Below are 50,502 nucleotides of genomic sequence, written 5' to 3'. Positions count from 1 at the left end.
GGTGACCCACCCCGCGGCCGCTGCCGTGCCCGGGGGCTACGACCAGGCGGCCACGAAGTAGCCCACGCCGTACGGGGCCTCCTCGCGCAGCAGCCGGCCGGTCAGGCCCGCGCCCTCGGCGGCGCCCGCCAGGACCTGCCAGGAGGACCGTCCGGACGCCTGGAGGCCGGCCGCCAGCTCCTCGTCGAGCGCGGTCAGCGCCGGGAGGTCGGCGGCGCCCAGGGCGCGGCCCGCCGCGGCGTCGAAGCCCTCGGCCCGCTCGTCGAAGTAGCCGGGCGCCTTCACCGTCCGGCAGGCGCTGCCGTCGCCCATCACCAGCAGCGCCACCCGGGGCGCGGCCCCGGCGAGCTCCCGGCCGGTCTCCAGGCACCGCTCACGGGGCAGCGACTGCGCCACGCCCAGCCCCTCCACGGGGGCGTCGTCCCAGTCCGTACGGGACAGCAGCCAGGCGCCGACGGCCAGCGACGGCGGCAGCTCCCGCCCGGGTGCGGTCTCCGCGGCTCCCAGCGTGACCCGGAGGTCGACGCCGAAACCGCGGAAGGAGCCGATGGCGCCCTGCGGGTGCCCGCCCCGGCCGGCCCGCTCCGCGGGGCCGAGGACCACCAGCCGGTCCGGGCGGGCCGCCGCCAGCACACCGACCGCGTCCAGGCAGGCGGCGCGCAGCGCGTCCAGCTCGGGTGCGGCACCGGCGGCCACGTCGGGGACGAGCAGCGGCGGGCAGGGGCAGATGGCGGCGGCTACGAGCATGACACGCAGCGTAACGCCCCGGGCCCGGTCACCGGCCGCGGGTCAGTCGCAGCCGCAGCCGGCCGCGGGCGCGGGGCTGGGCGCCGGGGCCCCGATGGTGGGCAGGCCCAGCAGGACGCCCTTGGGCTGCTCGGCCGGCGTGGCGTTGCGCTTCTCCCAGGCGTCGCCGGCCCGGGTGCGGCGGACCTCCTTGGCCGGGCCCTCCGCCAGGAGGTGGTGCGGCGCGGCGTAGGTGATCTCCACGGTCACCACGTCACCGGGCCGGACCGGCTCCTCGGGGCGGGTGAAGTGCACCAGACGGTTGTCGGGGGCGCGGCCCGACAGCCGCCGCGTGGCGTCGTCCTTGCGGCCCTCGCCCTCGGCGACCAGGACCTCCAGCGTGCGCCCGACCTGCTTCTTGTTCTCCTCCCAGGAGATCTCCTCCTGGAGGGCGACCAGGCGCTCGTAGCGCTCCTGGACGACGGCCTTGGGGATCTGGCCCTCCATGTCGGCCGCCGGGGTGCCGGGGCGCTTGGAGTACTGGAAGGTGAAGGCCTGCGCGAAGCGGGACTCGCGGACCGTGTGCAGGGTCTGCTCGAAGTCCTCCTCGGTCTCGCCCGGGAAGCCGACGATGATGTCCGTGGAGATCGCGGCGTCCGGCATGGCGGCGCGCACCTTCTCGATGATGCCGAGGAAGCGCTCCTGGCGGTACGAGCGGCGCATCGCCTTCAGGACGCGGTCGGAGCCGGACTGCAGCGGCATGTGCAGCTGCGGCATGACGTTCGGCGTCTCGGCCATCGCGGCGATCACGTCGTCGGTGAAGTCGCGCGGGTGCGGCGAGGTGAAGCGGACCCGCTCCAGGCCCTCGATCTTCCCGCAGGCCCGCAGCAGCTTGCTGAACGCCTCGCGGTCGCCGATGTCCGAGCCGTACGCGTTGACGTTCTGGCCGAGCAGGGTGATCTCGCTGACGCCCTCGGCGACCAGGGCCTCGACCTCGGCGAGGATGTCGCCGGGCCGGCGGTCCTTCTCCTTGCCGCGCAGCGCCGGGACGATACAGAAGGTGCAGGTGTTGTTACAGCCGACCGAGATGGAGACCCACGCGGCGTACGCGCTCTCGCGCCGGGTGGGCAGCGTCGAGGGGAACGCCTCCAGCGACTCGGCGATCTCGACCTGGGCCTCCTCCTGGACGCGGGCACGCTCCAGCAGGACCGGCAGCTTGCCGATGTTGTGCGTGCCGAAGACCACATCGACCCAGGGGGCCTTCTTGACGATGGTGTCGCGGTCCTTCTGGGCGAGGCAGCCGCCCACGGCGATCTGCATGCCGGGGCGCGCGGCCTTCTTCGGGGCGAGCTGCCCGAGGTTTCCGTAGAGCCGGTTGTCGGCGTTCTCCCGCACCGCGCAGGTGTTGAAGACCACGACGTCGGCGCCCTCGCCGCCCTTGGGCGCGGGCACATATCCGGCCTCTTCCAGCAGCCCGGACAGCCGCTCGGAGTCATGGACGTTCATCTGGCACCCGTAGGTGCGGATTTCGTAGCTCTTGGGGTTTCGAACGTCCACGGCGTGGCTCCGGTCGCTGCTGCTGGTCATTCCTCAAGGGTAAGGGGGTGCCGGGGAAGCGCCGTCCCCGGCAGCCGGGAGCCGGTCCGCCGGCCGCGGGCGGGCGGGGCGGGGGCGGGCGAGACGCCGCGCAAGGGACCGTTTCCGGACGTCCGGCGGTGCCGACGAGCCCCGGTTCCGGGGTTCGCGGCTTTTCTCCGCTCCGAGGAGGACCATCGCTGCAGAGGGACGACCGAGGAGGGATTGCCCGTGCGCATCGCGCTGCTCATCGGTACCGCCGCGGAACTGGACAGCTGCCACGCCCTGTACGCCAACACCCTGATGTCCGAGGGGCACGAGGTGTGGATCGGCACGGTGAACGGGCTGTGCTCGGTGGGTGCCGAGATCCGCTGCCCGCTCGCGAAGCCCGACGGTGCCCTGGAGGCGTTCGCGCCGCTTTTGGGCAAGCCCGAGCAGCGCGACTTCGCGGACATCGACCTGGTGTGGGTGCTCAACTACCCCCATCCGTCGGTCGAGGAGGCGGCCTGGCAGCTGCTGTGGTGGCTCAACCAGCAGGTGCCGTTCGTGAACGACGTCACCGGGATCCTGATGCTCAACGCCAAGACCGCGCTGCCGGCCGTGGTCCCTCCCGGGCACCTTCCGCGCACGCTGGTGTCGAACTCCTTCAGTGAGCTGTGGGCCGAGTACCAGACCGCCCCGGAGGCCACCTGGCTCGTGAAGCCGCCCGGTGGCGACGCCGGTGCGGACGTCTACCTCCTGGAGCCCGGGTCGAGCAACAACCGGGTCCTGCTGCAGTCCATGACCGGCAACACGGCCCTGACCGACCTCCTCGCCAAGGGAGGCCTCATGGGCTTCGGCAACCGGTACTGCGTCCTCCAGGAGTACCTGCCCCATGCCGAGGAGAAGCGCGTGCTGATCGCGGCCGGCCGCCCGGTGGCCCAGCAGCTGCACCGGCTCGCCCCGGGCGAGCACCGGGGCAACACCGCCCACCGCGCCCAGTGCACCGATACCGCGCTGACCGCGGACGAGGAACGGCTGTGCCGGCGCATCGGCGGCCGGCTGCTGCGCCACGGCATCAGATTCGCCGGTGTCGACCTCGCCTACCCCTATGTCTTCGAGTTCAACATGGTCAACCCCGGCGGTCTGGACGAGCGCCGCGAACTCGGGCTGCCGGACCGGACCCCGCAGACCGTCCGCGCGCTGCTGGAGGCGGTGGGCGGACGGTGAGCGCGCAGCTTCCGCCGTCCGCCGCGGCGGCCGTCCCGCCCTGCGATCTGCTCGCCGCGGCCCGGGACCTGCTGCCCGGCATCGTGGCCGTACGGCGCGAGATCCACCGTGCGCCGGAGGTGGGGATCCAGCTGCCCCGGACGCAGGCGACGGTCCTGCGGGAGCTCGCCGGGCTGGACCTCGCGGTGTCGGTCGGCGCGGGCCTCAGCTCCGTCGTGGCGGTGCTGGAGGGCGCTCGTCCCGGGCGCACGATGCTGCTGCGCGCGGACATGGACGCCCTGCCGCAGCAGGAGGACACCGGACTCCCGTTCGCCTCGCAGGTGCCCGGTGTCATGCACGCCTGCGGTCATGACACGCACACGGCCATGCTCATCGGGGCGGCCCGGCTGCTCGCGGCCCGCCGGGACGCGCTGGCGGGCCGGGTGGTGTTCATGTTCCAGCCGGGGGAGGAGCTCGGCGGCGGTGCCGAGCGGATGATCGACGAGGGGCTGCTCTCCCCCGCCGACGGCCCTCCGGTCGACGGCGCCTTCGCCCTGCACATCGCGACCCGCCACGAGGCGGGAACGGTGCACCTGCGGCCGGGGCCCCAGTTCGCGGCCGCCGACACCCTGCGCATCACGGTGCACGGGCGGGCCGGGCACGCCGCCGCGCCGCACAAGGTGCTCGACCCCGTTCCGGTCGCCTGCGAGATCGTCCAGGCCCTGCAGACGATGGTGACCCGGACCATCGGCGCCTTCGAGCCCGTCGTCGTCACGGTCACCGCCATCACCGCGGGACGCGCCTGCAACGTCATCCCGGAGACCGCGGAGCTGTCCGGCACCTACCGCACGCTCTGCGAGGCGAGCCGGCAGGCCGTGCGCGACGGCATCACCAGGGTGGCCCACGGCGTGGCCGCCGCCCACGGGGCCACCGCGGACGTGGAGCTGGTCGACGGCTACCCGGCGCTGCACAACGATCCCGGCTTCACCGCCCTGGTGCGCGGCGCGGCATCCACGGTCGTGGGCCCCGCGAACGTGCGGGAACTGCCGCACCCGACGATGGGAGGCGAGGACTTCTCCTACGTCCTGCGACGCGTCCCCGGAGCGATGGCCTACCTCGGCGCGTGCCCGGCGGACCGTACACCGGGGGCCGCGCCCGACAACCACTCCAACCACGTGGTGTACGAGGAGGACGCGCTCGCCGTCGGGGCCGCCGTGCACTGCGCGGTCACCGAGGCGTTCCTCGCCGGTTTTGGGGACGGGCGACCCGCGGGTCCGCCCGGCTGACGATCTCCGCCCCTGCGGGAAGGGGGGCCCGCCCCTCCCCATCCGGCCGTTCGGCTGGCAGGATCCCGTCCATGTTCACCGCACTCCCCCGCACCGGCCGCCGCACCCTGCTGGCGGTGATCGCGGCGCTGGTCGCCCTCGGGCCGGCGCTGTGGTGGCTGCTGCCGACGGGCGGCGAGCCCGCCCCGGGCGGCCGGGTCACGCTGGCGACGGGCGTGCCGACCGGGGTGTACGCGCGCTACGGGGAGCTGCTGAAACAGGATCTGGCGCGCGACATGCCGGAGGTGGACCTGCGGCTGGCCCGCAGCGAGGGGTCGGTCGACAATCTGCGGCAGCTGGTCGCCGGGCGCGCGCAGTACACCATCGCGACGGCCGACGCGGTCGCCACGTACCGGGCCAGGGGCGAGCCCGGCGCGGACCGGCTGCGGGCCTGTGCGCGGCTGTACGACGACTACATGCAGCTGGTGGTGCCGAAGGGCTCCGCGGTGCGCTCGACGAAGGACCTGCGGCGGCTGCGGGTGGGCGTGGGCGCCGACGGCTCCGGCGTCCAGCTGATCACCCGGCGGCTGCTGGAGGCGGCCGGGCTGGACTTCGACAAGGACATCACGCCCGTGCGGGTCGGTATCGACCGGATGCCGAAACTGCTGGAGCGGGGGAAGCTGGACGCCTTCTTCTGGTCGGGCGGGCTGCCGACGACGGCGGTGCAGCTCCTCGCCCAGCGGTTCCCCGTCCGGCTGGTCCAGCTCGGTGATCTGACCGAGGGGCTGCACCGGCAGGGCGAGCGCACCCGCTACTACCGCGCGGCGGTGATGCCCGCCGACGCCTATCCGCGGGCCCAGGACGGCGAGGCGGTGAAGACCATCGCGGTGACGAACCTGCTGGTGACGACGGACCGCGCGGACGCCGCCCTCACCCAGGGCATCACCCGCACGGTCATCGACAGCCGCGACTGGATCGGGCGCGAGGTGCACGCCGCCCAGAAGGTGGACCTGCGGACGGCGGTGTTCACCGACCCGCTGCGGCTGCACGAGGGCGCCCGGCGCTACTACGTGTCCGTCAAGCCCTGAGCGCCCCGCCCGGCGGTCCTGCCGGAGGTGTCAGGCGCGCGGCGCCTGGGCGGTGCGGCGGGCGGGCCGGCCGCGGCCCGGGCGGCGGCGCCGGCCACCGCCGCCGTTCGCCCCGCCGCCCTTCGCCGCTCCGCTCGCACCGGAGCCGGCCGCCGGTGCCGGCGCGGCCAGCACGACCGGGACCCCGCTCGGGGTGCGCGCGCCGGTGATCCGCGCCAGCTCGGCGTCGCCGGGCCGGACCTTCGCGGTGCCCGGGGTGATCTTCGCCTGGCGCATCAGCCGGGTCATCTCCCGGCGCTCCCCCGGCGTGACGAGGGTGACGACGGTGCCGGACTCCCCGGCCCGCGCGGTCCGGCCGCCGCGGTGCAGGTAGTCCTTGGCCTCGGTCGGCGGATCGACGTTCACGACGAGGTCGAGGCCGTCGATGTGGATGCCGCGGGCGGCGACGTTGGTGGCGATCAGCGCGGCGGCCTGGCCGGTGCGGAACTGCTCCAGGGTGCGGGTGCGCTGCGGCTGGGTCTTGCCGCCGTGCAGCGCCGCGGCACGCACGCCCTGGGCGAGCAGATGCCGGGTGAGCCGGTCGGCACCGCGCTTGGTGTGCACGAACATGATCACCCGTCCCTCGCGGGCGGCGATCTCGGTGACGGTGGCGCGCTTGTCGGCGTCGTCGACGTACAGGACGTGGTGGTCCATGGTGGTGACGGTCGCGGCCGACGGGTCCACGGAGTGGGTGACCGGGTCGGTCAGGAAGCGGCGTACGAGCTTGTCGACGTTGCGGTCGAGAGTGGCGGAGAACAGCATCCGCTGACCGTCCGGGTCGACCTGCTCCATCAGCCGGGTGACCTGCGGCAGAAAGCCCATGTCGGTCATCTGGTCGGCCTCGTCGAGCACCGTGACGGCGACCTGGTCGAGCTTGCAGGCCCGCCGGTCCAGCAGGTCCGCGAGCCGGCCGGGCGTGGCGACGAGCACCTCGGTGCCCTTGCGCAGCGTCTCGACCTGGCGGTTGATCGAGGTGCCGCCGACGACCGTGGCCGTGCGCAGTCCCAGCGCCTGGGCGTAGGGGGCGAGCGCCTCGGCGACCTGGCCGGCGAGTTCCCGGGTCGGCACCAGCACCAGCGCCAGGGGGCGCTTGCTCTCGGCGCGCCGGCCCGCCGTACGGCTGAGCAGCGCGAGCCCGAAGGCGAGGGTCTTGCCGGAGCCGGTCCGCCCGCGCCCGAGGACATCGCGGCCCGCGAGGGTCGCGGGGAGGGTGGCGGCCTGGATGGGGAACGGCCGGGTGACGCCCTGTGCGCGCAGCGCGGGGAGCAGGGCCGGTGCCAGCGGAAACTCGTCGAAGGAGTCGGCCGGCGCGGGGGACGCCGGTGCGGACGTCTGGGGGGCGGCGCTCGGTCGCGATGCGGTCGCTCGTGTCACGGAATGCCCTTCAGGGAGAGGAACGGTGAGGTCGTGCCGGTCGCGCACGCTCCCGTGGGGCGGCACTCGGTGGCCGAGGGGACGGGGATGCGGTGCTGCATACGGGTGGGGCCCGCACCGGGCTGGCCGGTGCGGGCCCCGTCCGCGGGACGCGGGGGCGTCAGGCGGGGATGATGTTCTCCGCCTGCGGGCCCTTGGGGCCCTGGGTCACGTCGAACGTGACCTTCTGGCCCTCCAGGAGCTCACGGAAGCCCTGGGACTGGATGTTCGAGTAGTGGGCGAAGACGTCGGGGCCGCCGCCGTCCTGCTCGATGAAGCCGAAGCCCTTTTCCGAGTTGAACCACTTGACGGTGCCGGAAGCCATGTTTTTCTCCTTCATGGGGCAAACCGGAGACCGCACCTCGCGGCCTCCCTGTCGCCGAGATGATTGCCCCACACCGGAAACCTCCGGAAAACAAGGAACGCCCGGGGCTACCAGCCTCCGGGCGCACACAAAGTTCATGGGTACCACAACTGCAACGTCATTCAAGGTAGCACACTCGGCCGGGGCCCTGGTCAGGGTGCGGTGCGGGGGACGGTGACGGTGACCTTCAGCCCGTGCGGCGGATGCGGCGCATAGTCGATGGCCGCGCCGCCCGCGGTGAGCAGCGTGCGGGTGATCGACAGCCCGAGCCCGGATCCGGAGACGTTCTGGTGGCGGCCGCTGCGCCAGAAGCGGTCGCCGATCCGGGCGAGCTCGTCGTCAGTCAGGCCGGGGCCGCGGTCGGCCACGGTGATGCGGACGCACTCCCCGTCCGGTGCCACGCCGACGGTGACGGGCCGGCCGGCGGGGGTGAACTTCAGGGCGTTGTCGACGACGGCGTCCAGGGCGCTGGAGAGGGCGATCGGGTCGGCCCAGCCGGTGACGGCGCTGTGCCCCTCGTAGGTGAGGTCAACGCCCTTGTCGTCGGCCAACGGGCGCCAGGAGTCGACGCGTTCGGCGGCCAGCGCCGCGACGTCGGTGAGCTGGAGGTCGGCGGCGGTGTGCTCGGCGAGCGCGAGGTCGAGCAGGTCGTCCAGGACGCGGGCCAGCCGCTTGCCCTCGGTGCGGACCGAGGCGATCTCCTCGTTGCCCTCGGGCAGTTCGAGGGCGAGCAGCTCGATCCGCAGCAGCAGCGCGGCCAGCGGGTTGCGCAGCTGGTGGGAGGCGTCGGCGACGAAGGCACGCTGCTGCTCCAGGACCTCCTCGACGTTGTCGGCCATCTCGTTGAACGAGCGGGCCAGCCGGCGCAGTTCGGGCGGGCCCGCGGTGGCGGCGACCCGGGACTTCAGCCGCCCGGTGGCGATGTCGTGGCTGGCCACGTCCAGGACGCGGACGGGCCGCAGCACCCAGCCGGTGAGCCGGAAGGCCGCGGCGACCGCGACCAGCATCGCCGCGCACTCGCCGGCCGCGATCAGCAGCCAGCCGTGCAGGACGCGCGAACGCATCTGCCCGGTCGGCGAGTCGGTGACGACGACGGCGACCACGTCGCCGTCGCGGATGACCGGTGAGGCGACCGGGATCCGGCCGTCCTCGTCCCAGGGCCAGACCTGGTGCGGATCGTGGCTGCGGCGGCCGGCCAGCGCCTCGCTGAAGGCCTGGGCGCCCTCGCCGCCGTCGGGCACCGGCAGGTCGCGCGGGGCCGCGGCCATCGGCGTGCGGTCGCGGTAGAAGACGCCGGCGCGTATCCCGTAGAGGTCGTAGTAGCGCGCCAGCTCGGCGCTGAGGGTGGCGCGCCGCTCGTCCTCCTCGGGGGTCTGGTTCCGGGCGTCGGCGTCGGGGCGGGCGGTGACGAACTGGGCGAGGGAGGCGAAGCGGGCGGCGTCGTCGATCCGGTCGACGACCACCCGCTGCTGCTCCACACCGGCCGTGATGACGCCGAGCGGGAGGCCGAGCGCGAGCAGCACACCGGCCATCAGGACGATGAGGAGCGGAAGGAGTCGGGTGCGCACGGGCCGGCGGCGGTCTTCAGGAGGCCGGGGAGGCGGGGACGACGAGGCGGTAGCCGACCCCGCGCACCGTCTCTATCAGAGCGGGCATGCGCAGTTTGGCGCGGAGTGAGGCGATATGCACCTCCAGTGTCCGGCCGGTGCCCTCCCAGCTCGTCCGCCACACCTCGCTGATGATCTGCTCCCGGCGGAAGACCACCCCGGGCCGCTGGGCGAGCAGCGCCAGCAGGTCGAACTCCTTGCGGGTGAGCGGGACCACGGCGCCGTCCACGGACACCTGGCGGGTGGGCAGTTCGACGGTGACCGCGCCCAGGCGCAGCGTGTGGCCGTCGGCGCTCTCCTCGGCCGGCTGCTCGCCGCCGCGCTCCGGCGAGGGCACCGTGCGCCGGCTCACCGCGTGGATGCGCGCCAGCAGCTCACCGGTGTCGTACGGCTTGACGACGTAGTCGTCCGCGCCGAGGTTGAGGCCGTGGATGCGCGAGCGCACATCGGACCGCGCGGTGACCATGATCACGGGGATGGCGCAGATCCTGCGGATCCGGCCGCACACCTCGAAGCCGTCCTGGTCGGGCAGCCCGAGGTCGAGCAGCACCACCGCGAAGGGCTCGGCGTCGTCGGGCAGCAGGGCCTTGAGCGCCTCCTCGCCGTTGCGCGCATGGACGACGGCCAGGCCGTGCCGGGCGAGCACCGCGGACAGGGCCGCGGCGACATGATCGTCGTCCTCGACGAGCAGCAGTCTCATTCAGGCCTCCTCCCGAGTGCGTGCGTAACAGGCCAAAGGGCATCTACGGCGATGGGGAGCGTGCGCGTCAAGAGGCGGCCACCTCCGGGCCGCCATCCGTTACCCAGCCGGTACTCCCGCGGCAAACACACCGTGCTGCTGACCGTCACCCCTCCTCACACAGCGTGTTCCGCTGCGACCGGATCGTTATCCTCAAGTTCCCCTCAGATGTAATGACGCTGGTCGCGGGGCGTCCTAGGGTCCTCCCCAACCGAGGAGGACGGAGCTGTACGCCGATGAGCGAAGTATCGGTGACCAAGAACGCCGAGGGTCCCGCACAGACAGGGGACCAGCTGGTCGTGCTGGACAACGTGAACAAGCACTTCGGCGCGCTGCACGTGCTCCAGGACATCGACCTGACGATCCACCGGGGTGAGGTCGTCGTCGTGATCGGGCCTTCGGGGTCCGGCAAGTCGACGCTCTGCCGCACGATCAACCGCCTGGAGACCATCGACTCCGGCAGCATCACCATCGACGGGAAGCCACTGCCGCAGGAGGGCCGGGAGCTCGCCCGCCTCCGTGCCGACGTGGGCATGGTCTTCCAGTCCTTCAACCTCTTCGCACACAAGACGGTGCTGGAGAACGTGATGCTGGGCCAGACCAAGGTCCGCAAGACGGACAAGGCGACCGCCGAGCAGAAGGCCCGCGCCCTGCTGGACCGGGTCGGCGTCGGCACCCAGGCGGACAAGTACCCCGCACAGCTCTCCGGTGGCCAGCAGCAGCGCGTGGCGATCGCCCGCGCACTGGCGATGGACCCCAAGGTGATGCTGTTCGACGAGCCGACCTCCGCGCTCGACCCGGAAATGATCAACGAGGTGCTGGACACCATGCAGCAGCTCGCCCGGGACGGCATGACGATGGTCGTGGTCACCCATGAGATGGGCTTCGCTCGCTCCGCGGCGAACCGGGTCGTCTTCATGGCGGACGGCCGCATCATCGAAGAGGCCGAGCCGAACCAGTTCTTCAACAACCCGCGCAGCGACCGCGCCAAGGACTTCCTGTCGAAGATCCTTCATCACTGAGGCCGTAGTTGGGCCACCATCATTGCCAACACCTGCTGAACCAAAGGATGTTCACCATGAGGATGCGTAAGACGGCCTCGGCCTGTGCGGTGGTGCTCGCGCTGGCGGCCACGGCGACCGCGTGCGGCGGCGAGTCGGGTACGGCGGGCGACAAGCCGGCCGGCGGCGATGTCTTCAGCGGCACGTACAAGGTCGCCTCGGGCGTCAAGGTCGACTCCGCGGTGCTGAAGAAGGCGCAGAAGGCCAAGAAGATCGTCATCGGTGTCAAGGCCGACCAGCCGTTCCTGGGCTTCAAGGACCCGTCGACCGGCAAGTACTCCGGTTTCGACATCGAGATCGCCAAGATGGTCGCGGCGGACCTGGGCTTCTCCGAGAAGCAGATCGAGTTCAAGACGATCGACTCCAACGTCCGTGAGACCACCATCTCCAACGGCCAGGTCGACTACTACGTCGGTACGTACACGATCAACGACGAGCGCAAGAAGCAGGTCGGCTTCGCGGGCCCGTACTACACCGCCGGCGCGGACCTCCTGGTGCGCAAGGACGACAAGGCCATCACCGGTCCGGACACCCTCAAGGGCAAGAAGGTCTGCTCGATCGTCGGCTCGACTCCGCTGCAGGAGATCAAGAAGGCCAAGTACGGCGCCGACACCAGCGAGCAGTCGAAGTACTCGGACTGCGTGAAGTCCCTGCTCGACGGCCAGGTCGACGCGGTCACCACCGACGACGCGATCCTCAAGGGCTACGCCGCCCAGCGTCCGGAGAAGCTGCGGGTCGTGGAGAAGCCGTTCACCAAGGAGCCCTACGGCGTCGGCATGGACAAGGCCGACAAGGCCCTGCGCGACGCGATCACCAAGGCCCTGGAGAACCACATCAAGAACGGCGACTACAAGAAGGCGTACGAGGGCACGCTCGGCAAGTCCGGTGCGAAGTTCACCGCTCCGGAGACGCCGCTGCCGCGGTACTGAGGCGCTCACGCACCCACCGGACTGCGCTGCCCCGTACGCCCGCCGCGGCGGGTGTACGGGGCGCGGTGTCTTCCCCCGCCTGTGACTGACTTCCCGCCGTCGACCCGATGACCGCTACCGCGGAGACCCCATGAACGTACTCCTCGATTATCTGCCCGAGTTCCGGGAAGGATTTCTCGGAACCCTGGCGATCACCGTGTCCAGCGCCCTGCTCGCGCTGGTACTCGGCGTGCTCATAGCCGGTTTCCGGGTCTCGCCGATTCCGCCGCTGCGCGCCTTCGGAACGGCCTGGGTCACGGTGCTGCGCAACACGCCGCTGACGCTGCTCTTCCTGGTCGCGTTCTTCGTCGTACCGCAGATCCTCTTCCAGGGCGCGAGCCCCTATGTGCTCGCCACTCTGGCGCTCGGCTTCTACACCTCCTCCTTCGTGTGCGAGGCGGTGCGCTCCGGCATCAACACCGTGCCGCTGGGGCAGGCGGAAGCCGCCCGCAGCATCGGCATGACGTTCACCCAGACCCTGAGCCAGATCGTGCTCCCCCAGGCCACCCGCACCGTCCTGCCGCCGCTGAGCAGCATCTTCATCGCGCTGACGAAGAACTCCGCGATCGCCGGAGCGTTCGGCTACGGCGAGCTGTTCAACGTCTCCAAGCTGCTCAACGACAAGGGATACGCGATCGCCTGGATCTTCCTGTGGACCGCGCTCGCCTACCTCATCATCACCTTCGCCATCAGCGGCGTCTTCCGGCTGCTGGAGCGCCGGATGGGAGTGGCCCGATGAGCGGACACGGCACGGGGGTCCCCGCGGCCGACGGCCGGGGCAGGATCAGCACGACGGGGATGCCGCGCACCGGCGGGGCGGAACGAAGCGAGGTAACGGCATGAGTGGCGCCAGTGTTCTCTACGACGTGCCGGGCCCGAAGGCCAGGGCACGCAACCGCGTCTACACCGTGGTCGGCGCCCTCGCGGTACTGGGACTCCTCTCGTTCGTCGTGATGCGGCTGAACTCCGAGGGCCAGCTCGAGCCCGAGGTGTGGAACATCTTCAACAACGCCGGTGTGCGGACCAGCATCCGCGACGGCCTGCTGACGACCCTTCAGGTCTTCGCGGTCGCGGCGGTGCTGTCACTGGCGCTGGGTGTGCTGCTCGCGGTGGCCAGGCTCTCGGACCACAAGCCGGTCCGCTGGTTCGCGGCCGGGTTCATCGAGCTCTTCCGCGCCGTCCCGCTGCTGATCACGATCTACGCGCTGTGGGTGATCCTGCTCAGCAACCGGGGCGCCCTGGGGCTCACCGACAACCAGCCGCAGTTCTGGGCGCTGGTCATCGGGCTGACGGTCTACAACGGCTCGGTGCAGGCAGAGGTGCTGCGGGCCGGCATCAACTCCGTGCCCAAGGGCCAGCGCGAGGCCGCCTACGCACTGGGCATGAGCAAGACCCAGGTCATGACGACGGTGCTGATCCCGCAGGCCGTCCGGGCGATGCTGCCGACGATCATCAGCCAGCTCGTGGTGACCCTGAAGGACACCTCCCTCGGCTACATCATCACGTTCGAGGAACTGCTCTTCATCGCCCGCCAGATGAGCACCAACATCATCGTCAACGGCAACGACACCTACGTCCCGGTCATCGTCGTCACCGGCACCATCTACGTCGCGATGTGCCTGACGCTGTCCGCCCTCGCCAACTGGATCGAGCGGCGCGGCCGGCGGGCGAAGACCGGTATCGCCGTGGCCGCGGCCGACGAGCCGGTGGCAGCCACCGACGCCATGGAGGTCGCCGACCCGGTGCCCGGCGGGCCGGTGACCGAGAAGGACTGACGGTCCGGCGGGCCGTCGCGTGGCTCATAGGGGACCGTCCGGAGGCGGTGGCAACGGCGCCACCGCCTCCGTCACTTGACGCGAGCGGCCGCAGTGGGTTGCATACGCTGTGTGATCACGCACCGGGCTCCAACTGCCAGTTCCCGCATGTCCCGTACGCACCAGCGGCCCCTGGGAGCTGCGCCGTGGACCCGGTGATCGTCGTCGGGGCGGGCCCGGTCGGCCTCTCCCTCGCCCTCGCCCTCGCCCGGCTCGGCGTCCCCTCCGTCGTCCTCGACGAGACCTCCGGCGAGGAGGACACCCGGCCCGCCCGCACCGCCGTGCTCCGCCCGGACACCGCGGCCTTCGTCGGGCGGCTCGGCTGCGCCGACACCCTGGAGAGCGCCGGCACCCGCTGGGCGGCCTGGCGCATCATGCGCCGCCGGCGGCTGGTCGAGCGCGTCGCCTTCGCCGCACCGGCCCCCGACGACGCGGCCGGCGCCGCCCTCGCGTCCCCCGTGCACCTCCCCCAGCACGCGCTCACCCGTGCCCTGCGTGCCGCGCTCGCCCACGAGAAGCTCGCCGAGATCGTCACCGACAGCCGGCTCGTCGACGTCGAGCAGGACGAGCACGGCGTCAGCGCCCACACCCGCGGCGCCAACGGCACGTGGTGGCGCGGGAGTTACCTCATCGGCTGCGACGGGCCGCGGTCGACCGTGCGCAAGCTGCTGGACATCCGCTTCCCGGGCCGTACGGCCGTCGAGCGGCATGCGGTGGCCGCGCTGCGCTGCGAACTCCCCTGGCCCGGCGAGGCGCTGCTGCACCGCTCGCCGCCCCGGCACAGCGCCGGGCCGGGCGGCGAGGTCTCCGCGCGCCCGCTGGCCGGCGGCGTCTGGCGGCTGGACTGGCTGCTGCCGCCGGGACGCGAACTGGTCACGCCGGACGCCCTGGTCGCCCGGATCCGTGACTCCCTGGCCGGCTGGACCACCGAATCCCCGGCGGAGCCCGGCACCGCCGCCGGCCCGGACCCGACCGGGGCGGCCGGGCACGGCCACGGCCGGCTCGTCCCGCCGTACGAGCTCCTCGACACCGGCGTGCACACCGTCCACCACCGGCTGGCCCGCTGCTGGCGGCAGGGCCGGGCCTTCCTCGCCGGGGACGCCGCGCATCTGCTGGGCGCGCTGGGCACCCAAGGCCTGGACGAGGGGCTGCGGGACGCCGAGAACCTCGCCTGGAAGCTCGGTCTGGCCTGGCACCACGGCGCCTCCGAGCTGCTGCTCGACAGCTACCAGGCCGAGCGCCGGGGCGCGGTCGCGGCCCGGCTGCGCGCCGCGGACCAGGCGCTGCCGCTGCTGCGGGACGGCCGCTCGGCCCGCTGGCGCACCGTACTCCCGGGCGCGGCGCGCGGCCGCAGCACCTTGCTGACCAACGGCCATCTGGGCCGCGGCCCGCTGGGTGCGCCGCCGGTCTACGCCCGCACTCCGCTGGCACCGCCCGCCCCGCCCGCCGAGGGGCCGCTCGTCGAGACGCCCCCCGGGGCGCCGGCCGCGGATGTCGCGGTGACCGCGTCCGACGGGTCGGCGGTCCGGCTGCGCGACCGCCTCGGCCGCGGGCTGCTGGTGGTGCTGGTGGCCCCCGGCACCACCGTCTGGGACCGCCGGCACTGGCAGTCGGCGGGGCTGATGCCCCGTCTGACGAGCGCGGTCGCCGCCCTGCCGATGCCCGCCGAGATCCTCGTCACGGAGTCCTACCCGGGTGCCGCCGCCCACACCGTGCTGGTCGTACGCCCGGACGGCCATCTGGTCACGGCACTGTCCGGCGTCCGCCCGGCGGAACTGGCCGCGTGCGCGGAGGCGGTACGGGGCGGGGCCCATGGGCGCGGCGCCGGTGCGGGCCGACGGGCCGGGCCTGCCGGGCCTGCCGGGCCTGCCGGGCCTGCCGGGGAGCCTGAGCCGTCGGGGGCGGCGGGGGCGGCCCAGACGCCCGGAACGCCCTGGGCGGCGGACTCGCCGAGCACCTCGGGGCACGGCGAGAGCGGCGACGGCGACGGGTCCGCCGCGGTTGACCCTGTGGGAACCTCCATGCTTCACTCCGAGAGTGACTGATCACAGCTCGCGATTCTGGCGGAGGGTCCATCTGGACCTGGTCCGCTATGCGGGCTGCATGTGTCGTCCGTCCTGCTGATCCGCATCCCCTTCCCGCGCGGCCACCTGCCCCTGTCGGCAGCCGCGCCTCTTCGCGATCACCACTCAGGACGGTTTCCTGTGCCCGACGTACGTACCTCCGCGCGCCCGCGTGCCCTCGCCGATGACGGCGGGCCCAGCGCATCCGAACTCCTCGACTTCGTCCGCCGCACCGCCGAGGACGCGGCGCTCGTCTCCTCGCTCCCGCTCGACCCCGAAGGCCGCACCTGGATCCGGCTGGACGGGCCGGGCGGCAGCGAGGCCTGGCTGATCGGCTGGCCGCCCGGCACCGGCACCGGCTGGCACGACCACGGCGGCTCCCGCGGTGCCTTCGCGGCGGCCGCCGGTGAGCTGACGGAACAGTCGCTCGCCGTCCAGCTGCCCACCGAGGGCTGGAAGACCCTGGAACTCGCCGATGACGTGGACCGGGAGCGCAGGCTCAGCGACGGCCGCGGCCGGGCGTTCGGCCCGCACCATGTCCACCAGGTGCTCAACATCTCCCAGGACACCCATGCGGTGTCGGTGCACGCCTACTATCCGCCGCTGCCGCTGATGCGCCGCTACAGCCGCACCGGCGACGTACTGCGCCTCGAAGAGGTCGAGCGCCCGGAGGAATGGACATGAGCGAGCGGAGCGGGGTTCCGGCGAGCGAGGTTTCGGTATGAGCGCGGTCGACGAACTGCTGGCACGCGCCCGGCGCGAGCTGGGAGCGCGGGTGGGCCCCCGGGAGGCCGCCGCCGTCCAGGAAGCCGGCGGCCTTCTGGTCGACATCCGGTACGCCCAGCTGCGGGAGCGTGACGGCACCATCCCCGGCGCCCTGATCGTGGAACGCAACGAGCTCGAATGGCGCCTCGACCCCACGGGCGAACACCGTGCCCCGGAGGCGACCCACCACGATCTGCCGGTCGTCGTCATCTGCAACGAGGGCTACGCCTCCACGCTCGCCGCCCTCTCCCTCCGCCAACTGGGCCTGCACCGGGCAACCGACCTCGCAGGCGGCTTCCAGGCCTGGCGAGGAGCGGGACTGCCGGTACGGGTCTGACCTCCGCCCCGTCCCGGCCCGCGGCCTCCAGCCCTCTGGCCTCCCAGCCCTCTGGCCTCCCTGTCCGCCTGTCTTCCTGTGCTGGTTTCACGGTGCACCGGTCTTCCTGTCCGCCGGTCTTCCTGTCCGCTGGCCTCCCTGTCCGCTGGCCGCACGGTGCACCGGGCTGCCCGGACCCGGGCCTCCTGGTGTCCGCGTGTGCGCGCCTCCTGGTGTCCCCGTTTCCGGGTCAGGCGTCCGGCAGATGCTGCTCCAGCAGTTCCGGATCCTCGCCCTCCGCCTCCAAGGCCTGTTTGACGACGCGGAGGGCGAGGCCCTCCGAGTAGCCCTTGCGGGCCAGCATTCCGGCCAGGCGGCGGAGGCGCTTCTCGCGGTCCAGTCCTCGGGTGGCACGCAGCTTGCGGTCGACCAACTCGCGGGCGGTGGACTCCTCCTGTTCGTGATCGAGGCGGCCGACGGCCACATCGATCAGGGCGGAGTCCACCCCCTTGGTCCGCAGTTCGCGGGCCAGAGCGCGCCGGGCCAGGCCGCGCCCGTGGTGGCGGGACTCCACCCAGGCGTCGGCGAAGGCCGCGTCGTCGATCAGCCCGACGTCCTCGAAGCGGGACAGCACTTCCTGTGCGGCCTCGTCGGGGATGCCCCGCCGGCGCAGGGCGTCCTCCAGCTGTCTGCGGGTACGCGGATTCCCGGTGAGCAGGCGCAGGCAGATGGCCCGCGCCTGCTCCTCGGGGGTACGCGGTGGTCCCGGCTCGGCCCTCGACGAGGCGGAACCACCGCTGTTCTCGTGGCCATCACGGCCCCTGCGGCCGCTACGGGTCTCGGCGTCACCGGCAGCGCTGCTGGTCGTGTCCTCGCTGTCCGGCCATTCCGTTCGCCGTGTCATGGCGGGCTAGCTCTTGGCCGCGGCGGCCTTGGAACCCTTGGCGCCCTTGGCCGCCGGAGCCGGAGCGGCGGCGGCCGGGTCGGCGGCCGCGCCCGCGGCGTCCGCGCCGGGCTCCGCCGCCGGGTCCTGCGGCTTGACGCCGATACCGAGCTTCTCCTTGATCTTCTTCTCGATCTCGTTGGCGAGATCCGGGTTGTCCTTGAGGAAGTTGCGGGCGTTCTCCTTGCCCTGGCCGAGCTGGTCGCCTTCGTAGGTGTACCAAGCGCCGGACTTGCGGATGAAGCCGTGCTCCACACCCATGTCGATCAGGCCGCCCTCACGGCTGATGCCCTGGCCGTAGAGGATGTCGAACTCGGCCTGCTTGAAGGGCGGGGAGACCTTGTTCTTGACGACCTTGACGCGGGTGCGGTTGCCGACCGCTTCCGTGCCGTCCTTGAGGGTCTCGATGCGGCGGATGTCCAGACGCACCGAGGCATAGAACTTCAGCGCGCGGCCACCGGTCGTGGTCTCCGGCGAGCCGAACATCACGCCGATCTTCTCGCGGAGCTGGTTGATGAAGATCGCGGTGGTCTTGGACTGGTTGAGCGCGCTGGTGATCTTACGGAGCGCCTGGCTCATCAGCCGGGCCTGGAGACCGACGTGGGAGTCGCCCATCTCACCCTCGATCTCGGCCCGCGGCACCAGGGCGGCGACGGAGTCGATCACGATGAGGTCGAGCGCGCCGGAGCGGACCAGCATGTCCGTGATCTCCAGGGCCTGCTCGCCGTTGTCCGGCTGGGACAGGATCAGGGCGTCGGTGTCCACACCGAGCTTCTTCGCGTACTCCGGGTCGAGGGCATGCTCGGCGTCGATGAACGCCACGGAGCCGCCGGCCCTCTGGGCGTTCGCGACCGCGTGCAGGGTCAGGGTCGTCTTACCGGAGGATTCCGGGCCGTAGACCTCGATGACGCGGCCGCGGGGGAGACCGCCGACGCCGAGCGCCACGTCGAGCGCGGTGGATCCGGTGGGGATGACCTCGATGGGCTCCTTCGACCGCTCCCCCATGCGCATCACGGCGCCCTTGCCGAATTGCCGTTCAATCTGTGCGAGCGCGGCGTCCAGCGCCTTCTCGCGGTCAGTGCCTGCCATGGGTTCCACCCGATTTGCTTGAGTCGATCGCTTCACGTCCATGACGCTAACGCCTGCCACTGACAATGCGCCCGGACCCGGCTCCAGCCTGTGGATAACTCCGCGAAATCCCCGGAATCACGGGCCGGATCCCCCATGAGAATGGATGTTCGATTTTACTGTCAAGCGGTACCCGCGGCCCGCCTGTGCGAGCCGCCGCCCGCCCGGCTCATGGGCGGAGCGTCACTGACCTTCCCGGCCGCCCTGCCCGTCCCGGCCCGTCGGGGCCTTCTGCAGGGGCCCCGGCCGTGCCTCGTCCGGCGTGCGGCGGATGCGGGCGAGGAGGCGGGCGGCCCGCCCGGTGCCGGCCCTGCCGTGGACCCGCAGGTCGTCGGGGACGTCGTAGCGCTTGACGTATGCGCCGAGGAACGCCTGCAGGGTCGCCGTCGCCGGGATCGCGATGAGCGCACCGACCGCACCCATCAGGGCCGTACCGGCGACGACCGATCCGAAGGCGACGGCGGGGTGGATGTCCACCGTCTTGGCGGTGATCCTCGGCTGCAGGAGGTAGTTCTCGAACTGCTGGTAGATCACGACGAAGCCGAAGACCCACAGGGCGTGCCAGGGGTCGACGGTGAACGCGATGAGGATGGGCAGCGCGCCCGCCATGTACGTGCCGATGGTCGGTATGAACTGGGAGACCAGGCCCACCCACATGCCCAGCGCGGGGGCGTAGGGGACGCCCATCAGCTCCAGCAGGACGTAGTGCGCGATGCCGGAGATCAGCGCCATCAGGCCGCGGGAGTAGAGGTACCCGCCGGTCTTGGCGACGGCGATCTCCCAGGCGCGCAGCACCTCCGTCTGGCGGCGGGGCGGAAGCACCGAGCACAGGGCACGGCGCAGCCGGGGGCCGTCGGCGGCGAAGTAGAACGAGAACAGGGCCACCGTCAGGAGGTTGAACAGGCTGCCCAGCACCGTCGCGGAGACGGCCAGGACGTTGTTGGCGCTGTCCTGGACGTACTTCTGCAGCCAGTCGGACCTGAGCAGGTTGTTCTGCACCTCGACCCGCGAGAGGTGGGTGTGCAGGGTGCTGTTCATCCAGCTGATGACGGAGTCCAGATACTGCGGGAACTCCTCGACCATCGTGGCTATCTGGCCGGCGAGCATGGAGCCCAGGAGCGTGAAGAAGCCGGCCGCGGCGACGAGGATGCCCAGGAACACCAGCCCCGTCGCCAGCCCGCGCCGCATGCCGCGGGCCGCCATCCAGTCGACCGCCGGCTCGACGGCCAGCGCCAGGAAGAAGGCGATCAGTACGTTCAGCAGCAGCGTGATCAGCTGGTGGAATCCCCAGATGGCGAGCTGGTAGCACCCCACGAGGGCGAGCGCGAGCACCATGGCGCGCGGCAGCCAGCGCGGCATCCGCGCGTCGGACCGCGCCTCGGGCGGGTCCGCGCGCCGGTCCTCGGACCGCGGAACGTCGTTGCTGGTGATCTCATCAGACACGGGCACGCAGCCAAGTGTCGCGCACCGCGCTGACAGTTCCGGTCCTGGCCCGCGGCTCCGTCCGCGATGCCCGGCCTGCGGGGCTTTCCGGCCGGGCCGTGACCGGGCGGCGCCCCGCCGCCGCGCTCAGCGCTTGTCGTGCGGCACGTCCATCACCGAGCAGACCACCCGCCAGACCTCCTTGGCGCTCCAGCCCGCGTCCAGCGCCTCGTGGACGGTCCGGCCGCCGAGGCCGGACATCACATGATCGCGCGCGAAGGAGTCGGCGTAGCCCGCGCCGAAATGATCCGCCATCCGCTGCCAGAAGACCGTCAACCGCATGCCCCCAGTATCCCGCCCTGGGAGGGCAGCGATGCGGGAGCCGCTGTCACCGGGCAGTTTCGGCCCTACGGTCGGGCCATGGCCGAAAACGCAAGCCCCTCCCCGACCCCTCTGGCGCGCGCCGAGCGCTTCGTCTGGCTGACCGCCCGGGTGCTGGAACAGCGGCTCTTCGAGTACCACTTCCTCGGCGGCGGGGCGGACCCGGTCGAGACCGCGCTCGCCGCGTACCGCAATGACGACGACGGCTACGGCCACGCCCTGGAGCCCGATCTGCGCGGCCCCGTCAGCCAGCCGCTGCACACCGCGCACGCCCTGAAGGTCCTCGATCAGATCGGGCGCTGTGACGGCCGCCAGGTGGAGCGGATCTGCCGCTATCTGACGAAGATCTCGACCCCGCAGGGCGCGCTGCCCGCGCTGCACCCCTCGCTGCGGGGCTATCCCGCGGCGCCGTGGATCCCGGTGGTCGACGATCCGCCGAGCGCGCTGCTGGCCACCGGGCCCGTGGTGGGGATGCTGCACCGCAACGAGGTGTGGCACGCCTGGCTGTTCCGGGCCACGGACTACTGCTGGGCGGCCGTGGAGTCCCTGAAGGAGACCCATCCGTACGAGGTCGAGGCGGCGGTGGCCTTCCTGGACGGCGCCCCGGACCGGCCCCGGGCGGCCGCGGCGGCCGAGCGGCTGGGCCGGCTCGTACGGGAGCAGGGCCTGGTGCTGCTGGACCCGGAGCGCGCCGCGGACGTCCCGGTGGCGGAGGGGTACGCCCCCGGGGAGCATCACCTGGCGTACGACTTCGCGGCCGCGCCCGGCTCACTGGCCCGCAGCTGGTTCACCGATCAGGAGATGGACCGGGCACTGGACCACCTCGCCGCGCTCCAGGAGGAGGACGGCGGCTGGCCGATCAACTGGCGGGCGTGGGCCCCGGGGACCTCGCTGGAGAGCCGCCCGATGGTGACGCTCAGGGCGCTGCTGACCCTGCGGGCCTACCGGCGGCCCCTCGGCTGAGCGTCCGCCCGGGGGCCGGGCCGTCGGCGGTGGCCCGGCGGGCGGGCTGCCCCGCCCGCCGGGGGGACGTCACCCGGTCAGTGCCCGCACCCCGGCGGTGACGACCACGGCGACGCCGACGACCAGCAGGAACGGCGCCCGCAGGACGAGCGCCAGGGCCGCGGCGGCCACGCCCGCGGCCCTGGCGTCGAGCATCAGGTACCGGCCGTCGCTGAAGGTCTGCTGGGCGGTGAGCGCCGCCAGCAGGGCCACCGGGAGCAGCGCGGCCAGCCGCTTGACGAGCGGGCGCTCCAGTACGCCGGCCGGCGCCGACAGGCCGAGGTACTTGACCAGGTAGCAGCCGACGGCGGTGGCGCCGATCGCGATCCAGATGCTCATGCCCGGTCCTCCTCGGTGGCGGTGCCGCATGCCGCGCTGCCGTTGTGGCGCGCCGCGCTCTCGCTCGCGCTGCCGGCCCGGCCCGCGCCCGGTTCCCGCGCCGCCCGTGCCCGCTCCCGGCGCCCCTGTACGACGAGGACGGCGGGCGCGGCGAGCGCGGAGAGCAGGACCGGGACGCCGGTGGGCAGCAGCGGCAGCGCCACCATGACCACCACCACGGCCAGCCCGGCCGCCGCCCGCTCGACGGTGGTCTTGAGCATCGGCGCGAGGAGCGCCAGGAAGACCGCGGGGCTGGCGGCGTCCAGGCCCCAGGCGTCGGTGTCGCCGAGTGCCTCGGCGCCCAGGGCTCCCAGGAAGGTGGTGAGGTTCCACAGGGCGTAGAGGCTCAGCCCGGTGACGGTGAAGCCCAGACGGGCGCTGCGGCGGTCGGGCTGGGCCAGGGTGACGGCGGAGGTCTCGTCGATGACCCAGTGGGCGGCGAAGGGCCTGACCGTCGCCCGGTAGCCGAGGACGGCGGACAGCCGCAGTCCGTAGAACGCGTTGCGGACACCGAGGAAGAAGGCTCCGGCCGCGGCGGTGAGCGGGTTTCCGCCCGCGGCGAGCGCGCCCACCAGCGCGAACTGCGAGGCGCCGGTGAACACCAGCAGGCTGAGCGCGCAGGTCTGCAGAAGGCTGAGGCCGGCGCCGGCCGAGGTGACGCCGAAGGCGAATCCGGACAGGCCCACGGCGACGCCGACGCCGAGGGCGTCCCTGACGACGGCGGAGTCGGGCTTGGCCGGGTTTGCCGCTCCCGGCGGCGCGGCCGGGCCGGTGGTGCGTATCTCTGTCTGTTCTGGCACGCCCCGGACCTTAGGAGTGGGTGCCCTTGGCGGTCTTGTACGTTCTTGCGGCCGCCCGCTACCCCGCGCGCTCCCTGCGGTACGCCCCCGGTGGCACGCCGACGATCCGGGTGAAGTGCCGGTTCAGATGGGGCTGATCGCTGAAGCCGACCGCCAGGGCGGTCTGGGCGGGTGCGGTGCCCGCCTCCAGGAGCCTGCGGGCCCGGCGCACCCGGGCATCGATGAGCCAGGTGTGCGGCGGCATGCCGTACGCGGCCTTGAAGGCCCGCAGCAGGGCGAAGGGGCTGGTGCCGAGCTCCTGCGCCAGCTTCTCCAGGGAGGGCGGGTCGGGCATCCGCTCCTCCAGGACGGCGCGGGCGCGGGCGGCGGTGCGTGCGCCCGCGCTGCGCGGTGTACGGGCCGGGAGCGGGCCGCCGTAGCGGCGCAGCAGCCGGGCGACGGCGATCCGCAGCAGGCTGTCGGCGGCGAGCGCGTTGCCCGCCTCGGCGGCCCCGTGGATCTCGGTGATCATGCGGCCGAGGTGCGGGTCCTCGGCGGTGGTGCGGGCGAATCCGGCGGTGCCGCGCAGCGTCGTCGTCTCCTCGGCTATCTCGGCGACGACCTCGGACGACGGGTAGAGAGTGGCGTAGGACCAGCCCTCGGGCGCACCGGCCCGCGCGGTGTGGGCGACCTCCGGGTTGATCATGATGATGCCGCCGTGGCCGGCCCGCACGGTGCCGTTCTGGAGCCCTACCTCCTCGATGCCGGAGGTGACCGCGCAGACGACGTAGCCGTCGTGGGCGTGGCGGGGGAAGGCGTGCCGGACGTAGCGGGCGCGCAGCAGGTCGAGGCCGGGCAGCCCGGCGTACCGCCAGTGGCGCGCCCACTCCCCGCGCGCCTGCGGCACGGTGTCCGCGCCGGGCGCCCCGCCGATGATCGCGCCGTCCCCGCTCGCCGTGGCCATGCCCCCATTCTGCGGCCGCGGGACCGCTCCCGACCTGCGCGTCCACAGCATGGACGGGCGGTGCGGGGCCCTGTCCGCGGCGGACGGGGGCCGGCGCGGGGCCGCGTTGTCAGTGGTGCGGTGCACGATGGGGGACATGGCCAAGGCAGCGCTCGACTCGTTCTCGCCCGCGACCCGCGGTTGGTTCGCCGCGGCGTTCAGCGCGCCCACCGCCGCGCAGGAGGGCGCCTGGCGGGCGATCGGCGCGGGCTCGGACGTCCTGGTGGTGGCGCCGACGGGCTCCGGCAAGACCCTCGCCGCCTTCCTCGCGTCGCTGGACGCGCTGGCGAGCACGCCGCCGCCCGCCGAGCCGAAGAAGCGCTGCCGGGTGCTGTACGTCTCACCGCTGAAGGCGCTGGCGGTCGACGTCGAGCGCAATCTGCGCAGTCCCCTGACGGGCATCCGCCAGGAGTCGGTCCGCCTGGGGCTGCCGGAGCCCGACATCACGGTCAGCATCCGCTCCGGGGACACGCCGCCCGCGGAGCGCCGGTCGATCGCCAACCGCCCCCCGGACATCCTCATCACGACCCCCGAGTCGCTGTTCCTGATGCTGACGTCCTCGGCCCGGGAGGCGCTCGCGGGCGTCGAGACGGTGATCGTGGACGAGGTGCACGCGGTGGCCGGTACCAAGCGCGGCGCGCATCTGGCGCTGTCCCTGGAGCGGCTGGACGAGCTGCTGGAGCACCCCGCGCGCCGGATCGGGCTGTCGGCGACGGTGCGGCCGGTGGAGGAGGTGGCCCGCTATCTGTCGCCCGGGCGCCGGGTGGAGGTCGTCCAGCCGCCGTCCCAGAAGCGCTTCGACCTCTCGGTGGTCGTGCCCGTGGAGGACATGGGCGAGCTGGGCGGCGCACCGGTACAGGAGGGGGAGACGGGCGAGAAGCCGTCCATCTGGCCGCAGGTCGAGGAGAAGATCGCCGATCTCGTCCAGGCCCATCGCTCCACCATCGTCTTCGCCAACTCCCGCCGTCTGGCGGAGCGGCTGTGCAACCGCCTCAACGAGATCGCCTACGAGCGCTCCACCGGCGCTGTGCTTGATGCGCGCGGCTCCGCCACGGCCCTCCCCGAGCACCACTCCCCGGCGCAGCTGATGGCCCAGGCCGGCGCCGCCAAGGGGGCGCCGGCGCTGCTGGCCCGCGCGCACCACGGCTCGGTGTCCAAGGAACAACGCGCCCAGGTGGAGGAGGACTTGAAGGCGGGCCGGCTGCCGGCCGTGGTGGCCACGTCCAGTCTGGAGCTGGGGATCGACATGGGCGCGGTCGATCTGGTCGTCCAGGTGGAGTCGCCGCCGTCGGTCGCCTCCGGGCTGCAGCGGGTCGGCCGGGCCGGGCATCAGGTCGGCGCGGTCTCCACGGGCATCGTCTTCCCCAAGTACCGCGGCGATCTGGTGCAGGCGGCCGTGGTCACCGAGCGGATGCGCTCGGGCGCCATCGAGGCGCTGCGGGTGCCCGCCAATCCGCTGGACGTGCTGGCCCAGCAGCTCGTCGCCATGACCGCGATGGACACCTGGGACGTCGAGAAGCTGCTGGCCGTCGTCCGGCGGGCCGCCCCGTTCGCCGCGCTCCCCGAGTCGGCGTTCACGGCCGTGCTGGACATGCTCGCGGGCCGCTACCCCTCCGACGCCTTCGCCGAGCTGCGGCCGCGCCTGGTGTGGGACCGCGTCGCGCAGACCGTCACGGGCCGCCCGCAGGCCCAGCGCCTGGCCGTCACGTCCGGCGGCACGATCCCCGACCGCGGCCTGTTCGGCGTGTTCCTCGCCGGCGGGGACTCTGGGAAGGGGGGCGGGCGACGGGTGGGAGAGCTGGACGAGGAGATGGTCTACGAGTCCCGCGTCGGCGATGTCTTCACGCTCGGCACGACGTCCTGGCGCATCGAGGACATCACCCGCGACCGGGTGCTGGTCACCCCCGCCCCCGGGGTCCCCGGCCGGCTGCCGTTCTGGAAGGGCGACCAGCTGGGCCGCCCCCTCGAACTGGGCCGTGCGCTGGGCGCGTTCCTCCGGGAGATCGGCTCGATGTCCCCGGAGGACGCCCGGTCCCGGCTGGCCGCCGCCGGTCTCGACGGCTGGGCCACCGACAACGTCCTGGGCTATCTCGCCGAGCAGAAGCAGGCCTGCGGCCATGTCCCCGATGACCGCACGATCGTCGTCGAGCGGTTCCGCGACGAGCTCGGCGACTGGCGGGTGGTCGTCCACTCCCCCTTCGGCGCCCAGGTCCACGCCCCCTGGGCGCTGGCCCTCGGCGCCCGTCTCGCCGAGCGCTACGGCATGGACGCCCAGGTGATGCACGCCGACGACGGCATCGTCCTGCGGCTGCCGGACGCCGATCTGATGGGCCTCGACCTCCTCGACGGGGACGGCGGCTTCGGCCCGTCGGCCGATCCGGGCCCGGCCGCCCGCGGCGCGGAGTACGACCCGGAGCAGTCCCCCGTCGGGGCCGCCGACGTCGCCTTCGACCAGGGCGAGGTCGATCAGCTCGTCACGGACCAGGTGGGCGGGTCCGCGCTGTTCGCCTCCCGGTTCCGCGAATGCGCCGCCCGTGCGCTGCTGCTGCCGCGGCGCAGCCCCGGCAAGCGCACCCCGCTGTGGCAGCAGCGCCAGCGCGCCGCCCAGCTCCTCCAGGTGGCCAGCGAGTTCGGGTCCTTCCCCATCGTGCTGGAGGCCGTCCGCGAATGCCTCCAGGACGTCTTCGACGTACCGGGCCTGACGGAGCTGATGGGCGACATCGAGGCCCGCCGGGTCCGCCTGGTGGAGGTCACCACCCCCGAGCCGTCCCCGTTCGCCCGCTCGCTGCTGTTCGGCTATGTCGCCCAGTTCCTGTACGAGGGCGACTCCCCGCTCGCCGAGCGCCGCGCCGCCGCGCTGTCGCTGGACTCCCGGCTGCTGGCCGAGCTGCTGGGCCAGGCCGAGCTGCGCGAGCTGCTGGACGCCGAGGTGCTGGCCGAGCTGGAGCGCGAGCTGCAGTGGCGTACGGAGGACCGGCGCGTCAAGGACGCCGAGGGCGTCGCCGACCTGCTGCGGCTGCTGGGTCCGCTGACGGACGCCGAGCTGGCCGAGCGCGGCGCGGACCCGGCGTGGCCGGAGGAGCTGGCCGCCGCCCGCCGCGCCATCCGGGTGCGGATCGCCGGCGCCGACCACTGGGCCGCCGTCGAGGACGCCGGACGGCTGCGCGACGCACTGGGCACGGCGCTGCCGGTCGGCGTCCCGGAGTCGTTCACCGAACCGGTCAAGGACCCGCTCGGCGACCTGCTCTCCCGTTACGCGCGCACGCACGGCCCGTTCACCTCCGAGCAGGCGGCCGCCCGCTTCGGCCTGGGCACGGCCGTCACCGACGGGGCGCTGCACCGCCTCGCGGCCTCCGGACGCGTCGTCCAGGGGGAGTTCCACCCCGCGGGCATCGGCCAGGAGTGGTGCGACGCCCAGGTGCTGCGCAGGCTGCGCCGCCGCTCGCTCGCCGCGCTGCGCGAGGAGCTGGAGCCGGTGCCGCCCGCCGCGCTCGCCGCGTTCCTGCCCCAGTGGCAGCACGTCAGCGCGCCACGCCCGGCGCAGCCGATCGGGCAGCCGGCGCCGCTCGCCGGCGCGTCACACAGCCTGCGCGGCATCGACGGGCTGGTGCGCGCCATCGAGCAGCTGCAGGGCGCGCCGGTGCCGGCCTCCGCCCTGGAGAAGCTGGTGCTGCCGTCCCGCGTCGGCGGCTACACCCCCGCCCTGCTGGACGAACTCACCGCCACCGGCGAGGTGTTGTGGGCCGGCGCCGGCGCGCTCCCCGGCAAGGACGGCTGGCTCTCCCTGCATCTCGCCGAATCCGCCCCGCTGCTGCTCCCGCCGCCCCTCCCCCTGGAACTGACCGCCCTGCACGAGTCGTTGCTGACCGCCCTCGCCCCCGGCTACGGCCTGTTCTTCCGCCAGCTCGCCGACCAGGTCCGGGCCACCACCCACCCCGACGCCACCGACCCCCAACTGGCCGACGCCCTGTGGGATCTGGCCTGGTCGGGCCGGCTGACGAACGACACCCTCGCCCCGCTGCGCGCCCTCCTGGGCTCCGGCCGCACGGCCGGCTCGACCGCCCACCGCGCCCGGCGGGCCATCCCGCGCGGCAGATACGGATCGTTGACCGGGCGGGCCGGAGCGGGAGGCGGCCGCCCCACCGCCTCCCGCTCCGGCCCGCCGACCGTCGGCGGGCGCTGGTCGCTGCTGCCCGCCCCCGAGACGGACGCCACCCACCGCGCCCATGCGCTGGCCCGTACGCTCCTGGACCGGCACGGCATCGTCACCCGCGGGGCGGTCGCCGCCGAAGGGGTCGAGGGCGGATTCTCCGCGGCGTACCGGGTCCTGTCGGCGTTCGAGGAGTCCGGTCAGGCCCGTCGCGGCTATGTGGTCGAGGGGCTGGGCGCCGCCCAGTTCGCGATGGACGGCGCGGTGGACCGGCTGCGGGCGGTCAGCACCCAGCGGGAGCGCGCGGCCGACGAGGCGCTGCCGGGCGGGAGCCCGGCCGGCTCCCGGTCCGGCGGCCCGCGGCGCGCCCTCGTCCTGGCCGCCGCCGACCCGGCCAACGCCTACGGCGCCGCCCTGCCCTGGCCCGATCCGCCGGAGGGCTGCACCCACAAACCCGGGCGCAAGGCGGGCTCGCTCGTCGTCCTGGTCGACGGTGAGCTGACGCTCTATATGGAGCGGGGCGGCAAGACCCTGCTCATCTGGCCGCTCGGTCATGACCCGGCCCAGGCGGCCACGGACCCCCGCCTCCGGCTCGCGGTCGAGGCGCTCGTCGACGCCGCCCGGGCCGGCGCGCTGGGCACGATCACGACCGAACGCATCAACGGCGCCGCGGCCCTCACCTCCCCCTTCGCCACCACCCTGGAGCCGGCCGGTTTCCACCCCACCCCGCGGGGGCTGCGACTGCGGGGCTGACGGCCCGGCCGGCCCACCGCCGACGGAGCCGCGGCCCGCGACCCCGCCCCCGCCCGCCGCGCCCGGCATGATGGTGGCATGCCCGAAGGCGACACCGTCTGGCGCTTGGCCCAGCGCCTCCACGAAGCGCTGGCCGGCCGGCCGCTGACCCGCTGCGACCTGCGCGTTCCCCGGCTGGCGACGGTGGACCTCACCGGCCGCGAGGTGCTGGCGGTGGTCCCCCGCGGCAAGCACCTCCTGACCCGCTTCGAGGGCGGGCTGACCCTGCACTCCCATCTGCGGATGGACGGGGCCTGGAAGATCTACGGTCCGCACGAGCGCTGGCGCGGCGGCCCGGCCCACCAGATCAGGGCGGTCCTCGGCACCGCCGGGCACACCGCCGTCGGCTACCGCCTCCCCGTCCTCGATCTGCTGCGCACCGACGACGAGCCCCGGGTGGTCGGCCATCTGGGGCCCGACCTCCTCGGCCCGGACTGGGACCCCGCCGAGGCCCTGCGCCGGCTGCTCGCCGCCCCCCGCCGGCCCCTGGGCGAGGCCCTTCTCGACCAGCGCAACCTCGCCGGGATCGGCAATGTCTATAAGTCCGAGCTGTGCTTCGTGCTGCGCGCCTCCCCCTGGCTGCCCATCGGAGAGCTCCCCGCCCCGGAGCGGGTGCCCGCGCTCGCCAAGAAGCTCCTGGAGGCCAACAAGCGGCGCCCGGCCCGCACCACCACTCCCAGCAGCCGGCCCGATCGCCGGCTGTGGGTCTACGGCCGGGCCGGCCGCCCCTGCCTGCGCTGCGGTACGGCGGTGCACACCGCCGACCAGGATCCCGCCGCGGAGGAACGCGTCACCTACTGGTGCCCCGCCTGCCAGCCGGACCAGCCGGGGCCGCCCACCGGCCCCTGAGGCACACGACCCCCGTCCCACCAATTGACGCCCCGTCAGATCTCTCCCTACCCTCGCGTCATGCCCCTCACGGCGTACGACCTCACGGGACGCACCGCGCTCGTCACCGGCGCGGCCAGGGGCATCGGCCGTGCCACCGCCGTCCTCCTCGCCGAGGCCGGCGCCACCGTCCACTGCGCGGACCTCGACGAACGGGGCGCGCGGGCGACCGCCGCGGCGATCACCGCATCGGGCGGCGCCGCGCATCCGCACCCCCTCGATGTCACCCGCCGCGACCAGGTCGCCGCCGTGGTCGACGCCGCCCGCGCGGCCACCGGCCGGCTCGACGTGATGGCGAACATCGCCGGGATCATGCACTCCTCCCCCGTACTGGAGACCGCGGAAGAGGATCTGGACCGGGTGTGGAGCACCAACTTCAAGGGCGTGCTCTACGGCTGCCAGGAGGCCGCCCGCGCCATGATCGCCACCGCCACCCGGGGATCCATCGTGACCATGGCCTCCGGCGCGATCGACACCGGCGCGCCCGGCCTGCTCTGCTACGGCGCCGCCAAGGCCGCCGTCGTGCAGCTCACCAGGACCCTGGCCACGGAGGTCGGCCGGCACGGCATCCGCGTCAACGCCGTCGCTCCGGGCTGGATACGCACGCCGATGACCGACCGCCACAGCGCCGAGGCCCAGCAGCAGGCGGAACGGCCGATGATCCGGAGGTCACCGCTGGGGCGGGTGGGAGAGCCCGAGGACGTCGCGCATGCCGTGCTCCATCTGGCCTGCGACGCCTCGTCCTTCACGACCGGCCAGATCCTCCGTCCGAACGGCGGCGTCGCCATGCCCTGGTGAGCACCGCCCGAACCCCCCGGATCAGGCCCCGCCGGCATCTGCCCTCGCTCCGCCCCGTCCACGGGACGCAGTGCACCGGCAGCAGACTCAGCCCCCAGCCGCCCAGCGTCACGGCCCCCTCGACCACACCCGCCGACTGCGGCCACACCACCAGCCGGACCGCCGCCCACCACCACAGGCCCCCGACGACGACCGCGGATATCCAGCGCCCCGGCACGGCCCGCGGCCGCCGGGCAGCCGGCTCACGGGCCGGGAATCCACGCCTCGCCATGGGTGCCTCCTCCGGCCGACGCTAGACGGGGCTCGCCGTCGACGGGGAGAGCGCACCGGCGCACTTCCGGCGCACAGGCACCACCGCACGCCCTGATCAGTGATGGGCCTCGGCCTGGAACATCCAGTGGTGCTTCTCCAGGTCGGCGGTGAGGCCGATGAGGATGTCCTGGCTGACCGGGTCCGGCTCGGCGGTGGCGGTGATCCGCTCGCGCATCCGGGCGATGACCGCACCCAGCGCGCTCACCATCGCCCGCACCACCTCACCGTCCTTGATCCAGCCGTCCTGCACCTCACCGATGCCGCTGGTCTTGGCGACGGTGACGGCCCGGCCGTCGGGGGACACCCCGATCGCGGACGCCCGCTCGGCCACCGTGTCGGCGTGCTTGCGCGCACTGGCGACCACGTCGTCGAGCTGGAGGTGTACGGAGCGGAAGCGCGGGCCGATGACGTTCCAGTGCACCTGCTTGGCCACGAGGGAGAGGTCCACCAGGTCGACGAGGGCTCCCTGAAGGGCGGTCCCGACGGTGCTGCGGTCTTCGTCGGACAGTGTGCTCTTGACGACAGACATCCAGATACTCCTGTTCAGGCGAGCCATACGGCGAGTGATCAGGGGGTCTACGGAGGAAAGCACCCGTAATCAATCGGGCGATTCATTACATTTCGCCATCGTATAAATGAATCGTCCGCTCCGGGCGGCTCGGGCGGGCCGGCCGGGAGCGCGCACCGCCGTCGTCCGTCCCGTCCTCCCGGGCAGCGCAGAGCCCCGGCGGGCTGCTGCCCGCCGGGGCTCGGTACGTACGAACAGGGGTGTCAGGCCGCGACGACATCCACGACGTCGGCCGGGGACTTGATGGTCACGCGCTCCTCCGGCACACCGGCCAGCGACGTGACGGACACCGAATTGAGCTTCGGCCGCACCGGTGCGGGCACCGGGTCGCTCGCGGCCGCGGACGCTGCCAGCTCGGCGAGCGCGAGCTCGTCGCTGACCTCCCGCATGAGCTCGGACATGCGCACATCCAGCGCGTCACAGATCGCCGAGAGCAGCTCGGAGGACGCCTCCTTCTGGCCCCTCTCGACCTCGGACAAATAACCGAGCGATACCCGGGCGGAGGACGAGACCTCGCGCAGGGTTCGGCCCTGGCGCTGACGCTGTCGGCGCAGCACGTCACCCAGCAGGCGACGAAGCAGAATCATCGCTGGCTCCCTCCTCGGACCTCGGATCCGGATCCTTCTCGCCCCACCGTACCGCCTCGGGCCGTACGTGTGCCGGGCGCAAGTACGTGTTCACTCAGGGCTGCAAACATCCATTCCCCCCGTGTTGTTCCGTATCCTGTGCCCGCGCATTTTCTGTGAGTTCGCTCAACAACAGTGCGAGCACGGCGTCGATGGTGTCCTGGCGGATCCGGTCGCGATCGCCCGACAGCGCCAGCCGGCGCACCGCTCCGGCCCCTTCCGGGCCCCGGACCGCCACGAAAACGGTGCCCACAGGCTGTCCGTCCTGGGGGTCGGGCCCGGCCACACCGGTCGTGGCGATGCCCCAGTCGGCGCCCAGCACCCGCCGGGCACCGTCCGCCATCTGGCGCGCGACCTCGGCGTCCACCGCCCCGCGCGCCGCCAGCAGGGCGCCGTCGACGCCCAGAACCTCCCGCTTGACCTCGGTGGCGTACGCCGTGACCGAGCCCCGGACGACCCGCGAGGCCCCGGGGACGGCGGTCAGCGCGCCCGCCACCAGTCCGCCGGTCAGCGACTCGGCCACCGCCAGGCTCTGCTCGCGCCGGGCGAGCAGCTCCAGCGCCCCGGCCGCGGCAGAACCCGGCCCGGTCACCGGCCCGTGTCCCTTGCGGCCTCCGCGGCCCGCTCACGGGCCTGCCCGGCCCGGCGCAGCAGCAGGGCCTGCCGGACGTAGTCGAGTCCGGTGGCGACCGTCAGCACGACGGCCACCGCCATCACCCACCAGCGGAAGGTCGCCAGTGGACCGGTCAGCACCAGGACGTACATCCCGACCGCGGTGCCCTGCGCCAGTGTCTTGATCTTGCCGCCACGACTGGCCGGAATGACCCCGTGCTTGATCACCCAGAACCGCATCAGCGTGATGCCGAGCTCGCGGAAGAGGATCACGCCCGTCACCCACCAGGGCAGATCCCCCAGCACCGAGAGGCAGATCAGCGCGGCCCCCATGATCGCCTTGTCCGCGATCGGGTCGGCGATCTTGCCGAAGTCGGTGACCAGGTTGTACGTGCGCGCCAGATGTCCGTCGAAGACGTCGGTGATCATGGCGATGGCGAACGCGGCCCAGGCGAAGGCGCGCCAGGCCCGGTCCGTTCCGTCGTCGTGCATCAGCAGCAGGACGAAGGCCGGGACCAGCACCAGCCGCATCATCGTCAGGACGTTGGCGATGTTCCACAGCCCGGCCTGCCGGACGGCCGGCGCCGTGCGCGGCCCACCAGCTGCGGAAGCCGGGACTCCGGTCATCTGCCCGCCTCCTCGGTACACCCCGTGCCGTCCACCGACAGCACCTCGGCCACGAGGTCCACGCCCTCGCTGGCGACCACCTTTGCTTCGACCATACGACCGGGCAGCAGCTCCTGGCCGGTCGTGAGCAGGGTGACGCCGTCGGTCTCCGGCGCCTGGTGGGCGGCCCGCCCGACGATGCCGTCCTCGTCGTCGACCTGGTCGACCAGCACCCGCACCGTCTCGCCGACCCGCTCCTCGGCCCGCTGCGCGGTCAGCTCCTCGGCCAGTCGCGACACCCGCGCCAGCCGCTCGGCGACCTCGTCCGGATCGACCTTGTCCTCGTACGAGGCGGCCTCGGTGCCGTCCTCGTCGGAGTAGCCGAAGACGCCGATGGCATCGAGCCGGGCCTCGGTGAGGAAGCGCTCCAGCTCCGCCAGGTCGCGCTCGCTCTCCCCGGGGAAGCCGACGATGAAGTTGGAGCGCGCACCGGCCTGCGGCGCCTTCGTACGGATCTGCTCCAGCAGCGCCAGGAAGCCGTCGGTGTCGCCGAAGCGCCGCATCGCCCGCAGCACCCCGGGCGCGGAGTGCTGGAAGGACAGGTCGAAGTACGGCGCGACCTTGTCCGTCCCGGTCAGCACGTCGATCAGGCCGGGCCGCATCTCGGCCGGCTGCAGATAGCTGACCCGGATCCGCTCGATGCCGTCGACGGCCGCCAGCTCCGGCAGCAGCGTCTCCAGCAGGCGGATGTCGCCGAGGTCCTTGCCGTAGGAGGTGTTGTTCTCGGAGACCAGCATGATCTCCTTGACCCCCTGCTCGGCCAGCCAGCGCGTCTCCCCGAGCACGTCCGAGGGCCGGCGGGAGATGAAGGAGCCGCGGAAGGACGGGATGGCGCAGAACGTGCAGCGCCGGTCGCAGCCGGAGGCCAGCTTCACCGAGGCGACGGGGTTGGAGTCCAGACGGCGGCGCAGCGGGGCACGCGGCCCGGAGGCCGGCGCGACGCCCTCCGGAAGGTCCTCCGGCGGGGCCGTCTCGCCGGACGCGGTCTGCGCGTGGCCGGGCAGCGCGACACCGGCGGCGCCCTGGCGCTCGGCCGGGCTGATCGGCAGCAGCTTGCGGCGGTCGCGCGGCGCGTGGGCTTCCACGTTTCCGCCGCTCAGGATGGTCTGCAGACGGTCGGAGATACTGCTGTAGTCGTCGAAGCCGAGGACCCCGTCCGCCTCGGGCAGCGCCTCGGCGAGCTCCTTGCCGTAGCGCTCGGCCATGCAGCCGACGGCCACCACGGCCTGGGTTCTGCCATGATCCTTCAGATCGTTGGCTTCCAGCAGGGCGTCGACGGAGTCCTTCTTCGCGGCCTCGACGAAGCCGCAGGTGTTGACGACGGCGACATCGGCATCGGCGGCTTCCTCGACGAGCTCCCAGCCGTCCGCCGCCAGGCGGCCTGCGAGCTCCTCCGAGTCCACCTCGTTACGGGCGCAGCCAAGGGTGACAAGGGCGACGGTACGGCGTTCGGGCATAGGGCTCAGCCTACTTCGTCCCGGACACACCCTCGGCGCGCAGGTCTCCGCCGCCGGCCCCGGGCACCCGGGCCGGGCGGCGGACGCCCTCAGAACGGGCGCTCTCAGCCCGCCTGCGGGTCCCCCGGCGTGTAGCTGAGCCGCTCCACCGGGCCCTTCTCGCCGATCTCCTTGACCTCCTTGCCGTTGACGTACAGCTGTACGACAGGGGCATTGCCGAGGACCAGGTCGATCCGCTTCTTGTCGGTGATCGTCTTGGACTCGCCCTGCTTGAGCAGGCTGTCCTCCAGCAGCTTGCCGTTGGCGTCCTTGGCGGACACCCAGCTCTGGCCGTCGCGGGCGGTGATCTTGATCGTGACCTTGTCCTTCGGCAGCCCGGCGACCGCGCTGTCGGAGGGCTCGGGCTTGAGGGGAGGCTTGATCGTCGAGGGATGGCGGGTGGGGGCCGGCGCGGGCTTGGCGTTGGTGTCGCCGGCCGTGATCGGGCCGCTGTCGCTCCGATCGCCGCCGGTGAAGAGCGTGAAGCCGACGAAGCCGACCACGGCGACGATCGCCGCGACCATGGCGGCCGTCCAATTGGGACGGCGCGGCTCGGAGCGGATCCGGTCGGCCTCGAAGATCGGGGAGGCCAGGGTCGGCTCGGGCCGTCCGCCGTGCTCGGCGTCGAACTGCTCGATCAGCGGGTGGGGGTCGAGGGAGACGGCGCGAGCGAGCGTTCTGATGTGTCCCCGGGCGTAGACGTCGCCGCCACAGCGCGAGAAGTCGTCCTGCTCGATCGCCTGAACGATGGGGATGCGCACCCGCGTCGTCGTACTGACCTCTTCGACGGTCAGTCCCGCTGCGACACGGGCCTGCTGGATGGCACGACCGACGGAAGGCCGGTCTGCTTCGGGGGAGTTGCCGATGGACACGGGGGCGCCTTTCGAGCGTGTAGCCACCTGCTGGAAGTTCAGTCTAGGGGTGGAGCGAAAGGGTCGGGCAAGCGGGAGGGCGGGGTTTGTACGCCATCAGAACGCCCGTGGCGGGTACCAAGGGCTTGATGATGAAGCATCGCCCTCTCGCCTCCCTCAACTTGACGTATCGGCAGAAGAAACGGTTGCTTGCTTCTCTCGTACGAGTGACCCGGATGTGTGTGCTACTCCGTAGCCTCCCCCCGGATCACCGCCAGCACTCCGTCCAATTCATCCGGCTTCACCAGAACGTCACGCGCCTTGGAGCCCTCGCTCGGCCCGACGATGTTCCGTGACTCCATCAGGTCCATCAGCCGGCCGGCCTTGGCGAACCCCACCCGCAGCTTGCGCTGGAGCATCGACGTCGACCCGAACTGGGTGGAAACCACCAGCTCAGCGGCCTGACAGAGCAGATCGAGATCATCGCCGATGTCCTCGTCGATCTCCTTCTTCTGCTTGCTGCCCACCGTGACGTCGTCGCGGAAGACCGGCGCCATCTGATCCTTGCAGTGCTGGACCACCGCCGCGACCTCGGCCTCGGTCACAAACGCGCCCTGCATACGGACCGGCTTGTTGGCACCCATCGGCAGGAACAGCCCGTCGCCCTTGCCGATCAGCTTCTCGGCACCCGGCTGGTCGAGGATGACCCGGCTGTCGGCGAGCGAGGAGGTGGCGAACGCGAGCCGGGAGGGCACATTGGCCTTGATCAGGCCGGTGACGACGTCGACGGACGGCCGCTGGGTGGCGAGCACCAGATGGATACCGGCCGCGCGCGCCAGCTGGGTGATGCGGACGATCGAGTCCTCCACATCGCGCGGCGCGACCATCATCAGGTCCGCCAGCTCGTCCACGATCACCAGCAGATACGGGTACGGCGCCAGCTCCCGCCCGCTGCCCTCGGGCGGGCTGACCTTGCCGCTGCGCACCGCCTCGTTGAAGTCGTCGATGTGCCGGAAGCCGTAGGCCGCGAGGTCGTCGTAGCGCAGGTCCATCTCGCGGACCACCCACTGCAGCGCCTCGGCGGCCCGCTTGGGGTTGGTGATGATCGGCGTGATCAGGTGCGGGATGCCCTCGTACGCGGTGAGCTCGACCCGCTTGGGGTCGACCAGCACCATCCGCACGTCCTCCGGCGTGGCCCGCACCATCACCGAGGTGATCAGGCAGTTGATGCAGGACGACTTGCCGGAGCCGGTGGCGCCCGCGACGAGCACATGCGGCATCTTGGTCATGTTGGCCATGACGTAGCCGCCCTCGACGTCCTTGCCGAGCGCCACCAGCATCGGATGGTCGTCGCCCGCGGCGTCGGCCAGCCGCAGCACATCGCCGAGGTTGACCATCTCGCGGTCGGTGTTGGGGATCTCGATGCCGACCGCGGACTTGCCCGGGATCGGGCTGATGATGCGCACGTCGGGGCTGGCGACGGCGTAGGCGATGTTCTTGGCCAGCGCGGTGATCTTCTCGACCTTGACGGCCGGGCCGAGCTCGACCTCGTAGCGGGTGACCGTCGGGCCGCGGGTGAAGCCGGTGACCGCGGCGTCCACCTTGAACTCCTGGAACACCGTGGTCAGCGCGGTCACTATGGCGTCGTTCGCGGCGCTGCGGGTCTTGCCGGGGCCGCCGCGCGAGAGAAGGTCCAGCGAGGGCAGCGCATAGGTGATGTCGCCGGACAGCTGCAGCTGCTCGGCGCGCGCCGGCAGGTCGCCGGACGGCTCGGGCGGGGCCTTGGTGAAGTCCGGCACGGCCACGGTCCGCTCGGCGGCGGGCGGCGCCGGCTCCGCCTCCCGGGCCGGCGGCACCTTGCCGCCCTGTGCCGCGCTGTCCGCGGACCCGGGCGCGGGCTCCCGGTGCTCACCGGAGATGCCGCTGCTGAGCCCGGCGACGAGGGGAGAAGGCTGGACGCCGTGCAGCACCGCGCCGTCCAGCGCGGCGGCGGCCGCGGCGGCGACGTCCACCGCGTCCATCGGCCGGTCCGCGGCCGGCTGCCCGGCGGCCCGCCGCGGGCGCCGCCGCTTGGCCAGCGCCGCCTCCTCTATGGCGTCCGGATCGTGCGCGGCGGGCGCCGCCGCGGCGCTGCGCCGCGGCTTGCGGACCGGCGGCTCGCGCCACTCCTGCGCGTACTCCCCGGCCTCGTCGAAGTCCGCCACGGGCTCGTCGGGGTGCACCACGCCCAGCCGGACGCCGAGCGCCCGCAGCCGCTGCGGGATGGCGTTCACCGGCGTCGCGGTGACCACCAGCAGCCCGAAGAAGGTCAGCAGCGCCAGCAGCGCCACGGCCAGGGTCTGTCCGACGGTGAAGATCAGCGGCTTGGACGCCACCCATCCGACATAGCCGCCGGCATCCTGTATGGCGGCGAGCCCGTCGCCCCGGCCCGGCGACCCGCAGGCCATCGCGACCTGCCCGAGGACGCCGACGACCAGCCCGGACAGCCCGATGACGATCCGCCCGTTGGCCTCCGGCTGCTCCGGGTGCCGGATGAGGCGCAGCGCGATGCCGCCCAGCAGTATCGGCACGACCAGGTCGAGCCGGCCGAAGGCACCGGTCACCAGCAGCTCGACGAGGTCGCCGACCGGGCCGGAGAGGTTGGACCAGGTGCCGGCCGCGATGACCAGCGACAGGCCGAGCAGCCCCAGCGCCAGGCCGTCCTTGCGGTGCGCCGGGTCGAGGTTCTTCGCCCCCCGGCCCATTCCGCGGAACAGCGCCCCGATGGCGTGCGCGAGCCCCAGCCAGCAGGCACGGGCGAGGCGGTAGACACCGCCGGTCGGTGACGGCGCGGGTCTGGGCGCGGCCTTCTTGGCGGGCGCCTTCTTCGCCGGGCTCTTCTTCGCCGCCGCCTTCTTGGCGGGCGGCCGCGCGGGCGCCTTCTTCGCGGCGGTCTTCTTGGCCGCGCCCCCGGACCGTCCGGCGCGCTGCTTCGAGGGGCCCGCCGTGCTCTGGGTTCCCTTGCCGGACGTACGTGAGGCCATGGCGACGAGATTACAGGCGAACGCGCGCATGACACGAGCGCACGGCGCTTCACCCATCCGTGTCGCGCGCCCGCCCCATGAAGGCCCGTCAGTTATCCGGCGGCGCTGCCCGACCCCGGCTCCAGGGCGTCCAGCGCCCTGCGCAGCCCGGTCAGTTTGCGCTCCAGATGGGCCGCGGTGGCAACGGCGGCGGCGTCCGCCGTCTCGTCCAGCTGTTTGGAGAGCGCCTCGGCCTGCTCCTCGACCGCGGCCAGCCGCGCGGAGAGCTCCGCGAGCAGCCCCGCGGACTCCCTCGCCTCATCGGCGCTCGGCCGGCCGCCTTCCAGCTGCAGCCTCAGCAGGGAGGCCTGCTCGCGCAGTTGGCAGTTCTTCATGTACAGCTCGACGAAGACCGAGACCTTTGCGCGCAGCACCCACGGGTCGAACGGCTTGGAGATGTAGTCGACCGCCCCGGCCGCGTAACCGCGGAAGGTGTGGTGCGGGCCGTGGTTGATGGCCGTGAGGAAGATGATGGGGATGTCGCGGGTGCGCTCGCGCCGCTTGATGTGCGCGGCGGTCTCGAATCCGTCCATACCCGGCATCTGCACATCGAGCAGAATCACCGCGAAATCGTCCGTGAGCAGTGCTTTGAGCGCTTCCTCCCCAGACGATGCCCGCACCAGTGTCTGATCGAGCGCGGAGAGGATCGCCTCCAGCGCCAGCAGATTCTCCGGCCGGTCATCGACCAGGAGGATCTTGGCCTTCTGCACCATGGCCCGTCCTCCTCGCCCCGGCATGGAACCGGACGCCGCCCCAGGGGACGACTCCGTCACGCCGCCCGTCCTTGTGCCGGTCATGGTAGCTGCACCCCGCCTGTCGCCACACCCTGTCACCGCGATGTCACTGTGCACGTAGCAGAAACGCAGACAGAGACCAGAAGGTTCCCCGGATCCTGCACTTCCACACGTGCGCGGCAACACTCAGTCAGCACGCGGTGATCCTCTTACGGCCCCCATACTGGACGCCCCGTCACTCCGCCCGCATCCATTGCTCCATGACCGACAGCAGATGATCGGTATCCACCGGCTTGGTCACGTAGTCGGATGCCCCGGAGTCGATGCTCTTCTCCCGGTCGCCCTTCATCGCCTTCGCGGTCAGCGCGATGATGGGCAGCCCGGCGAACTGCGGCATCCGGCGGATCGCGGCCGTGGTCGCATAGCCGTCCATCTCCGGCATCATGATGTCCATCAGCACCAGGACGATGTCATCGTGCTGTTCGAGGACCTCGATGCCCTCCCGGCCGTTCTCCGCGTACAGCACCGACAGCCCGTGCTGCTCCAGGACGCTGGTGAGCGCGAAGACGTTGCGGATGTCGTCGTCGACGATCAGCACCTTCTCGCCGTGGAAGCCGCCGTCGAAGGCCGGATCCACCAGATCCTGGCCGTTGCCGATCCAGGGCTCCTCGGCCGCCTGCCGCTCGGCCGGCTGGGCCGGTGCCGGGGGCGCGGGCTGCGGCGCCGGGGACGTCGGCCGGGCGGGCAGCGCGAAACGGCGCTGATGGCCCGAAACCGCCCGGCGGCGACGCCGGTTGAGGCTGCCCCCGGTCCGCTCCCGGTCCGGCACCTCCTCGGCCTCCTCCCGTCCGGCCTCCGTCTCGCGCGCCTCCGCGTCCATCGCCAGCCCGCCGGCCACCAGCTGCGGGTAGCCCTGCGGCGGCAGCCCGCCCGGGTTGTGCGGCAGGTAGAGGGTGAACGTGGAGCCGCGGTTGGGCTCACTGGCGGCGTGGATCTCACCGCCCAGCAGCCGGGCGATCTCCCGGCTGATGGACAGGCCCAGTCCGGTGCCCCCGTACTTGCGGCTGGTCGTGCCGTCCGCCTGCTTGAACGCCTCGAAGATGACGCGCATCTTGCTGGACGCGATGCCGATGCCGGTGTCGGTCACCGAGAAGGCGATCATGTCGGCGTCCGGGTCGCGCAGCGAACCGTGCTCCAGCAGCTGCTCGCGGATGGCCACCGGGACATCCGCGCCGGCCGGCCGGATGACCAGCTCGACGGCGCCGGTGTCGGTGAACTTCACCGCGTTGGACAGCAGATTGCGCAGCACCTGCAGCAGCCGCTGCTCGTCGGTGTGCAGCGTGGCGGGCAGCTCCGGCGAGACCCGTACGGAGAAGTCCAGGCCCTTCTCCGCGGTCAGCGGCCGGAACGTGGCCTCCACGTAGTCGACGAGCTGGACCAGTGCGATCCGCGTCGGGCTGACGTCCATCTTGCCCGCCTCGACCTTCGACAGGTCGAGGATGTCGTTGATCAGCTGGAGCAGGTCGCTGCCGGCGCCGTGGATCGTCTCGGCGAACTCCACCTGCTTCGGGGAGAGGTTCCCCTCGGCGTTGTCGGCCAGCAACTTGGCCAGAATCAGCAGCGAGTTCAGCGGCGTACGCAGCTCGTGCGACATGTTCGCCAGGAACTCCGACTTGTAGCGCATCGAGACCGCGAGCTGCTCGGCGCGCTCCTCCAGGACCTGCCGCGCCTCCTCGATCTCGGTGTTCTTCACCTCGATGTCGCGGTTCTGCGCACGCAGCTGCTCGGCCTTCTCCTCCAGCTCGGAGTTGGACAGCTCCAGGGCCCGCTGCCGGCTCTCCAGCTCCGCGGAGCGCTCGCGCAGCTGCTCGGTCAGCTCCTGCGACTGCTTGAGCAGCACCTCGGTCTTGGTGTTGACCGAGATGGTGTTCACGCTGGTCGCGATCATCTCGGCGATCTGGTTGAGGAAGTCCTTCTGGATCTGGGTGAACGGCTGGAAGGACGCCAGCTCGATCACGCCGAGCACCTTGTCCTCGAAGAGCACCGGCAGCACGATCACGTTCGCCGGCGGCGCCTCGCCCAGCCCGGAAGCGATCTTGAGGTAGCCGGAGGGCACGTTCTCCACCAGGATCGTGCGCCCCTCCTCCGCCGCCGTGCCGATCAGCGTCTCGCCGGGCCGGAAGGTGGTGGGCATCCCGCCCATCGCGTAGCCGTACGAGCCCATCAGCCGCAGCTCGTACGCGCCCGGCTCGCCGCCGTCCGCGCCGATCTCCTGGCTGTCGGGCTGCGCCGCGAGGAAGAACGCGCCGTGCTGCGCGGAGACCGCGGGCGACAGCTCGCTCATGATCAGCGTGGCGACGTCCTTGAGGTCGCGCCGCCCCTGCATCAGACCGGAGATCCGGGCCAGGTTGCCCTTGAGCCAGTCCTGTTCCTCGTTGGCGAGGGTGGTCTCGCGGAGCGTGGAGATCATGGTGTTGACGTTGTCCTGGAGCTCCAGGATCTCGCCGGCCGCGTCCACGTCGATCCGGACGTTGTGGTCTCCGAGGGTGACCGCCGCGGCGACCGCGGCGATGGCACGCACCTGACGGGTCAGGTTGCCGGCCATCTCGTTCACCGACTCGGTCAGGTCGCGCCAGGTGCCGGCCACGCCCCGTACCTGCGCCTGGCCGCCCAGCTGGCCCTCCGTACCCACCTCGCGGGCCACCCTGGTGACCTGCTCGGCGAAGGACGACAGCTGGTCGACCATGGTGTTGATGGTGGTCTTCAGCGCGAGGATCTCCCCGCGGGCATCGATGTCGATCTTCTTGGTCAGATCGCCCTTGGCGATGGCGGTGGTGACCATGGCGATATTGCGGACCTGGCCGGTCAGGTTGTTGGCCATGGAGTTCACCGACTCGGTGAGGTCCTTCCACGTACCGGCGACGCCGGGGACGCGGGCCTGGCCGCCCAGGATGCCGTCGGTGCCCACCTCACGGGCCACTCGCGTGACCTCGTCGGCGAACGACGACAGCGTCGTGACCATCGTGTTGACCGTGTCGGCGAGCTGCGCGACCTCGCCGCGCGCCTCGACCGTGACCTTCTTGGTCAGGTCTCCGTTGGCGACCGCCGCCGAGACCTGCGAGATGTTGCGCACCTGGATGGTCAGGTTGTTGGCCATCAGGTTGACGTTGTCGGTGAGGTCCAGCCAGATACCGGTCGCGCCCGGCACCCGCGCCTGGCCGCCCAACTGGCCCTCGGTGCCCACCTCGCGGGCCACCCGGGTCACCTGCTCGGCGAACGACGACAGCTGGTCGACCATCGTGTTGACGGTCGTGACCAGTTCGAGGATCTCGCCCTTGGCGTCGACGGTGATCTTCTTCGACAGATCGCCGCGGGCCACCGCCGTCGTCACCTCGGCGATGTTGCGCACCTGCGACGTCAGGTTGTTCGCCATGAAGTTGACGGACTGGGTGAGGTCCTTCCACGTACCGCTGACGCCCTGCACCTCGGCCTGGCCGCCCAGGATGCCCTCGGTACCCACCTCACGGGCGACCCGGGTCACCTGCTCCGCGAACGAGGAGAGCTGGTCGACCATGGTGTTCAGGGTGTTCTTCAGCTCCAGGATCTCGCCCCGGGCGTCCGCGTCGATCTTCTGCGACAGGTCACCGCGCGCGACGGCCGTGGCGACCTGTGCGATGTTGCGGACCTGAGCCGTCAGGTTGCCGGCCATGCCGTTGACGGAGTCGGTCAGATCGCGCCAGACACCCGCGACGCCCGGCACCTGCGCCTGACCGCCCAGCCTGCCGTCCGTACCGACCTCCCGGGCGACCCGGGTGACCTGCTCGGCGAACGCGGACAGCTGGTCGACCATCGTGTTGATGGTGTTCTTCAGCTCCAGGATCTCGCCCCGGGCGTCCACATCGATCTTCTGCGACAGGTCACCGCGCGCGACCGCCGTCGTCACCTGCGCGATCTGCCGCACCTGCGAGGTGAGGTTGCCCGCCATGAAGTTGACGGAGTCGGTGAGTTCCTTCCAAGTGCCGCTGACGCCGTCCACCCGGGCCTGACCGCCCAGCCGGCCCTCCGTGCCCACGTCCCTGGCCATCCGCGTGACCTGGTCGGCGAACGACGACAGCTGGTCCACCATGGTGTTCACGGTGTTCTTCAGCTGCAGCATCTCGCCGGAGACGTCGACGGTGACCTTCTGCGACAGATCACCGTTGGCGACCGCCGTCGTCACCTGGGCGATGTTGCGCACCTGCCCGGTCAGGTTCCGGAACGCGGTGTTGACGGAGTCCGTGAGGTCCTTCCACGTGCCCGCCGCTCCGGGCACCGCGGCCTGGCCGCCCAGTTCGCCCTCGACGCCGATCTCCCGTGCCACGCGGGTGACTTCGGCACCGAACGCGGAGAGCTGGTCCACCATCGTGTTGACGGTGTTCTTCAACTCCAGCATCTCGCCGGCGACATCGACGGTGACCTTCTGCGACAGATCACCGTTCGCCACCGCCGTCGTCACCTGGGCGATGTCCCGCACCTGCCCGGTCAGGTTCCGGAAGGCGTTGTTCACCGAGTCGGTGAGGTCCTTCCAGGTGCCGGCCGCGCCCGGCACCTGCGCCTGGCCGCCGAGTTGCCCCTCGGCCCCGACCTCGTTCGCCACCCGCGTCACTTCGTCCGCGAAGGTACGCAGCGTCTCGGTCATGGTGTTGATGGTGTCGGCGAGCTGCGCGACCTCGCCGCGTGCGCTGACCGTGACCTTCTGCGACAGGTCGCCGTTCGCGACGGCGGTGGTGACCTGGGCGATCCCGCGCACCTGCGCGGTGAGGTTGCCGGCCATGAGGTTGACCGAGTCCGTCAGGTCCTTCCACACCCCGGCCACGCCGGGGACCTGCGCCTGACCGCCGAGCTCGCCCTCCGTACCGACCTCGCGGGCGACCCGGGTCACCTCGGAGGCGAAGGAGGAGAGCTGGTCCACCATCGTGTTGACGGTGTTCTTCAGTTCGAGCATCTCACCGGCGACATGAACGGTCACCTTGCGTGACAGATCGCCCTTGGCGACCGCGGTCGTCACCAGGGCGATGTCCCGCACCTGGGCCGTCAGCCGGGAGGCCATGGTGTTGACGGACTCGGTCAGGTCCTTCCACGAACCCGACATTCCGCGCACCCGCGCCTGCCCGCCGAGCTTGCCCTCCGTACCGACCTCGCTGGCCACCCTCGTGACCTCGTCGGTGAACGCGGAGAGCTGGTCGACCAGCCCGTTGACCGTACGGCCCACCTTGAGGAACTCGCCGCGCAGCGGATGCTCCGAGGAGCTGTCCGAGCTGCGCGAACGCAGATCCATCCGCTGTTCCAGATCACCCTCGGAGACCGCCGAGAGCACCCGTCCCACCTCGGACACCGGCCGTACCAGGTCGTCGACCAGGGCGTTCGAGGCATCGATGGCCGCGGCCCAGGAGCCTTCGGCGGCGCCGACCTCCAGCCGTTCCGTGAGTTTTCCCTCACGTCCGACGACCCGGCGCACCCGCGCCAGCTCCCCGGTCAGATGCAGATTGCGGTCCGCGACCTCGTTGAAGACCGCCGCGATCTCCGACATGACGCCGTCGCCGGAAACCGTGAGCCGCTTGCGGAAGTTCCCGTCCCGCATGGCGACCAGAGCGACCAACAGCCGATTCAGCGCAGCCGTATCCACCTCGGTCGTCCCGTTGCTCCGGGATCGTCCGCCTTTTGCGCGCGTGCTTGCGCCCCGCGCCGCTGCGCCAGACTCCACCGTGTCCCTCCCGCAGGGTCGACCGTTCTACCCGGGCTTTCTCTTGATACTTGCCCAGTGTTTCACCATGGCCCAACCAGGCCATAACAGTTCGGCAGCATCGCACACGTCCCGGGGCACGATTGGGGCGGAAACACATGTGACCGGCATCCTCGGGTGCGGCGAAGGTAAGTAACCTGGCATACGGCTGTCCACCCCCGGCCTCGTTCGCGGGCGGTGGTACGAGCACGACAGGTATTCGGAGGGGCGCCGCGACCATGGGGGAGCAGATCACCGACACACGCATGAGGAGACCAGTGATCACCGCGCGGGCCGCCGCAACCTTCGAGCCGGTGGGGCGCTCGGTCGCCACTGCCCGTGCGTTCGTCCGTGACACCCTCCAGGGCTGGGGCTGCGCCGACATCGTCGACGACGCCGTCGTCCTCACCAGCGAACTGGTCACCAACGCCGTGGTGCACGCCGGCACCGCCGCGGACGTGCTGTGCCTGCGCAACGACGGAGGGGTACGGATCTCCGTCGCCGACCGCTACCCCGAACGTGAGATTCCGCTCCAGAACGCCGGGCAGGTCATCGTCCACCCGGACCGCGAGGGCGGCCGCGGTCTGCTGCTGTGCGGCGCACTGGCCTCCCGCTGGGGCGTCGAGTACACCACCGCGCAGAAACACGTGTGGTTCCAGCTCGACCTCCCCGAGCGCCCCGCCGGCACCCGCTCCGCGGGCCCCGCCCTCCCCGTCGACGCCCTCCCGGTCACCGACGCCCGGGTGCGCGTCGCGGTGATCCAGATCGACCGCGGCGGCTGCATCAGCTTCTGGAACGAGGACGCCCAGGACCTCTTCGCCTACGACCCCGAGCAGGTCATCGGCAAACCGCTCACCGACTTCGCCGCCTGGCCGCACACCCCCGGCACCGGCACCGGCATCGCCGAGGCGCTCCAGCTCTCCCGCTGGGAGGGCTCCTACGGCATAAGGGGCGCCGACGGCCGCGTCGTCCCCGTCTACGCCTCCCACCTGCGCGTGCGCGACGCCGACGGCGAGGCCTCCACGGTCTGCCTCCTGGTGCGCGACCACGAGCGCGCCATCCTGCAGAGCCCCCAGCGCACCCCGGCCCCCGACGCCGCCTCCCAGACCGCCCCGTCCGCTCAGTCGGCGGGTCACCCCTCCGACCCGTTCGAGGTCTTCATCGGCTCCCCGGCCCCCGACGACCTCGACGGTCTGCTCCAGCGCACCGTCGAACGCGCCCGCGACATGCTCGACGGCGACGCCGCCTACCTCCTGCTGGCCACCGACGACGAGACCGAGCTGGAGGTACGCGCCTCCACGGGCCTGCCCTCCGCCCGCCAGCGGTTCGCCCGCGTCCCCGTCGAAGCCGGATCCGGACGCTACGGCTCCGCCCGGATGCCCGCCGTCCACGAAGACCTCACCGCCGTCCCCGGCGCCGTACCGCTGCTCAGCGGCACGGGCATGCGCTCGGTCGTCACCGTCCCGCTCAAGGTCGAGGGACGGCTGACCGGCTCGCTCGGCGTCGCCGCCGAAGGGGCCGGCCGCTATACGAACGAAGAGGCGCTGCGCCTCCAGTTCGCCGCCGACCGCATCGCCCTCGCCGTCGAACGCGCCCGCCTGACCGAGCTGGAGAAGCTGCGCCGCGGCTCCCTCTCCTTCCTCGTCGAGGCCTCCGACCTGCTGGCCGGCACGCTGGACCGCGACCAGACGCTGGCCCTGATGGCCCAGATGACCGTCCCCACGCTCGCCACGTGGTGCGCCGTCTACACCGTCGCCGACCAGACCTCCGAACCCGAGCTCTCCTACGTCCTGCACGAGGACGAGGACCGCATCGACGGCCTCAAGACCCTCCTGATGAAGGTCGACCCGCCCGAGCCGGTCCCCACCCCGGGCGCCCGCGTGTGGACCGCCCCCGGCGACGCCGCCCACGACGCCGCCCTGCGCACCTCCATGCGCAGCCTGGGCCTGGGCAACTCCGCCCGTCCCTCCACCGGCCCCGGCGCCACCCTCGCCACCGCCGCCGCGGTCGGCGGCGAGACCGTCGTGCTGCCGCTCGTCGCCCGCAACCGCGTCATCGGCATGCTCACCCTCGGCAAGCCCACCGAGGAGCACTTCCGCCAGGAGATCCTCGAACTCGCCGAGGACCTCTCCCGCCGGGCCGCCCTCGCCCTCGACAACGCCCGCCTGTACTCCGAGCGCACGGCCATCAGCCAGTCCCTCCAGCGCAGCCTGCTGCCCCCGGAACTGCCCGACATCGCCGGCGTCGAGGTCGAGGTCATCTACCGCGCGGCCGGCGAGGGCAACGAGGTCGGCGGCGACTTCTACGATCTCTTCCCCATCCGCGACGGCGCGTACGGCTTCGCCATCGGCGACGTCTGCGGTACCGGCCCGGAGGCGGCGGCCGTCACCGGCCTCGCCCGCCACGCCCTGCGCCTCCTGGCCCGCGAGGGCTTCGGCGGCCCCGCCGTCCTCGAACGGCTCAACGCCGCCATCCTCGACGAGGGCGCCCGCAGCCGCTTCCTGACGCTCCTTTACGGCGAGCTGTGGCCCCAGGACGACGGCAGCGCGCTGCTGAAGGTGGTCTGCGCCGGCCACCCCCTGCCGCTCCGCCTGCGCCAGGACGGCACGGTCGAACCGGCCGCCGAACCCCAGCCCCTCCTCGGCGTCATGGACGACCTCGAACTCTACGAGCAGACCGTCACCCTCGACCCCGGCGACGTCCTGCTGTGCGTCACCGACGGCGTCACCGAACGCCGCGAGGGCACCCGCATGCTCGGCGACGACGGACTCACCGACGTCCTGACGATGTGTACGGGCCTGACGGCCGGCGCCGTCGCCGCCCGCGTGCTGCGCGCCGTGGAACGCTTCGCCGCCGAACCGGCCTCCGACGACATGGCCATCCTCGCCATGCGCGTCCCCGAGTTCCAGGCCGGCTGACCACCCGGGCGGGAGCGGCCGCCGCTTCCTCTGTGGGCCGCCTCACAGCCCGCCGGCCGCTCCCCCGCCCTCACCAGCACCCTTGCGTACGGTGCAGGGAACCCCTGCCCGACCTGCACTGGAGTCAGCCCCAACGGCCGCGCACGATACGGCACATGACTCCTACCACCGCGGGTTCGCCCGGCGACCAGCTCGCCGTCGTCAGCCAGTCCGGCTCCACCGTCACCTTCTTCGACGCCGCCACCCACGAGCGCCTCGACGTGCTGCGGATGCCGCCGCAGCCGCACGAACTGTGCTTCGACCCGGACCACCGGCTGCTCTACTGCGCCAGCACCTACCACTCCGGCTTCTACCACGCCAACGAAGGCCGGTCCCACGAGATCACCGTCATCGACCCCGACACCCGCACCGTCGTCGCCACCCTCGACACCGCCCCCGACCACGCCCCGCACGGCCTGGCCCTCGACCGCGAACGCGCCCGCCTGTACGCGAGCGTCGAGGCCACCGAGACCGAGCCCGGCGGCGTCGTGGTCTTCGACACCCGCACCCACGCCCGCCTCGGCCGCATCTCCACCATGGCCCCGGGCCCGCACTGGTTCGCCCTCACCCCCGACGGGCGGCGCGGTTACGCCACCAACAAGGAGGCCCCGTTCGTCTCCGCCGTCGACCTCGACCGTGCGGTGTGCACCGACCGCATTCCCGTCCCCGGCAGCGAAGGCCTCGCCGTCGCCCCCGACGGACGCCATGTCTACGTCGCGGCCCCCAAGGCCGACTTCACCGCCCCGTCCCCCGCACCGACGGCCATCCACGTCATCGACACCGCCACCAACGAGACCGTCCGCACCCTGCCCACCAAGGGCCAGGTCATGCCCGTCCACACCACCGTCGACGGCACCCTCCTCGTCGGCGAACTCCGCCAGACCAGCGCCCCCGGCGGCCAGCTCGGCTCCCAGCTCCCGGGCGCCCTGACCGTCTTCGCCCCCGACACCCTCACCCCCGTAGGGGAAGTACAGGTCGGCCGCTTCCCCCTGACCATCACCTCCTCCCCTGACGGCCGCCTGGCGTACGTCTCCGGCCTGCTCTCCAGCAACGTGACCGTCGTCGACCTGCAGAACCTGTCCACCGTCGCCACCCTGGAAGTCGACAGCGCCGACGATTCCGGCGCCCACGGCCTCGCCTATATCCCGGCCCCGCACAACTGACCTCCGCATACGACAAAGGCCCCCGCCATCCGGCGGGGGCCTTTGCCCTCTGGAGCCCCAATACGGAATCGAACCGTAGACCTTCTCCTTACCATGGAGACGCTCTGCCGACTGAGCTATTGGGGCGGAGCAACAGAAGGAATATTACCCCAACTCCGCGGCAGCTACGAATCGGAGGCCACCACCCGGCCTAAAAGGCCGGCTGCAGCAATCCCCCCAGCGCATTGCACGCACCGACCATCTTCTGCAGCTCCCGCCGCGACATGCCCAGATGCACAGGCAATGCCAGCGTCTCGTCCACGGCCCGCTCGGTCTCCGGCAGAAACACATCCCGCCGCAGCCCCGGCATCCGGTACACCGGCGCCAGCACGGGCACCTTGCACGCAACTCCCTTGGCCCGCAACGCCCGCGCGAACGCGTCCCGGTCCGGCCGCCCGTTCCCCGGCACCCGCACCACATACTGCTCGTACGTGTGCCCCGCGGCCGGCTTCGGCGTCCAGACCCCGCGGAGCCTGCCGTCCAGATACTCCGCATGCGCCCGACGCAGCTCCGCCCCCGCCGGATCCGCCCCCGGCTCGTCCTCCACCAGCACCAACAACCCGTGCCGCTGCCCCACTTCACGGATCCAGCCGGCATCGGCCCGTCGCCCGAACCGGTGAATCGCCACGACCGCGGCGGTCCGGCTGGTCACCACATCCGCCACCGCGGCCGGATCCAGGCAGTAGCCGTCGGCATCCACATCGGCGAACACCGGCAGCGCGCCCAACTCCACCACGGCGCGGGCCACTTCGGCGTTGCCGTACGCCGGCACCACGACCTCGTCACCAGCGCGTACACCGGCTGCCCTGAGCGTTCCCACTGTCCCCATGACGCGGATCCTGGTCAGATGAGGTGAACGTCGAGTTACACCCACCACCCGAAAATCAGAACAAAAAAGCTCCGGTCCCTGAACCACAAGGGTTCAGGGACCGGAGCTGAATAATCGTTCGGCGGCGTCCTACTCTCCCACAGGGTCCCCCCTGCAGTACCATCGGCGCTG

Annotated in this window: 41 protein-coding genes and 1 tRNA gene; 17 read left to right on the top strand and 25 right to left on the bottom strand. The window is 72.2% G+C overall.

What is annotated here, in order from left to right; translation table 11 throughout:
- Nucleotides 1–36: 36 nt before the first annotated feature.
- On the bottom strand, nt 37–747 hold the full coding sequence (locus tag ACWD6P_RS27880; protein ID WP_451446915.1) for a class III extradiol dioxygenase subunit B-like domain-containing protein: 711 nt from the start codon (nt 745–747) through the stop codon (nt 37–39).
- Between the two features lie 42 nt (nt 748–789).
- Entirely contained in the window at nt 790–2,313 is a 1,524-nt protein-coding gene (gene miaB, locus ACWD6P_RS27875) for a tRNA (N6-isopentenyl adenosine(37)-C2)-methylthiotransferase MiaB (protein ID WP_451446914.1), read from the bottom strand.
- A 219-nt stretch (nt 2,314–2,532) separates the two neighbouring features.
- Between miaB and ACWD6P_RS27870 the strand changes: the two genes are divergently transcribed.
- From ACWD6P_RS27870 to ACWD6P_RS27860, 3 genes are all read left to right on the top strand, one after another.
- Nucleotides 2,533–3,510, top strand: a complete 978-nt coding sequence (locus ACWD6P_RS27870) for an ATP-grasp domain-containing protein (protein ID WP_451446913.1) — start codon at nt 2,533–2,535, stop codon at nt 3,508–3,510.
- The gene (locus ACWD6P_RS27865) at nt 3,507–4,775 is read left to right on the top strand and encodes a M20 metallopeptidase family protein (protein WP_451446912.1); all 1,269 of its coding nucleotides are present in this window, start codon (nt 3,507–3,509) and stop codon (nt 4,773–4,775) included. The genes ACWD6P_RS27870 and ACWD6P_RS27865 overlap by 4 nt, the downstream gene beginning before the upstream one ends.
- 71 nt (nt 4,776–4,846) lie before the next feature.
- Nucleotides 4,847–5,842, top strand: a complete 996-nt coding sequence (locus ACWD6P_RS27860; RefSeq protein ID WP_451446911.1) for a TAXI family TRAP transporter solute-binding subunit — start codon at nt 4,847–4,849, stop codon at nt 5,840–5,842.
- Nucleotides 5,843–5,872: 30 nt separating this feature from the next.
- Here the strand turns inward: ACWD6P_RS27860 and ACWD6P_RS27855 are convergent, their stop codons facing one another.
- The 4 genes from ACWD6P_RS27855 to ACWD6P_RS27840 all read right to left on the bottom strand — a co-directional run bounded on the left by ACWD6P_RS27855 (nt 5,873) and on the right by ACWD6P_RS27840 (nt 9,965).
- Nucleotides 5,873–7,321, bottom strand: a complete 1,449-nt coding sequence (locus tag ACWD6P_RS27855; RefSeq protein WP_451446910.1) for a DEAD/DEAH box helicase — start codon at nt 7,319–7,321, stop codon at nt 5,873–5,875.
- A gap of 94 nt (nt 7,322–7,415) precedes the next feature.
- A complete protein-coding gene (locus ACWD6P_RS27850; RefSeq protein ID WP_384434400.1) occupies nt 7,416–7,619 on the bottom strand; it encodes a cold-shock protein in 204 nt (67 codons plus the stop codon).
- Nucleotides 7,620–7,810: 191 nt separating this feature from the next.
- On the bottom strand, nt 7,811–9,226 hold the full coding sequence (locus ACWD6P_RS27845) for a sensor histidine kinase (RefSeq protein WP_451446909.1): 1,416 nt from the start codon (nt 9,224–9,226) through the stop codon (nt 7,811–7,813).
- Between the two features lie 16 nt (nt 9,227–9,242).
- Nucleotides 9,243–9,965, bottom strand: a complete 723-nt coding sequence (locus tag ACWD6P_RS27840) for a response regulator transcription factor (RefSeq protein WP_451446908.1) — start codon at nt 9,963–9,965, stop codon at nt 9,243–9,245.
- Between the two features lie 275 nt (nt 9,966–10,240).
- Here ACWD6P_RS27840 and ACWD6P_RS27835 point away from each other — a divergent pair, with 275 nt between their 5' ends.
- The 8 genes from ACWD6P_RS27835 to ACWD6P_RS27800 all read left to right on the top strand — a co-directional run bounded on the left by ACWD6P_RS27835 (nt 10,241) and on the right by ACWD6P_RS27800 (nt 17,012).
- Entirely contained in the window at nt 10,241–11,026 is a 786-nt protein-coding gene (locus ACWD6P_RS27835) for an amino acid ABC transporter ATP-binding protein (RefSeq protein ID WP_451446907.1), read from the top strand.
- 56 nt (nt 11,027–11,082) lie between these two features.
- Nucleotides 11,083–11,994: a glutamate ABC transporter substrate-binding protein gene (locus ACWD6P_RS27830; protein ID WP_451446906.1), complete on the top strand. Its 912-nt coding sequence runs from the start codon at nt 11,083–11,085 to the stop codon at nt 11,992–11,994.
- A 130-nt stretch (nt 11,995–12,124) separates the two neighbouring features.
- Nucleotides 12,125–12,772 (top strand): amino acid ABC transporter permease, encoded by a 648-nt coding sequence (locus ACWD6P_RS27825; protein WP_451446905.1) that lies wholly within the window; start codon nt 12,125–12,127, stop codon nt 12,770–12,772.
- 100 nt (nt 12,773–12,872) lie between these two features.
- Nucleotides 12,873–13,808, top strand: coding sequence for an ABC transporter permease subunit (locus ACWD6P_RS27820; protein ID WP_451446904.1), 936 nt, complete (start codon nt 12,873–12,875; stop codon nt 13,806–13,808).
- Between the two features lie 185 nt (nt 13,809–13,993).
- Nucleotides 13,994–15,892, top strand: coding sequence for an FAD-dependent monooxygenase (locus tag ACWD6P_RS27815; RefSeq protein WP_451446903.1), 1,899 nt, complete (start codon nt 13,994–13,996; stop codon nt 15,890–15,892).
- Nucleotides 15,885–15,971 (top strand): putative leader peptide, encoded by an 87-nt coding sequence (locus tag ACWD6P_RS27810; RefSeq protein ID WP_311044721.1) that lies wholly within the window; start codon nt 15,885–15,887, stop codon nt 15,969–15,971. Before ACWD6P_RS27815 ends, ACWD6P_RS27810 begins: the two co-directional genes overlap by 8 nt.
- Before the next feature lie 80 nt (nt 15,972–16,051).
- Nucleotides 16,052–16,594 carry a cysteine dioxygenase gene (locus ACWD6P_RS27805; RefSeq protein ID WP_451446902.1) on the top strand — a complete coding sequence of 181 codons (543 nt, stop codon included), beginning with the start codon at nt 16,052–16,054 and terminating at the stop codon, nt 16,592–16,594.
- Nucleotides 16,595–16,631: 37 nt separating this feature from the next.
- A complete protein-coding gene (locus ACWD6P_RS27800) occupies nt 16,632–17,012 on the top strand; it encodes a rhodanese-like domain-containing protein (protein ID WP_451446901.1) in 381 nt (126 codons plus the stop codon).
- A gap of 229 nt (nt 17,013–17,241) precedes the next feature.
- Here ACWD6P_RS27800 and recX read toward each other — a convergent pair whose 3' ends face one another.
- The 4 genes from recX to ACWD6P_RS27780 all read right to left on the bottom strand — a co-directional run bounded on the left by recX (nt 17,242) and on the right by ACWD6P_RS27780 (nt 20,826).
- On the bottom strand, nt 17,242–17,895 hold the full coding sequence (recX, locus tag ACWD6P_RS27795) for a recombination regulator RecX (protein ID WP_451446900.1): 654 nt from the start codon (nt 17,893–17,895) through the stop codon (nt 17,242–17,244).
- A gap of 6 nt (nt 17,896–17,901) precedes the next feature.
- A complete protein-coding gene (recA, locus tag ACWD6P_RS27790) occupies nt 17,902–19,023 on the bottom strand; it encodes a recombinase RecA (RefSeq protein ID WP_451446899.1) in 1,122 nt (373 codons plus the stop codon).
- A gap of 222 nt (nt 19,024–19,245) precedes the next feature.
- Nucleotides 19,246–20,511, bottom strand: coding sequence for an AI-2E family transporter (locus tag ACWD6P_RS27785; protein ID WP_451446898.1), 1,266 nt, complete (start codon nt 20,509–20,511; stop codon nt 19,246–19,248).
- A 120-nt stretch (nt 20,512–20,631) separates the two neighbouring features.
- Entirely contained in the window at nt 20,632–20,826 is a 195-nt protein-coding gene (locus ACWD6P_RS27780) for a DUF3046 domain-containing protein (RefSeq protein ID WP_384434446.1), read from the bottom strand.
- Between the two features lie 78 nt (nt 20,827–20,904).
- Between ACWD6P_RS27780 and ACWD6P_RS27775 the strand changes: the two genes are divergently transcribed.
- Nucleotides 20,905–21,828, top strand: a complete 924-nt coding sequence (locus ACWD6P_RS27775; RefSeq protein ID WP_451446897.1) for a hypothetical protein — start codon at nt 20,905–20,907, stop codon at nt 21,826–21,828.
- 69 nt (nt 21,829–21,897) lie between these two features.
- On the opposite strand, the gene ACWD6P_RS27770 is transcribed toward ACWD6P_RS27775, so the two are convergent.
- From ACWD6P_RS27770 to ACWD6P_RS27760, 3 genes are read right to left on the bottom strand one after another with little or no spacing between them, the layout of a single operon-like run.
- Nucleotides 21,898–22,206: an AzlD domain-containing protein gene (locus ACWD6P_RS27770; RefSeq protein ID WP_451446896.1), complete on the bottom strand. Its 309-nt coding sequence runs from the start codon at nt 22,204–22,206 to the stop codon at nt 21,898–21,900.
- A complete protein-coding gene (locus tag ACWD6P_RS27765) occupies nt 22,203–23,045 on the bottom strand; it encodes an AzlC family ABC transporter permease (RefSeq protein ID WP_451446895.1) in 843 nt (280 codons plus the stop codon). Before ACWD6P_RS27765 ends, ACWD6P_RS27770 begins: the two co-directional genes overlap by 4 nt.
- 58 nt (nt 23,046–23,103) lie before the next feature.
- Nucleotides 23,104–23,988, bottom strand: a complete 885-nt coding sequence (locus ACWD6P_RS27760; RefSeq protein ID WP_451446894.1) for an AraC family transcriptional regulator — start codon at nt 23,986–23,988, stop codon at nt 23,104–23,106.
- Nucleotides 23,989–24,124: 136 nt separating this feature from the next.
- On the opposite strand from ACWD6P_RS27760, the gene ACWD6P_RS27755 reads away from it, so the two are divergent.
- The 3 genes from ACWD6P_RS27755 (at nt 24,125) to ACWD6P_RS27745 (ending at nt 30,655) form a co-directional block, all read left to right on the top strand.
- Nucleotides 24,125–28,930 carry an Lhr family helicase gene (locus ACWD6P_RS27755; protein ID WP_451446893.1) on the top strand — a complete coding sequence of 1,602 codons (4,806 nt, stop codon included), beginning with the start codon at nt 24,125–24,127 and terminating at the stop codon, nt 28,928–28,930.
- Between the two features lie 78 nt (nt 28,931–29,008).
- Nucleotides 29,009–29,818 (top strand): Fpg/Nei family DNA glycosylase, encoded by an 810-nt coding sequence (locus tag ACWD6P_RS27750; protein WP_451446892.1) that lies wholly within the window; start codon nt 29,009–29,011, stop codon nt 29,816–29,818.
- A gap of 60 nt (nt 29,819–29,878) precedes the next feature.
- Complete coding sequence (locus ACWD6P_RS27745) at nt 29,879–30,655, top strand: SDR family NAD(P)-dependent oxidoreductase (RefSeq protein ID WP_451446891.1); 777 nt, start codon at nt 29,879–29,881, stop codon at nt 30,653–30,655.
- Here the strand turns inward: ACWD6P_RS27745 and ACWD6P_RS27740 are convergent.
- The 10 genes from ACWD6P_RS27740 to ACWD6P_RS27695 all read right to left on the bottom strand — a co-directional run bounded on the left by ACWD6P_RS27740 (nt 30,603) and on the right by ACWD6P_RS27695 (nt 45,325).
- Entirely contained in the window at nt 30,603–30,926 is a 324-nt protein-coding gene (locus tag ACWD6P_RS27740; protein ID WP_451446890.1) for a hypothetical protein, read from the bottom strand. The genes ACWD6P_RS27745 and ACWD6P_RS27740 overlap by 53 nt on opposite strands.
- A gap of 96 nt (nt 30,927–31,022) precedes the next feature.
- Nucleotides 31,023–31,496: a Dps family protein gene (locus ACWD6P_RS27735; protein WP_451446889.1), complete on the bottom strand. Its 474-nt coding sequence runs from the start codon at nt 31,494–31,496 to the stop codon at nt 31,023–31,025.
- A 242-nt stretch (nt 31,497–31,738) separates the two neighbouring features.
- Nucleotides 31,739–32,122 carry a helix-turn-helix domain-containing protein gene (locus ACWD6P_RS27730; RefSeq protein WP_033267408.1) on the bottom strand — a complete coding sequence of 128 codons (384 nt, stop codon included), beginning with the start codon at nt 32,120–32,122 and terminating at the stop codon, nt 31,739–31,741.
- 94 nt (nt 32,123–32,216) lie between these two features.
- Nucleotides 32,217–32,753 (bottom strand): CinA family protein, encoded by a 537-nt coding sequence (locus tag ACWD6P_RS27725; protein ID WP_451446888.1) that lies wholly within the window; start codon nt 32,751–32,753, stop codon nt 32,217–32,219.
- Nucleotides 32,750–33,400 (bottom strand): CDP-diacylglycerol--glycerol-3-phosphate 3-phosphatidyltransferase, encoded by a 651-nt coding sequence (gene pgsA / locus ACWD6P_RS27720; protein ID WP_451446887.1) that lies wholly within the window; start codon nt 33,398–33,400, stop codon nt 32,750–32,752. Before pgsA ends, ACWD6P_RS27725 begins: the two co-directional genes overlap by 4 nt.
- Nucleotides 33,397–34,896 (bottom strand): 30S ribosomal protein S12 methylthiotransferase RimO, encoded by a 1,500-nt coding sequence (rimO, locus tag ACWD6P_RS27715; protein ID WP_451446886.1) that lies wholly within the window; start codon nt 34,894–34,896, stop codon nt 33,397–33,399. The genes pgsA and rimO overlap by 4 nt, the downstream gene beginning before the upstream one ends.
- Before the next feature lie 104 nt (nt 34,897–35,000).
- Nucleotides 35,001–35,807 (bottom strand): helix-turn-helix domain-containing protein, encoded by an 807-nt coding sequence (locus ACWD6P_RS27710; protein WP_451446885.1) that lies wholly within the window; start codon nt 35,805–35,807, stop codon nt 35,001–35,003.
- Between the two features lie 224 nt (nt 35,808–36,031).
- On the bottom strand, nt 36,032–38,809 hold the full coding sequence (locus ACWD6P_RS27705) for a DNA translocase FtsK (RefSeq protein WP_451446884.1): 2,778 nt from the start codon (nt 38,807–38,809) through the stop codon (nt 36,032–36,034).
- Nucleotides 38,810–38,901: 92 nt separating this feature from the next.
- Complete coding sequence (locus ACWD6P_RS27700) at nt 38,902–39,561, bottom strand: response regulator (RefSeq protein WP_018092947.1); 660 nt, start codon at nt 39,559–39,561, stop codon at nt 38,902–38,904.
- A 256-nt stretch (nt 39,562–39,817) separates the two neighbouring features.
- Entirely contained in the window at nt 39,818–45,325 is a 5,508-nt protein-coding gene (locus tag ACWD6P_RS27695) for a HAMP domain-containing protein (RefSeq protein WP_451446883.1), read from the bottom strand.
- 257 nt (nt 45,326–45,582) lie between these two features.
- Here ACWD6P_RS27695 and ACWD6P_RS27690 point away from each other — a divergent pair, with 257 nt between their 5' ends.
- Both ACWD6P_RS27690 and ACWD6P_RS27685 read left to right on the top strand, forming a co-directional pair.
- Nucleotides 45,583–48,261, top strand: coding sequence for a SpoIIE family protein phosphatase (locus tag ACWD6P_RS27690; RefSeq protein WP_451446882.1), 2,679 nt, complete (start codon nt 45,583–45,585; stop codon nt 48,259–48,261).
- 155 nt (nt 48,262–48,416) lie between these two features.
- Entirely contained in the window at nt 48,417–49,463 is a 1,047-nt protein-coding gene (locus tag ACWD6P_RS27685; protein WP_451446881.1) for a YncE family protein, read from the top strand.
- Nucleotides 49,464–49,513: 50 nt separating this feature from the next.
- On the opposite strand, the gene ACWD6P_RS27680 is transcribed toward ACWD6P_RS27685, so the two are convergent.
- Both ACWD6P_RS27680 and ACWD6P_RS27675 read right to left on the bottom strand, forming a co-directional pair.
- Nucleotides 49,514–49,589, bottom strand: a tRNA-Thr gene (locus tag ACWD6P_RS27680).
- A gap of 64 nt (nt 49,590–49,653) precedes the next feature.
- Nucleotides 49,654–50,331, bottom strand: a complete 678-nt coding sequence (locus ACWD6P_RS27675) for a DegT/DnrJ/EryC1/StrS family aminotransferase (protein WP_451446880.1) — start codon at nt 50,329–50,331, stop codon at nt 49,654–49,656.
- Between the last annotated feature and the right edge of the window lie 171 nt (nt 50,332–50,502).

The sequence above is a fragment of the Streptomyces sp. NPDC002446 genome (assembly GCF_053595675.1).
Note: the sequence above shows the minus strand (reverse complement) of the source record. Positions and strands in the feature narration are given on the sequence as shown.

Coding starts and splice junctions, on each gene's coding strand:
- ACWD6P_RS27880 (WP_451446915.1), bottom strand. CDS start 747: ATGCTCGTAGCCGCCGCCATCTGCCCCTGCCCGCCGCTGCTCGTCCCC.
- ACWD6P_RS27850 (WP_384434400.1), bottom strand. CDS start 7,619: ATGGCTTCCGGCACCGTCAAGTGGTTCAACTCGGAAAAGGGCTTCGGC.
- miaB (WP_451446914.1), bottom strand. CDS start 2,313: ATGACCAGCAGCAGCGACCGGAGCCACGCCGTGGACGTTCGAAACCCC.
- ACWD6P_RS27675 (WP_451446880.1), bottom strand. CDS start 50,331: ATGGGGACAGTGGGAACGCTCAGGGCAGCCGGTGTACGCGCTGGTGAC.
- recX (WP_451446900.1), bottom strand. CDS start 17,895: ATGACACGGCGAACGGAATGGCCGGACAGCGAGGACACGACCAGCAGC.
- ACWD6P_RS27770 (WP_451446896.1), bottom strand. CDS start 22,206: ATGAGCATCTGGATCGCGATCGGCGCCACCGCCGTCGGCTGCTACCTG.
- ACWD6P_RS27760 (WP_451446894.1), bottom strand. CDS start 23,988: ATGGCCACGGCGAGCGGGGACGGCGCGATCATCGGCGGGGCGCCCGGC.
- ACWD6P_RS27830 (WP_451446906.1), top strand. CDS start 11,083: ATGAGGATGCGTAAGACGGCCTCGGCCTGTGCGGTGGTGCTCGCGCTG.
- ACWD6P_RS27740 (WP_451446890.1), bottom strand. CDS start 30,926: ATGGCGAGGCGTGGATTCCCGGCCCGTGAGCCGGCTGCCCGGCGGCCG.
- ACWD6P_RS27750 (WP_451446892.1), top strand. CDS start 29,009: ATGCCCGAAGGCGACACCGTCTGGCGCTTGGCCCAGCGCCTCCACGAA.
- recA (WP_451446899.1), bottom strand. CDS start 19,023: ATGGCAGGCACTGACCGCGAGAAGGCGCTGGACGCCGCGCTCGCACAG.
- ACWD6P_RS27835 (WP_451446907.1), top strand. CDS start 10,241: ATGAGCGAAGTATCGGTGACCAAGAACGCCGAGGGTCCCGCACAGACA.
- ACWD6P_RS27860 (WP_451446911.1), top strand. CDS start 4,847: ATGTTCACCGCACTCCCCCGCACCGGCCGCCGCACCCTGCTGGCGGTG.
- ACWD6P_RS27730 (WP_033267408.1), bottom strand. CDS start 32,122: ATGATTCTGCTTCGTCGCCTGCTGGGTGACGTGCTGCGCCGACAGCGT.
- ACWD6P_RS27705 (WP_451446884.1), bottom strand. CDS start 38,809: ATGGCCTCACGTACGTCCGGCAAGGGAACCCAGAGCACGGCGGGCCCC.
- ACWD6P_RS27755 (WP_451446893.1), top strand. CDS start 24,125: ATGGCCAAGGCAGCGCTCGACTCGTTCTCGCCCGCGACCCGCGGTTGG.
- ACWD6P_RS27800 (WP_451446901.1), top strand. CDS start 16,632: ATGAGCGCGGTCGACGAACTGCTGGCACGCGCCCGGCGCGAGCTGGGA.
- pgsA (WP_451446887.1), bottom strand. CDS start 33,400: ATGACCGGAGTCCCGGCTTCCGCAGCTGGTGGGCCGCGCACGGCGCCG.
- ACWD6P_RS27700 (WP_018092947.1), bottom strand. CDS start 39,561: ATGGTGCAGAAGGCCAAGATCCTCCTGGTCGATGACCGGCCGGAGAAT.
- ACWD6P_RS27825 (WP_451446905.1), top strand. CDS start 12,125: ATGAACGTACTCCTCGATTATCTGCCCGAGTTCCGGGAAGGATTTCTC.
- ACWD6P_RS27780 (WP_384434446.1), bottom strand. CDS start 20,826: ATGCGGTTGACGGTCTTCTGGCAGCGGATGGCGGATCATTTCGGCGCG.
- rimO (WP_451446886.1), bottom strand. CDS start 34,896: ATGCCCGAACGCCGTACCGTCGCCCTTGTCACCCTTGGCTGCGCCCGT.
- ACWD6P_RS27745 (WP_451446891.1), top strand. CDS start 29,879: ATGCCCCTCACGGCGTACGACCTCACGGGACGCACCGCGCTCGTCACC.
- ACWD6P_RS27690 (WP_451446882.1), top strand. CDS start 45,583: ATGGGGGAGCAGATCACCGACACACGCATGAGGAGACCAGTGATCACC.
- ACWD6P_RS27820 (WP_451446904.1), top strand. CDS start 12,873: ATGAGTGGCGCCAGTGTTCTCTACGACGTGCCGGGCCCGAAGGCCAGG.
- ACWD6P_RS27840 (WP_451446908.1), bottom strand. CDS start 9,965: ATGAGACTGCTGCTCGTCGAGGACGACGATCATGTCGCCGCGGCCCTG.
- ACWD6P_RS27685 (WP_451446881.1), top strand. CDS start 48,417: ATGACTCCTACCACCGCGGGTTCGCCCGGCGACCAGCTCGCCGTCGTC.
- ACWD6P_RS27735 (WP_451446889.1), bottom strand. CDS start 31,496: ATGTCTGTCGTCAAGAGCACACTGTCCGACGAAGACCGCAGCACCGTC.
- ACWD6P_RS27775 (WP_451446897.1), top strand. CDS start 20,905: ATGGCCGAAAACGCAAGCCCCTCCCCGACCCCTCTGGCGCGCGCCGAG.